Source organism: Colwellia sp. BRX9-1 (assembly GCF_014077195.1).
Lineage (GTDB): Bacteria > Pseudomonadota > Gammaproteobacteria > Enterobacterales > Alteromonadaceae > Colwellia_A.
This window is the reverse complement of record NZ_JACGVM010000016.1, coordinates 1-57,671: the sequence shown is the minus strand read 5'-3', so window position 1 is coordinate 57,671 and position 57,671 is coordinate 1. Positions and strand designations below refer to the sequence as shown.

General features: G+C 37.4%; 57 protein-coding genes. 27 read left to right on the top strand and 30 right to left on the bottom strand.

The features are described from left to right. Positions 1-152: 152 nt before the first annotated feature. Both H4J76_RS14450 and H4J76_RS14445 read right to left on the bottom strand, forming a co-directional pair. Entirely contained in the window at positions 153-797 is a 645-nt protein-coding gene (locus H4J76_RS14450; protein WP_182230859.1) for a GNAT family N-acetyltransferase, read from the bottom strand. Between the two features lie 213 nt (positions 798-1,010). Continuing rightward, positions 1,011-1,394 carry a DUF3192 domain-containing protein gene (locus tag H4J76_RS14445; RefSeq protein ID WP_070376254.1) on the bottom strand — a complete coding sequence of 128 codons (384 nt, stop codon included), beginning with the start codon at positions 1,392-1,394 and terminating at the stop codon, positions 1,011-1,013. Between the two features lie 207 nt (positions 1,395-1,601). On the opposite strand from H4J76_RS14445, the gene H4J76_RS14440 reads away from it, so the two are divergent. Continuing rightward, a complete protein-coding gene (locus H4J76_RS14440; RefSeq protein ID WP_182217553.1) occupies positions 1,602-1,928 on the top strand; it encodes a hypothetical protein in 327 nt (108 codons plus the stop codon). A gap of 1 nt (position 1,929) precedes the next feature. On the opposite strand, the gene syd is transcribed toward H4J76_RS14440, so the two are convergent. Continuing rightward, positions 1,930-2,490, bottom strand: coding sequence for a SecY-interacting protein (gene syd, locus H4J76_RS14435; RefSeq protein ID WP_070376252.1), 561 nt, complete (start codon positions 2,488-2,490; stop codon positions 1,930-1,932). Between the two features lie 61 nt (positions 2,491-2,551). Between syd and queF the strand changes: the two genes are divergently transcribed. The 6 genes from queF (at position 2,552) to H4J76_RS14405 (ending at position 9,158) form a co-directional block, all read left to right on the top strand. Continuing rightward, a complete protein-coding gene (queF, locus tag H4J76_RS14430; protein WP_182222483.1) occupies positions 2,552-3,415 on the top strand; it encodes an NADPH-dependent 7-cyano-7-deazaguanine reductase QueF in 864 nt (287 codons plus the stop codon). A gap of 184 nt (positions 3,416-3,599) precedes the next feature. Next, positions 3,600-5,198, top strand: coding sequence for a GGDEF domain-containing protein (locus tag H4J76_RS14425; RefSeq protein WP_182222482.1), 1,599 nt, complete (start codon positions 3,600-3,602; stop codon positions 5,196-5,198). 105 nt (positions 5,199-5,303) lie between these two features. Beyond that, positions 5,304-6,644, top strand: a complete 1,341-nt coding sequence (gene ppnN, locus H4J76_RS14420; RefSeq protein WP_182222500.1) for a nucleotide 5'-monophosphate nucleosidase PpnN — start codon at positions 5,304-5,306, stop codon at positions 6,642-6,644. A gap of 10 nt (positions 6,645-6,654) precedes the next feature. Next, entirely contained in the window at positions 6,655-7,455 is an 801-nt protein-coding gene (gene xni / locus H4J76_RS14415; protein ID WP_182222481.1) for a flap endonuclease Xni, read from the top strand. A 113-nt stretch (positions 7,456-7,568) separates the two neighbouring features. Further along, complete coding sequence (locus tag H4J76_RS14410; RefSeq protein ID WP_070376247.1) at positions 7,569-7,946, top strand: DUF3192 domain-containing protein; 378 nt, start codon at positions 7,569-7,571, stop codon at positions 7,944-7,946. Positions 7,947-8,150: 204 nt separating this feature from the next. Beyond that, entirely contained in the window at positions 8,151-9,158 is a 1,008-nt protein-coding gene (locus H4J76_RS14405) for an isocitrate dehydrogenase (protein ID WP_070376246.1), read from the top strand. 93 nt (positions 9,159-9,251) lie between these two features. Here H4J76_RS14405 and rlmM read toward each other — a convergent pair whose 3' ends face one another. From rlmM to H4J76_RS14385, 4 genes are read right to left on the bottom strand one after another with little or no spacing between them, the layout of a single operon-like run. Further along, positions 9,252-10,340 (bottom strand): 23S rRNA (cytidine(2498)-2'-O)-methyltransferase RlmM, encoded by a 1,089-nt coding sequence (gene rlmM, locus H4J76_RS14400; RefSeq protein ID WP_070376245.1) that lies wholly within the window; start codon positions 10,338-10,340, stop codon positions 9,252-9,254. 11 nt (positions 10,341-10,351) lie between these two features. Further along, positions 10,352-10,840 carry a DUF423 domain-containing protein gene (locus H4J76_RS14395; RefSeq protein ID WP_259377150.1) on the bottom strand — a complete coding sequence of 163 codons (489 nt, stop codon included), beginning with the start codon at positions 10,838-10,840 and terminating at the stop codon, positions 10,352-10,354. Then, positions 10,794-11,462, bottom strand: coding sequence for an alpha/beta family hydrolase (locus H4J76_RS14390; RefSeq protein WP_220465321.1), 669 nt, complete (start codon positions 11,460-11,462; stop codon positions 10,794-10,796). Before H4J76_RS14390 ends, H4J76_RS14395 begins: the two co-directional genes overlap by 47 nt. Continuing rightward, entirely contained in the window at positions 11,452-12,360 is a 909-nt protein-coding gene (locus H4J76_RS14385) for a transcriptional regulator GcvA (protein ID WP_182217538.1), read from the bottom strand. Before H4J76_RS14385 ends, H4J76_RS14390 begins: the two co-directional genes overlap by 11 nt. A 297-nt stretch (positions 12,361-12,657) precedes the next feature. Between H4J76_RS14385 and H4J76_RS14380 the strand changes: the two genes are divergently transcribed. Then, positions 12,658-12,927, top strand: a complete 270-nt coding sequence (locus H4J76_RS14380; RefSeq protein ID WP_070376242.1) for a hypothetical protein — start codon at positions 12,658-12,660, stop codon at positions 12,925-12,927. 167 nt (positions 12,928-13,094) lie between these two features. Here the strand turns inward: H4J76_RS14380 and sohB are convergent, their stop codons facing one another. Further along, entirely contained in the window at positions 13,095-14,156 is a 1,062-nt protein-coding gene (gene sohB, locus H4J76_RS14375; protein WP_182217537.1) for a protease SohB, read from the bottom strand. Positions 14,157-14,335: 179 nt separating this feature from the next. Next, the gene (locus tag H4J76_RS14370; protein ID WP_182230858.1) at positions 14,336-16,756 is read right to left on the bottom strand and encodes a VolA/Pla-1 family phospholipase; all 2,421 of its coding nucleotides are present in this window, start codon (positions 16,754-16,756) and stop codon (positions 14,336-14,338) included. Positions 16,757-17,026: 270 nt separating this feature from the next. Here H4J76_RS14370 and H4J76_RS14365 point away from each other — a divergent pair, with 270 nt between their 5' ends. After that, a complete protein-coding gene (locus tag H4J76_RS14365; RefSeq protein WP_070376239.1) occupies positions 17,027-17,773 on the top strand; it encodes a YciK family oxidoreductase in 747 nt (248 codons plus the stop codon). A 60-nt stretch (positions 17,774-17,833) separates the two neighbouring features. On the opposite strand, the gene fadD is transcribed toward H4J76_RS14365, so the two are convergent. The 8 genes from fadD to H4J76_RS14325 form a co-directional block, all read right to left on the bottom strand. Beyond that, positions 17,834-19,498, bottom strand: a complete 1,665-nt coding sequence (gene fadD, locus H4J76_RS14360; RefSeq protein WP_182217534.1) for a long-chain-fatty-acid--CoA ligase FadD — start codon at positions 19,496-19,498, stop codon at positions 17,834-17,836. Positions 19,499-19,736: 238 nt separating this feature from the next. After that, positions 19,737-20,609 (bottom strand): alpha/beta fold hydrolase, encoded by an 873-nt coding sequence (locus H4J76_RS14355; RefSeq protein ID WP_182222479.1) that lies wholly within the window; start codon positions 20,607-20,609, stop codon positions 19,737-19,739. Between the two features lie 5 nt (positions 20,610-20,614). After that, positions 20,615-21,193, bottom strand: coding sequence for a Slp family lipoprotein (locus H4J76_RS14350; RefSeq protein ID WP_182230857.1), 579 nt, complete (start codon positions 21,191-21,193; stop codon positions 20,615-20,617). After that, entirely contained in the window at positions 21,180-21,860 is a 681-nt protein-coding gene (locus tag H4J76_RS14345) for a M50 family metallopeptidase (protein WP_182217530.1), read from the bottom strand. Before H4J76_RS14345 ends, H4J76_RS14350 begins: the two co-directional genes overlap by 14 nt. 57 nt (positions 21,861-21,917) lie before the next feature. Continuing rightward, on the bottom strand, positions 21,918-22,397 hold the full coding sequence (locus H4J76_RS14340; protein ID WP_182217528.1) for a hypothetical protein: 480 nt from the start codon (positions 22,395-22,397) through the stop codon (positions 21,918-21,920). A gap of 66 nt (positions 22,398-22,463) precedes the next feature. Next, complete coding sequence (gene tsaB, locus H4J76_RS14335) at positions 22,464-23,189, bottom strand: tRNA (adenosine(37)-N6)-threonylcarbamoyltransferase complex dimerization subunit type 1 TsaB (protein ID WP_182230856.1); 726 nt, start codon at positions 23,187-23,189, stop codon at positions 22,464-22,466. Between the two features lie 21 nt (positions 23,190-23,210). Further along, positions 23,211-25,139, bottom strand: a complete 1,929-nt coding sequence (locus H4J76_RS14330) for an ATP-dependent DNA helicase (protein ID WP_182222475.1) — start codon at positions 25,137-25,139, stop codon at positions 23,211-23,213. 97 nt (positions 25,140-25,236) lie between these two features. Further along, complete coding sequence (locus H4J76_RS14325) at positions 25,237-25,593, bottom strand: hypothetical protein (protein WP_182222474.1); 357 nt, start codon at positions 25,591-25,593, stop codon at positions 25,237-25,239. Between the two features lie 494 nt (positions 25,594-26,087). On the opposite strand from H4J76_RS14325, the gene hisG reads away from it, so the two are divergent. The 11 genes from hisG (at position 26,088) to H4J76_RS14270 (ending at position 35,565) form a co-directional block, all read left to right on the top strand. Continuing rightward, on the top strand, positions 26,088-26,987 hold the full coding sequence (gene hisG, locus H4J76_RS14320) for an ATP phosphoribosyltransferase (protein ID WP_070376230.1): 900 nt from the start codon (positions 26,088-26,090) through the stop codon (positions 26,985-26,987). A gap of 92 nt (positions 26,988-27,079) precedes the next feature. Further along, entirely contained in the window at positions 27,080-28,378 is a 1,299-nt protein-coding gene (gene hisD / locus H4J76_RS14315) for a histidinol dehydrogenase (RefSeq protein WP_182230855.1), read from the top strand. Positions 28,379-28,380: 2 nt separating this feature from the next. Further along, a complete protein-coding gene (hisC, locus tag H4J76_RS14310) occupies positions 28,381-29,487 on the top strand; it encodes a histidinol-phosphate transaminase (protein WP_182222473.1) in 1,107 nt (368 codons plus the stop codon). A 1-nt stretch (position 29,488) separates the two neighbouring features. Further along, positions 29,489-30,571, top strand: coding sequence for a bifunctional histidinol-phosphatase/imidazoleglycerol-phosphate dehydratase HisB (gene hisB, locus H4J76_RS14305; RefSeq protein WP_182217517.1), 1,083 nt, complete (start codon positions 29,489-29,491; stop codon positions 30,569-30,571). Beyond that, positions 30,571-31,194 carry an imidazole glycerol phosphate synthase subunit HisH gene (hisH, locus tag H4J76_RS14300; protein WP_231907369.1) on the top strand — a complete coding sequence of 208 codons (624 nt, stop codon included), beginning with the start codon at positions 30,571-30,573 and terminating at the stop codon, positions 31,192-31,194. Before hisB ends, hisH begins: the two co-directional genes overlap by 1 nt. Continuing rightward, a complete protein-coding gene (gene hisA, locus H4J76_RS14295) occupies positions 31,191-31,928 on the top strand; it encodes a 1-(5-phosphoribosyl)-5-[(5-phosphoribosylamino)methylideneamino]imidazole-4-carboxamide isomerase (protein WP_182204062.1) in 738 nt (245 codons plus the stop codon). The genes hisH and hisA overlap by 4 nt, the downstream gene beginning before the upstream one ends. A 61-nt stretch (positions 31,929-31,989) precedes the next feature. Further along, on the top strand, positions 31,990-32,766 hold the full coding sequence (hisF, locus tag H4J76_RS14290; protein ID WP_182230854.1) for an imidazole glycerol phosphate synthase subunit HisF: 777 nt from the start codon (positions 31,990-31,992) through the stop codon (positions 32,764-32,766). Beyond that, complete coding sequence (gene hisIE, locus H4J76_RS14285) at positions 32,760-33,380, top strand: bifunctional phosphoribosyl-AMP cyclohydrolase/phosphoribosyl-ATP diphosphatase HisIE (protein ID WP_182217514.1); 621 nt, start codon at positions 32,760-32,762, stop codon at positions 33,378-33,380. Before hisF ends, hisIE begins: the two co-directional genes overlap by 7 nt. A gap of 150 nt (positions 33,381-33,530) precedes the next feature. Continuing rightward, positions 33,531-34,415, top strand: a complete 885-nt coding sequence (locus tag H4J76_RS14280; RefSeq protein WP_259377149.1) for a hypothetical protein — start codon at positions 33,531-33,533, stop codon at positions 34,413-34,415. Between the two features lie 147 nt (positions 34,416-34,562). Beyond that, complete coding sequence (locus H4J76_RS14275; RefSeq protein ID WP_182217512.1) at positions 34,563-34,859, top strand: DUF6559 family protein; 297 nt, start codon at positions 34,563-34,565, stop codon at positions 34,857-34,859. Between the two features lie 244 nt (positions 34,860-35,103). Then, positions 35,104-35,565, top strand: a complete 462-nt coding sequence (locus H4J76_RS14270; RefSeq protein ID WP_182217510.1) for a GNAT family N-acetyltransferase — start codon at positions 35,104-35,106, stop codon at positions 35,563-35,565. A 106-nt stretch (positions 35,566-35,671) separates the two neighbouring features. On the opposite strand, the gene H4J76_RS14265 is transcribed toward H4J76_RS14270, so the two are convergent. Together H4J76_RS14265 and adk are read right to left on the bottom strand one after the other, a co-directional pair. Beyond that, a complete protein-coding gene (locus H4J76_RS14265; RefSeq protein WP_182217508.1) occupies positions 35,672-36,073 on the bottom strand; it encodes an MAPEG family protein in 402 nt (133 codons plus the stop codon). 214 nt (positions 36,074-36,287) lie between these two features. Then, positions 36,288-36,932, bottom strand: coding sequence for an adenylate kinase (gene adk / locus H4J76_RS14260; RefSeq protein WP_182217507.1), 645 nt, complete (start codon positions 36,930-36,932; stop codon positions 36,288-36,290). 688 nt (positions 36,933-37,620) lie between these two features. On the opposite strand from adk, the gene H4J76_RS14255 reads away from it, so the two are divergent. From H4J76_RS14255 to H4J76_RS14245, 3 genes are all read left to right on the top strand, one after another. Continuing rightward, on the top strand, positions 37,621-38,046 hold the full coding sequence (locus H4J76_RS14255) for a hypothetical protein (RefSeq protein WP_182230853.1): 426 nt from the start codon (positions 37,621-37,623) through the stop codon (positions 38,044-38,046). Between the two features lie 51 nt (positions 38,047-38,097). Beyond that, entirely contained in the window at positions 38,098-40,239 is a 2,142-nt protein-coding gene (locus H4J76_RS14250; protein WP_182215402.1) for an ATP-binding protein, read from the top strand. A 246-nt stretch (positions 40,240-40,485) separates the two neighbouring features. Next, complete coding sequence (locus tag H4J76_RS14245) at positions 40,486-40,932, top strand: DUF255 domain-containing protein (RefSeq protein ID WP_182215404.1); 447 nt, start codon at positions 40,486-40,488, stop codon at positions 40,930-40,932. Positions 40,933-40,998: 66 nt separating this feature from the next. Here the strand turns inward: H4J76_RS14245 and htpG are convergent, their stop codons facing one another. Further along, positions 40,999-42,960, bottom strand: a complete 1,962-nt coding sequence (gene htpG / locus H4J76_RS14240; protein ID WP_070376215.1) for a molecular chaperone HtpG — start codon at positions 42,958-42,960, stop codon at positions 40,999-41,001. 178 nt (positions 42,961-43,138) lie between these two features. Beyond that, positions 43,139-43,744, bottom strand: coding sequence for a recombination mediator RecR (recR, locus tag H4J76_RS14235; RefSeq protein ID WP_070376214.1), 606 nt, complete (start codon positions 43,742-43,744; stop codon positions 43,139-43,141). Positions 43,745-43,885: 141 nt separating this feature from the next. Between recR and H4J76_RS14230 the strand changes: the two genes are divergently transcribed. After that, positions 43,886-45,154 carry an MFS transporter gene (locus tag H4J76_RS14230; protein WP_182215405.1) on the top strand — a complete coding sequence of 423 codons (1,269 nt, stop codon included), beginning with the start codon at positions 43,886-43,888 and terminating at the stop codon, positions 45,152-45,154. A 20-nt stretch (positions 45,155-45,174) separates the two neighbouring features. Here H4J76_RS14230 and H4J76_RS14225 read toward each other — a convergent pair whose 3' ends face one another. The 4 genes from H4J76_RS14225 to H4J76_RS14210 form a co-directional block, all read right to left on the bottom strand. Continuing rightward, the gene (locus H4J76_RS14225) at positions 45,175-45,747 is read right to left on the bottom strand and encodes an outer membrane beta-barrel protein (protein ID WP_182215407.1); all 573 of its coding nucleotides are present in this window, start codon (positions 45,745-45,747) and stop codon (positions 45,175-45,177) included. Positions 45,748-45,760: 13 nt separating this feature from the next. After that, on the bottom strand, positions 45,761-45,970 hold the full coding sequence (locus H4J76_RS14220) for a helix-turn-helix transcriptional regulator (protein ID WP_070376211.1): 210 nt from the start codon (positions 45,968-45,970) through the stop codon (positions 45,761-45,763). Continuing rightward, a complete protein-coding gene (locus H4J76_RS14215) occupies positions 45,970-46,551 on the bottom strand; it encodes a DUF2975 domain-containing protein (protein ID WP_070376210.1) in 582 nt (193 codons plus the stop codon). The genes H4J76_RS14220 and H4J76_RS14215 overlap by 1 nt, the downstream gene beginning before the upstream one ends. A gap of 160 nt (positions 46,552-46,711) precedes the next feature. Continuing rightward, a complete protein-coding gene (locus H4J76_RS14210) occupies positions 46,712-47,629 on the bottom strand; it encodes an aldo/keto reductase family oxidoreductase (protein ID WP_182215408.1) in 918 nt (305 codons plus the stop codon). Positions 47,630-47,737: 108 nt separating this feature from the next. Between H4J76_RS14210 and lgt the strand changes: the two genes are divergently transcribed. The 3 genes from lgt (at position 47,738) to H4J76_RS14190 (ending at position 50,939) form a co-directional block, all read left to right on the top strand. Further along, on the top strand, positions 47,738-48,526 hold the full coding sequence (gene lgt, locus H4J76_RS14205; RefSeq protein ID WP_070376208.1) for a prolipoprotein diacylglyceryl transferase: 789 nt from the start codon (positions 47,738-47,740) through the stop codon (positions 48,524-48,526). Positions 48,527-48,539: 13 nt separating this feature from the next. Continuing rightward, entirely contained in the window at positions 48,540-49,376 is an 837-nt protein-coding gene (locus H4J76_RS14200; RefSeq protein ID WP_182215410.1) for a ribonuclease H family protein, read from the top strand. A gap of 630 nt (positions 49,377-50,006) precedes the next feature. Next, complete coding sequence (locus H4J76_RS14190; RefSeq protein ID WP_182215412.1) at positions 50,007-50,939, top strand: exopolyphosphatase; 933 nt, start codon at positions 50,007-50,009, stop codon at positions 50,937-50,939. A gap of 85 nt (positions 50,940-51,024) precedes the next feature. Here the strand turns inward: H4J76_RS14190 and H4J76_RS14185 are convergent, their stop codons facing one another. The 5 genes from H4J76_RS14185 to H4J76_RS14165 form a co-directional block, all read right to left on the bottom strand. Then, entirely contained in the window at positions 51,025-51,978 is a 954-nt protein-coding gene (locus tag H4J76_RS14185; RefSeq protein ID WP_182222467.1) for a glyoxylate/hydroxypyruvate reductase A, read from the bottom strand. Positions 51,979-52,000: 22 nt separating this feature from the next. Further along, complete coding sequence (locus tag H4J76_RS14180) at positions 52,001-52,588, bottom strand: LURP-one-related/scramblase family protein (protein WP_182215416.1); 588 nt, start codon at positions 52,586-52,588, stop codon at positions 52,001-52,003. Positions 52,589-52,702: 114 nt separating this feature from the next. Beyond that, positions 52,703-53,644: a DUF2785 domain-containing protein gene (locus H4J76_RS14175; RefSeq protein WP_182230852.1), complete on the bottom strand. Its 942-nt coding sequence runs from the start codon at positions 53,642-53,644 to the stop codon at positions 52,703-52,705. A gap of 153 nt (positions 53,645-53,797) precedes the next feature. After that, positions 53,798-54,619 carry a transporter substrate-binding domain-containing protein gene (locus H4J76_RS14170; RefSeq protein WP_310734077.1) on the bottom strand — a complete coding sequence of 274 codons (822 nt, stop codon included), beginning with the start codon at positions 54,617-54,619 and terminating at the stop codon, positions 53,798-53,800. Positions 54,620-55,167: 548 nt separating this feature from the next. Then, complete coding sequence (locus H4J76_RS14165; RefSeq protein WP_182230851.1) at positions 55,168-57,159, bottom strand: hypothetical protein; 1,992 nt, start codon at positions 57,157-57,159, stop codon at positions 55,168-55,170. Between the last annotated feature and the right edge of the window lie 512 nt (positions 57,160-57,671).

Genomic DNA, 57,671 nt, shown 5'->3' with positions numbered 1-57,671 from the left:
CAAAAAGTTGATTAATCAACAAAATATAACATTGGCCACTTTGAAAATACAACCGCTACATTTTTAACTTAGGTAAAAAAACACCTTAAATTAAGTAAAAAAATACCAAATATTAATTTGGTATTTATCTAAAGTTGACCAAGAGAATCAGTTTAACTTTTACTTCGGTAATGAATCATCAGTGAACCCGAAACATTACCAATAGAGAGCTCTTTAACCAGTTCATAATCAACTTCTTTAAAAAATTGTTGATATTTCTTTGTTGTCGCATAAACAGCAACCCCTTCACTTGCAGAGTGCTCTTCTAATATTGTATTGACGGCTGCCATAAGGTAATGACCAAAGCCATGATGTTGATGTAAAGGATGAATCGCAATAAAGGCAAGCATATGAAATTTCTTCATTGGTACAGCAGCAAGTACTGTTTTTTCTTTTTCAATCATCTGTTTGGTACTAAAGTAGCCAGCACCTAGCATCATCTTTAAACGCCAGTGCCAAAATCGCTCTGAACTAACACTTTCATCTGGGCTATTTAAACAAGCAACACCTACCATTGCCTCCCCCAAGTATAAGCCAACCATAGGTTGTTTAGCATGCCAAAAAGCACTTAACTCTTCTCGAATGGCTGCACGCAACTTTTGTTCGTACTCGTTGTTTTCATTGGAAAATATTTCTAGAAAAACAGGATCATCATGATAAGCTTGATACAATAAAGAGGCAGCGAGTTTTAAATCTTCACCTGACAAATAAGCAGCTTTTATATCAAGATTTTTTTTATCACGTATTACTTCTGACATACCTTGTCATCCTTGCGTTTATTATTTTTATTTCATCACCATAGCAGTAAAAAACGAATAAGGTCAAACAAAACTCCAACGCTTTCAAGCTATTTTCTTAAGACAAATATGTAATAATAAACCGTCGATAGCAGGTGCCGTTATAGTAAAAACATTAGGGTTTAGTTGTAAAGGTAGCACTAGCGGTTACCTTTACACTATAAACAATAACGATTAACCTGAAATGTTGCGTCTATAATCTGCACCATTACCCGTTTCTAATAAAACACCATCTACAAAATGTAAATATGTGCACTCGTCCTTAGTGGTTAAATCATCTTTATGGACACGATGAGTACGATAAAAGAGCACCTGTATTTCTTTACCGTCTATTTGGTATTTTTCATTGAAGTCGCCAAGCCCTAGCTTTTGCTTAACATCACTATAGCTGGCATTTAATTGAATTTTGTCAATTTTCTTACGGTTTTCATATTCACGATCGCCAAACGAAGTTGACATTGAATGCCCTTCATCACCGCCACCAACAGCAATAACACATCCCGTTAATGATAAAGTTAAAGGTGCCGCAATAAGTAATGCTATAATTGATTTTTTCATAAGTTTCCCTGATTAATATTTTATGTGTAAATATTTTATATAATTTAAACAACGTTATTGGTCTACAACTTACTTAATAGCAAGGGATAAACCAACTCGGCAACACATTGATATATATATAAATAAAATAAAAACCAGGTAAACACGGCGAACATGTTTTGTGATATTCGCTAAAACATAGCCTCTTTGACAAGTAATTATAAATTTATGACCATAACTGACGAAATAACAATCATCGCTAATCAATTAGCTAATCAAGGTAAAAAGCCAACGGTAGCCTTGCTTAAAACCAAACTAAAAACACCAGTGCCACTGCCAACCCTTATATCAATATTAAGAAATTGGACCCATGACCCTAAACTGATCACATTAACCGGTGAAACTAAGAAGCTTGTTGAAAAAAATCAAACGCTAGCCTTGAACTCTCCAGAAATAGAGATGATGATAACTAAAGCAATAGCAACGGCATTAGAGCCAATAGAAACTGAATTAGCAGAGCTAAAAGCCCTGATCATTAGCCTAAAAAAAATATAAGTTAAGGAATTCTAGGGCTGAGCATATTAATAAAGCTAACCAGTGAGTCGGCCACTTTCTTATGCGCTTTAGCACCTACTTTTTCGACCCAGATCTCCCCGTTGTCATTGTTGACACTTAAAATCATATTATCGTCGTCGGTCAAGGCAAAAAATAAAGTTAATGGTTGCTTTAATTTCTGCTTCATTAATATATGCCCTATCACATTTTCTTGTAAACGTTGGAAGTCATCTTTGCTCCAAGCAAAAAGTAGTGATAAAGCGCCTTCCTCACAGCTTGCATCTAAGGTGTCGCTGTACAAACTGGTGAAATAGGTTTTAAAATCCGCGTGTATTGTTATTTCTAACGCTTTTTCAACATTATCAAAGTTAATCGGGTCGCTTATTTCACAAGGCTGCCAATATTGATGATTTTCATCATAATCATCTGATAAACATGGAGAAGGCCATTGTTCGTCTTTTTCGATAAGCGGTAAATGCTGGTAACGTTCTTGGTATTGTGATAAATATTTTTGTGAAAATAATGATAAAGATTGCATTAACTCGCATGGTGATGATTTCATCTGTTAAAAAGATCCTTTAAAATGTAACGACAAATAGCCAATAGACTAAACTAGCCATTGTATGACAAATTATAAAAACGCAAAAGTATTAAGCCAATTAACACTTGGAAAAGCCACTAATTATTGCAGTGAATATAACCCAGAACTCTTGCAAGCGGTACCTCGAACTTTAAATAGAGACAGTTTAGCTATTCACGCCGAAAGCTTACCCTTTATTGGCGAAGATGTTTGGTATGCCTATGAACTTTCGTGGCTCAATAGCACAGGTAAACCCATTGTTGCTGTTGCAGAATTTCGTTTTCCTTGCACTAGCACTAACATAGTTGAGTCTAAGTCATTTAAATTGTATTTAAATAGCTTTAATCAGAGTCGGTTTTCATCTTGGCAAGAGGTTGAAGATTGCTTAATTAAAGATCTATCCAATACCGCTGAAGGCAAAGCGGGCGTAAAGCTATTTCCTGTTGATAATTGCCCTGCACTGGAAATAAATCATCAGATTTTTTCTGAAAACACCCTATGTATAGATGATGTTGAACTTGATATTGATAACTATCAACTTGATCCAACGCTGCTCAACAATGCAAATATTGCAGGGGAAATGGTCAAGGATGAATCTTTAGTCAGCCATTTATTAAAATCTAACTGTTTAATTACTAATCAACCCGATTGGGCAAGTATTTATATTCAATACAGTGGTCAAAAGATTTCACCGAGCGCTTTGCTAGCTTACTTAATATCATTTAGACAACATAATGAGTTTCACGAACAATGTGTTGAAAGAATATATTGTGATTTAATGAAATATTGTCAAGTGACTGAGTTGACTGTTTTTGCGCGCTACACCAGACGGGGCGGTTTAGACATAAATCCATTTCGATCGACGTCTACCTTACACGCACCAACCGGAAGAACGCTAAGACAATAAACACTATTTGAGTTAAATCAATTATAAATCATTATCAATGCTGACTTTTTAGCATCTTAGGTTTACTATTAAGTCATATAATTTAAAAGTGTGTTCATTTTTATATTAACTATATTTAGCTATACTCAATGCAAATTTATCAAGTCCATTAGCCGATAAAGTACTTTACGGAAGACCGTTTTTTATGAGCAACAACCCAGCAGCCAACAAAGAAATAACATTACTGAAGAAAAAACTCGAACTCGCCATTACTTCACGTGCCGACGTAGAAAAAGACCTGAACTCACAGTCTTCATTGTTAATAACCTTTATTGAAAAGCTTTCTCTTGTATGCAAGGGCATGGATATTACGTTAGATAATAAGTTGGCTAAGTTACGACTTTTACTCAAACAGTCGGCGCCACTTGCTGACATTCAAGCACACATAGCCGCAACTTCACTTTTACTACAAAAGCAATCTCAAATAAACATTTCAAATCTTAACCAATTACACGAAAGATTCCATATCGCTGGTTTAGCTTTGCAAAAAATCAATGGCTTACCTGCTGACTTACGACGTAAATTACGTAGTTTAATCACGGAGTCAAAAGATCCCAAAGATGCTGTTATACAATATGTTCCCTTGTTAAGTCAGTTATTAACCTTTTACGATGACGCCTTAGCAGCAAAGTTTATTGACGCTGCTCCTGTGGGGGGATTATTAGGACAACAGAACTCAACAACAAAAACGGTTGAAGTTAATAACGATGCCGAGCTGAAATACATCGCTCGTTTTGAAACAATTATTGCCGACTTAGTTGTCTCAGATAAACATGCAAAAGATATCGCTGTGATTAAGTCTCAGCTCAATGAAGGTATATCAAACAACAGCTTACTAGACAGTTTTTTGGCCGTATTTGATGTGATCATTGAAGATTTAAACGATGAAAGAAATACTGCAAAAGTATTTCTTTCAACATTAAGCGAAACCTTAACAACGGTGCAGTTCGCAGTAAAAACAACACTAAACAGTTGCAAAGAATCTCAATCACAACATGGTTTATTAAATGAACAGTTGCAAAAACAGATTGTAGATATGGCTAATGGATTAGATAAAGCCACGTCTCTAGCCGATATTAAAGTTGATATTAATGCTAAGTTAAAACTTATTGCTGGTACGCTTTTAAAGAAAACAACCTTTGAACGTGAACAACAAGATGCTTTACACGGCCAATTATCGTCAATGACTGAAAAGGTCGAATTATTAGAAAAACAAAGCAGAAACTTTGAAAAACGCATTCAAGAACAACAAGCCAGAAGCTTACAAGACGCCTTAACTAAGCTCAACAATCGCGCCGCATTTGATGAATACTTCGCTAGAGAAATGGTGCGTTTTCATAATAAAAATTTCGACTTGGCTATTGTGGTAATGGACCTTGATAACTTTAAGCGTATTAATGATACCTACGGCCACACTGCTGGCGATAAAACCTTGCAAGTTATTTCAAGTACCTTAAAAAAACACATAGGTAGTGACGCATTTATTGCACGTTATGGCGGAGAAGAGTTTGTACTCGTATTCTCTGGTACCAATCAAGAAAACTTAATCGATAAACTTAACCGACTGCGCTTACAAGTCGCAAAATTACCCTTTAAATTTAAAAGTAATAAAGTGACCATCACCATTTCTATTGGCGTTACACATATCCAACAAGATGATAATGTCCATATGGCTTTTGAACGAGCAGATGGTGCACTTTATCAAGCCAAAGAGAAAGGCAAAAACAACGTTGTTTACCTATAAATATCGTCTGAAAATTCCGTTTTTTCCTGCAATTATCCATAAAAAGCTAATAACCTTGGTACGTTTCAAGTTATTAGCTTTACATTTTTCTGAAGGAGCTCAATGATGAATACGCAAATAAATCCTGTTGGCAATATGAACCTGCTCTCACAATCAGAAATAGAGCAACTTCAAAAATCAGCGAACAGTAAAACTTATCAAGTCTATCGAAATTGTTCACTCGCGGTATTAAATGCCGGCAGCCATACCGATGATGCCGAACAAATATATCAAAAATTTCAAGATTTTGAGATACAAGTTTTGCGCCGCGAACGTGGGGTAAAACTAGCTTTAACAAACCCACCCGGTGATGCCTTCGTTGATGGTAAAATAATAAAAGGCATACAAGAGCTTTTATCAGCGGTGTTACGCGATATTCTTTTTACCCATAATCGATACCAAGCCGATGCTAAACATACTCAGCAGATAACAGATCTTACATTTGATATTTTACGAAATGCGAATGTTATTATCCCTGAAAGCGATCCTAATCTGGTTACTTGCTGGGGTGGTCATTCTATAAACGATAATGAGTACAAGTACACTAAGGAAGTGGGTTATCAATTGGGCCTGCGAGGCTTTAATATCTGTACAGGCTGTGGCCCAGGTGCAATGAAAGGTCCAATGAAAGGAGCAACTATAGCTCATGCAAAACAGCGTAATAAAGACGGTCGTTATATTGGTTTAACAGAGCCAAGTATTATTGCGGCTGAGCCACCTAATCCTATCGTTAATGAATTAGTTATCATGCCTGATATCGAAAAACGCTTAGAGGCTTTTGTTCGAATGTCACATGGTATTGTTATTTTCCCTGGGGGCGCAGGAACCGCCGAAGAATTGCTTTATATTTTAGGTATTATGCTCAATAGCAAAAATGAAGCTCAAAAATTACCTATTATTTTGACAGGACCTAAAGAGAGCGCAGAATACTTTATTCAAATTGATCGCTTCATTGGCGCAACTTTAGGTGAAAAAGCACAAAACCTTTATGAAATTATTGTTGATGACCCAATTGCAGTAGCTAAAGCCATGCGTCATAAATTAAATGAAGTCATAACTTATCGCAAAAAAACGGGTGATGCCTTCCATTTTAACTGGTCTTTAGTGATTGAGCCCGACTTTCAACAGCCTTTTGAACCTACGCACGAGAACATTGCTAACCTGCTAATTAGCTATGATTTAGACAAAGCGACATTAGCAGCAAACTTACGCCGTATTTTTTCTGCTATAGTAGCCGGTAACGTAAAATCGCAAGGTATTAGAGCGATCAGAGAGAATGGTCCCTTTGAAATATCTGGCGATAAAAAAATAATGAAACTAATGGATAATTTACTGGCGTCATTTGTTGAGCAACAACGAATGAAACTACCTGGCAGTAAATATATACCATGCTATAAAGTAATTTAAGGGTAAATGAATGTCCGCACATCTTGTATTAATTGATGCGTTGAATTTAATTAGGAGAATATACGCAGTACAAGAGCGTCCTTTTCTTTTTAATAACGAGCTTGCAGAAAACACCAAACAACAAGTCCTGTTTAATACCCAGATCGCTTGCGGACAAGCGTTAACAAAAATACTTGATCATCTACAACCTAGCCATGTTTTAGCGGTATTTGATAGTGATAAGCCTTGTTGGCGTTACGAGCTATTCCCTGATTATAAGAAAGGTAGAAAAAAAATGGCAGCACATTTGGCTGCCAGCCTTCCTGATATTCAAGATGAGTTAATGAAGCAACAAGTCGATTCATTAGTACCGGAAGAAGATGAAGCTGACGATATCATTGCGACATTGGCGGTAAAAATGGCATTAAAAGATCAAAATGTTACGATCGTTTCGACAGATAAAGGCTTCCTCTCATTACTGGGTCCACATATCGGCGTTTATGATCACTTTAATCGTCGCCATCTTGATACTAACTTTGTACTAAGTAAATTCAATGTTAAGCCACAACAGCTTATGGATTTATGGACATTAACCGGTGACAATACCAATAAGATTCCAGGGGTTGCGGGGATTGGACAAGTCACTGCTGCACAGTTATTAAATCAGTACGGATCATTAAAAAGTATACTTGAAGCAACTGACATTAAAGCAACATTAGCCAATAAGCTTGCTGAACATAAGGAACAAATTGCACTCAGCCAAGAACTTATTACACTAAAAAAAGACATAGCACTGGGCTTTAATTTAAAAGATATTCGCCTTTCTTCTTAGGGGGCGTGAACAAAATATTAGTATTAAACCTTGTATAAATTAACTAAAATAATTAGCGGTTGTTAAGCTTCATCTTTCAATATTGATCAACAATTTAACGGAAATTTTAATAAATGAATAAGAAAGTCATCTCTCGTATCTTAATCGCATTAGCCATTTACGGTGTTTTTGTTGCCCTAGTGGTAAACTTTTATGATGACAGTCCATCTGATATGGAATGGGGTGATCGCGAATCATATAACAAGCAATACATAGGTAAATTAACCTTAGAAAAGTTTAATTTCGACCAAGCGATCGAAGAATTAGGCAGCCCAGATATAACAGAGGCGAAAAAAGTTAATGAAAACAGTTTTCAAGTGACATTTTATCGTACTCAACACGTTAAATCTGATGGATTTACTACCCAAGACGAATGTACCGCACTTTTATTTAAAAATGGCTCACTTATCGCTATTGGCAACACAGCTTACGAACAGTTTCAACAACTATAAACTAACGCTGAAAGCAGCTTTAATAAAACAAAAGTCTAATAACGTTTTATTAAACGATCCTTTATACTAACAACTATAAAACACAATCAGGTAAAACCAAACGATGTAGGGTGCCTGAAAGGTTTTATCCTAGATTACACAAGTACCGCGTGCTATAACAGCACCCGTTTCCTAATTTGACAAACTCTTTTGAAAGGCAGAAAAATGGCTACACAAACCATAACAGTGATCCCCGGCGATGGCATTGGTCCCGATATTATCGATGCTACAATTAAAATACTAGACAAAGCCGGATGTGATTTTGCATATGAATATGCAGACGCCGGTCTTACTGCTCTTGAAAATCATGGCGACTTGATCCCTGAAAGTACCTTAGCGCTTATTCAAAAGAATAAAATAGCCCTTAAAGGTCCACTTACCACACCGGTTGGCGAAGGCTTTACTTCTATCAATGTTACTTTGCGTAAGCATTTCCAACTCTACGCAAATGTTCGCCCTGTAATATCGTTTAAAGGCACTAAAGCCCGCTACGAAGACATAAACATCATAACGGTACGTGAAAATACCGAAGGTATGTATTCAGGCTTAGGACAAATATTGTCTGATGATGGCGAAGTTGCTGAAGCAAAAAGTTTAATTACCCGTGAAGGTGCTGAACGCATTCTTACTTTTGCCTATGAAACGGCTATCAAAGAAGGTAGAAAAAAAGTAACAGCTGTTCATAAAGCGAATATTTTAAAATCAACTTCTGGCTTGTTTTTAAAAGTTGCGCGTGAAGTTGCTGCCCGTTATCCACAAATAGAATCGACAGAAATGATCGTTGATAATTGTTGTATGCAATTAGTAATGAACCCAGAACAATTCGATGTCATTGTAACAACCAACTTATTTGGTGATATTTTATCTGACTTGTGTGCAGGTTTAGTTGGTGGTTTAGGTATGGCTCCTGGCGCTAACATTGGTGGCGACTGCGCTATTTTTGAAGCTGTGCATGGTAGTGCACCAGATATTGCAGGCAAAAATTTAGCTAACCCTACTTCAGTGATATTAGCCGCTATTCAAATGCTTGAATATTTAAACATGGGTGATAAAGCCAGTAAGATCCGTAATGCAATTACAGATGTTATTGCTACGGGTGATAGAACGACTCGTGATTTAGGCGGCACTCACGGCACCACTGATTTTACCCAAGCGGTATTAGAGCGTTTATAAACCTAACGGGTTAGAAGTTGTTAGTAATACCCGCTTGTAACAGACATTAAAAAACCGACATTACGTCGGTTTTTTAATGCAAGAAGAGCCGTGCTATTCTTCTTTCATTGGCGGTGGAGATAATAATCTTGCATGAACAGTTATTTCTTCACGATCATAATAAAGGTGCTTAGCGTAGAGTTCATACTTTACTTTATGCTCACTAAAAGCATCTTTAAGTATTTGTAAGTCATTAGTGACTTCCTGATAACGGCCTTTCATTGGCAACTTTAAATTAAATATAGCTTCTTTACAGTAACCTTTTAATAACCACTCAGCCATTAGCTTAGCAACGCGTTGAGGTTTTTCGATCATGTCACATACTAACCAATGAACATTTTGTTTCATTGGTACATATTTGAAACCGTCCATCATGCGATGTTTAACTTGCCCTGTATCCATTAATGACTCAGCCATAGCGCCATTATCAATAGCTGTCACCATCATACCACGACGTACTAATTGATATGTCCAACCACCAGGAGCAGCGCCTAAATCAACGGCTTTAAGACCTGATGTTAAACGTTCGTCCCATTCATCGCGAGGTACAAAGTGAAGAAAAGCTTCATCTAATTTTAATGTTGAACGGCTCGGTGAAGCGCTTGGAAACTTCAACCTTGGAATACCCATAGTATAAACAGAGCTATTATCGGCTAACGAAAAACCAAAAATAGCTTCTTTACCACTTAGAAAAAGACCATGTAAGATAGCGCCATCGTTATCACCTTTTTCCATAAGAATTTTATTCTTACGTAATGCCTGGCGTAGCGGTACAGACAGCTTACGACAGAATTTCGAAAGTTCTTTACCTTCGTTTGTGTCAAGCATTTCCATCCGTAAATCAGCATATTGCCATTCGGTACCTAAAACTTCGGTAATAGCTTCAACACGATTGTAATCAGGTAAGTCAATTTTATCTGTTACGGTAACAAACCAATCGCGAGCGAATATCAGGCGGCGCAATGGGATTTTTTCCATTAAAACTTCACCGTCTTGAGGATTGTTTAAATGAAAATAGACTAAACCTTCGTTTTTAGTTAGCTGTAAATAGCCAAACACTTCATTCCACGCGGCTTTTTCTTGAATTTCTGCACCACACTCTTTTTCAAAGCCTGGGCGACAATATAATATAATAGAGGTCATAACTAATTTACCTACAAACGATCTTGGTCTGTGTTTAAAGTACACAGAGTACTATTAATTCCCGCCCAGCTGATACACAACCAACCCAGCGCAAATGATATACCACCAAAGGGAACTATTTTTCCAATAACAGTAAAATCAAAAAATGTTTTTATATACAAAACACCACTAAAAAATAAAATCCCGGCTATAAAAAAGCTTACTGATAAATATAAAAGATTAATAACTTTAGCCGCATGACGCTTACTCATTAGAACTTGCAACCAAATGGCCACAGTAAGTAGTGCTATAGTATGAAAAAATTGATATTGCAATGCATTGGCAAGGCGTGATTGTACTTCATTTGGTAAATTTGCCCCAGCATGAGCAAACCAAGCGCCGAATAATACAGAAAAACAGCCACTGATACCAATAAATATCATAATGGCGGTCAAGTAATTTCTATAAACACAACTATATTTCATCTGGGTTATGCTCATCAATAAATTTAACCATTTCATTAACCGCCGATTGTATGTGTTGAGCATGGGTAAAACCTGACTTTACTCGTGGTTTCAAATTATGATCCCCATCGGTAAAAAATATACAGTGACAACGCTCTGAAAATTCATATTGTGCAATTTCTTCTTGGCTACCTAACGCATCTCGAGTGCCCTGTAAAATTAATATAGGCATTTGTGTTTCTTGCAAAGGTGCCAACCTTAATTTTTCAGGTTTTTTCTGTGGATGAAACGGGTAACCTAAACACATTACCCCTAAAAACTTAGTTGTTTTATCTCCAGCCAATGTCGCAGCGACACGTCCACCCATTGATTTCCCCGCGATAAAAAGGGGTAAATCACTATCTAACCCGTCAATAACGGTGGAAAAACATTCCAGTAATTTTGGCATTCTATCGGGTGGTCTACGATTACCTTGCGCCAAGCGAACATCCATATACGAAAAGTTAAATCTCAATATATTGATATTTTTTTTGTTTAAAGCAAGACTGACTTGTTCCATAAATTCATGACTTTTATCGGCACCCGCACCATGAGCAAAAACAACCAAAGCTTTAGGCTTTGCTACGGTACTAATAATAGTTGAAATATCAGGAGTGAGATTAATCATCTTATTGGTCATTTAATTCTTCTTGGTCTTGGGCAACAGTATCAAGCACCCATTCACGAAATGCTGCAATTTTACCTAAATCAACTTGTCGGTCTCGACACACGACGTAGTAGGCATTTTTACTTTCTAAAACATCTTCAAAGGGACATATAAGCCTACCTGCATCAATATCAGGTTTCGCCAGGAAACTATGAGCTAAGGCGACACCTTGCCCATGCATTGCCGCCTGAACAACCATAGCGGAATGACTGAATATGGGTCCATGATTGACATTGGTTGCTTTAACGTTTACTTGTTTGAACCATCGTTTCCAGTCACGGCGAGAAGTATCATGCAATAAAGTATGGTTGATCAGATCTTCGACTTTATCGAGTGGCTTTTTACCTTGCAACAATAAAGGTGAACAAACAGGAATAAGATATTCTTTTTGTAATTGTTCTGCATCAATATCAGCCCAATGGCCGCGGCCAAAATATATCGCTACATCAACATCACCCGTCAATGAATTCTCAGGTTGATCTACCGCTTTAATTCGAACATCGATGTCAGGATGTAAAGCATAAAAAGCATTTAATCTTGGCACCAACCACTGAATAGCAAAACTTGGTTGTGTGCTAACGGTTATCGCGCCTTTTTCACCACGGGCAAACAATCGCTCAGTTGCTTCGTTAATGGCATTAAAGACATCTTTAATATCAAGATAGTAGGCTTGACCTTCTTCAGAAAGCAACAAAGCACGATTTTTACGCATAAATAACTTTATGCCTAAAAAATCTTCAAGCGATTTTATTTGATGACTGATAGCCGCCTGAGTGACGAATAATTCTTCAGCAGCGCGAGTAAAACTCAACTGTCTTGCTGATGCCTCAAATGCTCTCAAAGCGTTTAGTGGCGGGAGCCTGTTAGACAAAATTCACCTTTAATTATAACTTTTACGTGGAATAGCATTCAAAATAAATGCATAAATAAGCAACAATGATAAATAACTATTATTCATTAGTTTTTCTAATGATAAACATTATAAATTGTCATTTCAAAAGTTACCAGAGTTAACGTAGAATTCGTTTCATAGATGAAGGACTTCATCTTTATCCCAAACATATTGGGCTAGCTATTGAATGTGATTCCCAACCCATGTTCAAGAATTAAGTAAGAAAAGGTCCCAGAACATCTATATGGATATAACGTTTAATTTAAGGGTGACCCTATGAAATTTTTTAATAAAGTAGCAATATTAACAGTAGCAGCAACCATGATGGTAGCACAAGTTCAAGCCATAGAATTGGTAGAAGTAGAAACAGTCGCTGAATTTTCAATAACATTAGCGGCTGAAAAAAGTCTCGCTGATTCAATGAAATTGAGTACCTTTAGCACCATGTTAGCAACAGCTGATATTAACGTGCCAGTGACACAAATAAGCGATAAAGAAGTAAAGTCTACGCGTGACTTTGAAAAGTCACTATTGATTGCTGAGTAAGCGCTTATCTTAATTATAGGTATACTTTAAAAGCTTTTACGGAAGTTTCTCTAGAACTTCTCTAAAGTGGATAATTAAATAATAACCTATAATAACCCAGCGAAAAGAAACAAAAAAGGATGCCATTAGCATCCTTTTTTAGATCTTATTCACTCAAAACGCATGCGTTAACTTGGAAATATACGATTATTTTGCCAAAGTTTACTAAAGATAGAATCAACAGACATTGATGCCGCTTTTGAAAACTTTTCCGCTAAGGTTTTTTTCATTACGTATCTTAAAGCAATAATTTTGTGCGACTTACTTCGAGACTGAAGGAAATCATCACTGGTTTGAATTTCATCAACTAAACCAAGCTCTTTCGCGGTACTGCCAAACCAATGTTCGCCTGTTGCTACTTTATCAATATCTAAACTTGGACGACGTTCGCGAACAAAGTCTTTAAAGAGTAAGTGAGTTTCTTCTAATTCTTCAGAAAACTTTTCACGACCTTTATCGGTATTTTCACCAAACATAGTCACTGTACGTTTGAACTCGCCGGCAGTAAATTGTTCGTAGTCAATATCGTTTTTCTTGAGCAATTTATGAAAGTTAGGAACTTGCGCAATAACACCGATTGAGCCAACAATTGCAAACGGTGCAGAGATAATATGATTGGCAACACATGCCATCATATAGCCACCACTTGCCGCAACCTTATCAACTGATGCAGTTAACGGGATATTATGCTGACGAAGTCTGTCAAGTTGTGAAGCTGCTAAGCCATAACCGTGAACCATGCCACCACCGCTTTCTAAACGTAAAAACACTTCATCTTCAGGGGTTGCAACCGTTAGTATTGCTGATATTTCTTCACGTAGTGCACTCACTTCTCTTGCGTCAATGCTACCATTAAAATCAACAACAAAAATCCTAGCTTCAGCTTTAACTATAGTACCTTCATTGTCGGCTGATAATTTTGCTGCTTTCTTATCGGCTTTAGCTTTTTCTTTCGCTGCTTTCTTATCTTTCTTATCTTTTTCTTTTAATTCTTCTTTTGATAAGAGGTAATGAATAATATCTTCTTCAACATCGATAAACTCTTCAGATAAGTCATTAAGCTCTAACTCACCTTTTTTACCGGCGGGTTTCATCGCTGAAGAAGCAATAACCGTGACAATTGCGACAATCGCAATAACTAAGGTGATCGCTTTAGCTAAAAACAACCCGTACTCATACAAAAATTCCAATACATTCTCCTGTTATTAACCTCATATGTCTAAATCGTTTATTGACTTGAGGCTAATATTTAAATTTATCTATTAGCTATATGGGGCATATTGCAAATAAATAAAGTTAATAAGTTAAAAAGGCAATAAAAAGGCAATAAAAAACCCTCCTAAGAGGGTTTTTTTAGTTGTTGCTAAAGTTATTTAACAACACCTGTATCTGTTACTTGAATTAATTGTCCCATAGTCGCAAAGAATACGGCTACTTGAGATTGCATCTCTTGTGTTGCTCTAGCACTTAACGCAGCATCAGGTGAAGCAGCATTAGCACGAGGGTCAAGTATTGAACTATGATGACCATGAACAAATCTTACCACACCAGAGCCAGCAGTAGTTTCACTAACAGCTTCCAAGCCTAATAAAGCAATAGCAGGTTCTGTGCCACCCATAGGTGTAAACGGTGCTCTGTTAGTCACTGTTTGGTCTGAAAGGTTGTCTGCGCCGTCGCCAACAACTTCAATGAAGTGTGTAGGTGTTTGTGTTGCAGCTAATGCTTGTACATAAGCAATAGGGTCACCAGAATCAGTAACGGTTTGCGCCGCAAATGTGAACTGCGCGAAACCAGCATTTAGTGTTGCTTTTTGCTCAATAGATAAACCATCATAGAAAGCAAAATAGAAAGCACTTAGTTCGGCTTGAGTATAATCAGCAGGTAATGTTGCTGCAACTGCTGCGGCAAAGTCAGGCGATAACTGCATGGTTAAATTAGATTTAGCCAAGCCTTCAAATGCTGGAGAGTCTAAACCAAAGTTAGCTAACATTAAACCTGGCATAGCTAAAGAGGTACTAGCAATTTTGAATAATCCATCAATTTGTGGATTTAGTTCGGTATTTGCTAAACCAACAGCATTCATACCATATATACCACCTAATGAATGTCCTAGAAGGTGTACTTTACTGCTATCAATTTTAATTGGGTTACCATCGCTGTCAGCACCACCTAAAAAGTTCATGCCTAAACGCAAACCTAATAAATCAGCAGTACTTTGACGAGTATTATCACGCATACTCAGCATGCTACCCAAATTAACATAGTGTAATGTAGACACAGTACTGGTATTAATTTCATCAGTACCGTCACCGTCTAAATCAAAACCACGGCTACCATGCAATGGCTGATCAATTGCAACAGTTGCTATTCCAAATAAAGATAATATGCCAGTGATTGGCAACATTTGCTCTTTGGTTGAGGTAATGCCATGCACTAATATTGCTACTGGCCAACCGTTAGCAGGTTCTACTAATGGCTCTAAATCCATACTTGCACGCACTGGGTTAGCCCAAGCTAAATCAGGAGTAGTCATTTGCACATCAATCGGCATCATGACGCTTGTTGCTGGGATAGGGTTAAACTTAGTTAAATTACGTTCAGTATCAAGAGTGGCTAATCCTGGATTTTCGCTTGAGCTTAAATCACGTAAACCAAAATTCATACAAAAACCATCATTTGCATCTAACGCATCAGCAGGGATCGCCGCTGGGTTTGCTGCTGCTAAGCCAGCAAGTGTAGCGCCAGAATCACAACGTGCACGCCACCAGTCATTAACAGGAGCTAATGGGTTTTCAGCAGAAGGTACACCTGAGTAATAAGGAAGTGTAATTGAACCACGAATATAGTTTGCTGCTGAATATAATGGGATCAAACTTTCTGGAATTAAACCCGTTAATACGTTTGCAACTGAAATACCGGTATCGGCTACGCCAATTGCTGGGATTCCTTGTTGAGCATTAGCAACCATTTGAGGTACGCCAGCAGCCATCAAAGACTTAACCGTGCTTAATACACGCGTCGTTGATTGTGTTGTCATTGCAGCGGTATAAACAATAGTATCACTGCTAACCCCTGCTGCGACTACAGCAGCCTCATAACTATTAATTGCAGCTTGCAAACCTAATTGCGATGCATTGCCTAGTGGCAAAGTATTAATATCTTGACGTGCTAATTCATAGGTAGTTGAACCCGCAATAGCTTTACCATTGTTATCACGAAGATTGTTCGTCATTACCATAACATAGGTCGTTTCTGCTTTAAGCGGTTGAATCGGAATAAATAAAACATTATCGCCAGATTTTTGCGTAACAAAATCTTGCATGAACACAAGTTCACCAACAACTTTACAGGCAAGGCCACGAGTTACAGCAGTACAATCACTGTCATTCGCATCACCACCCATAATTGTTTCGAAGACTCTTACCGACGCAGGTTCAGAAGCACTAGCGGCATCTAAAGATGTACCCGTTGGGAATTCAATTCCAAGAGGAAAAGGCTGAGAAATAGACCAACCGTCCAGTGCACTAATGGCTACAAAAGGGTCTGAACCATCAGTTGGATCTGCAACAGGAATTTCTAACGTACCGTCAACGGTACCAGAAAAAATCAAGTCATTCGGAATAGAAAGTCCGGCAGCACCCGCACTTGGATTAAATTTAACACGAGCGGTTGGTGTTACGGCACTGCCGTTTTCAACCACTTCATTTTGAACATCTTTAATTGATTCATCATCACATGCCGTTAGTCCAAGAACACTGGCAATAGCAACACTAAGTACGAGCTTTTTCATTTTATCTCCCCACAGACGAGCTTTATATTATTTAGCTTTTTATGCTTTTATTTTTTATTTATCTGTAATTTCGTGAAGCGTAGCTCACAAAACTAACTTGTTCGACCAGTTAAACTTACCGTAAGAACTGCCTAAGTGCTAGCGGTTTCTTCTTTTATTATAACTTTAACTAACATTTTAGCTAAAATTTTTAAATATTACTCGTCAGTCAATAGGTCAAAGTAGTAGAATTACTGCCTTATTTACCTTCAAATAATTTGTATTGATACTATGTTTAATTACCAAATAACAGCAAATTCTTTAGCCAATAAAATAATTTTAGTTACCGGCGCAGGCGATGGTATTGGTCGCCAAGCGGCATTAACCTATGCTGAATTAGGTGCTACGGTTATTTTATTAGGAAAAACAACCGCTAAATTAGAGTCAGTTTACGACGAAATCATCGCACAAGGTTCCGCTGAACCTGCCATTATCCCCCTTGATTTAAAGGGTGCGACCAAACAGCACTACATAGATATGACCGCGACCATTGTTAATCAATTTGGTAAACTTGATGGCGCGTTACTCAATGCCTCAATGCTAGGTGAGTTAACACCTTACACGCAGATACACCAACAAATTTGGCAAGATGTAATGCAAGTTAATGTCACGGCTCAGCATCTAATGGCTCAAGCGTTAATCCCTGCATTACTGCTCAGTGATCATGCGTCATTGGTCTTTACCACCTCTGGTGTTGGTAATAGTGGTAAAGCTTATTGGGGGGCATACAGCGTTTCAAAGTTTGCAACAGAAGGGTTAATGCAAGTTATTGCTGACGAATACGAAAATACCACGTTACGTGTAAATGCGATAAACCCAGGCGCAACACGCACTAATATGCGTAACACTGCCTACCCAGCAGAACATGAAAACGATTCAGCAAAACCGGTAGATATAATGCCAGCCTATGTGTATTTAATGACGAGTGATAGTTTGGCTGTTAATGGCCAACGAGTTAACGCGCAAAAAGCAAAATAAGCAGCTAAAAAAAAGGCTGTAAGAATAAACTTACAGCCTTTATGTTTTATCAATTAAGAATTATCGTAATTCTCTTCTTAAAATTTTACCTACGTTGCTTTTGGGTAAGTCATCTCGAAACTCAACATACTTCGGTACTTTATAACTGGTTAAATTGGCGCGACAATGTTTAATCAGATCTTTTTCCGTTAATGTTTTATCCTTAAGCACAACAAATACCTTGACCGCTTCACCTGTTGCGTCATTATCTATACCAATAGCAGCGACTTCTAATACACCTTCATGCATCATGACCACTTCTTCAATTTCATTAGGATAAACATTGAAGCCTGAAACGATAATCATATCTTTTTTACGGTCAACAATTTTAAAGAAACCTTTATCATCCATAAGAGCTACATCGCCTGTCGCCAGCCAACCTTCTTTTAGAATTTCAGCCGTGTCCGCTTCGCGCTGATAATATCCTTTCATGACTTGTGGACCTTTTACCCACATCTCACCTGGTTCACCAATCTCAGCATCACTACCATCATCTTTAATGATGCGTATATCTGTCGATGACGCCGGTAAACCAATGTTGCCACTATAGCTTTTTTGATCATAAGGACATAATGTTACTAAAGGTGCACACTCAGTTAAGCCATAGCCCTCTAATAAACGTGTGCCTGTGACACGCTCCCATGCCTCACCAACAGAACGTTGCACTGCCATACCGCCGCCAAGCGACATTTTCAATGTACTAAAATCAAGGTCTTTAAAACCAGGAGTATTTAATAAGCCATTGAATAAAGTGTTAACGCCAGTAATTGCGGTAAAAGGATATTTAGCCAGCTCTTTTACAAAACCAGGCATATCACGAGGGTTGGTGATCAATAAGTTGGTACCACCTAACGTTAAAAAGGTTAGGCAGTTAGCCGTTAATGCGAAGATATGATAAAGCGGTAATGCGGTGACCACGAGTTCTTTGCCATCTTCCATCAAAGGCTTTATTGCGGCTTTTGCTTGTAATAAGTTCGCAATCATATTGCGATGGGTCAGCATAGCCCCTTTTGAAACACCTGTTGTACCACCGGTATATTGCAAGAACGCAAGATCTTCACCACAAAGTTCTACTGGCGTGTAAGCTTTGAGCATCCCCTGAGAGACAACTTTATTAAATCTAATGGTGTTTGATAATTTAAAGGCTGGTACCATTTTTTTAACATATTTGACCACACAATTAACTAGCGCACCTTTTACAGTACCCAGTCGGTCGCCTAATGAAGTAAGAATGACATGTTCAACTGAGGTATTATCAATGACTTTTTCTAAGGTACTAGCAAAGTTTTCAATGATTAACATTGCCTTAGTGCCTGAATCTTTCAATTGATGCTCGAGTTCACGGGCCGTGTATAGCGGGTTAACATTAACCACGGTCAAACCAGCAAGTAAAGCACCAAACAATGCAATAGGATACTGCAAACAATTAGGTACCATAATGGCAAACTTATCGCCCTTAACTAAACCTAAATCATTTTGTAAATAAGCAGCAAACGCTTTTGATTGTATCTCTAGATCTCGGTAATTGATTTCTGCGCCCATATTAATAAAGGCAGTGCGTTCGGCATAAATATCAACGTATTTATTGAACATATCAGATAACGAGGAGTACTTATCTGCATCGATTTCAAATGGGACACCGGGTGGATAACTTTTTTCAAGCCAAATTTTTTGCGTTTGTTGCACTTTGCGACTCCTCTAATAATAGCTTAACTGTAGACGATTATTGGTTTTACTCGATTAATACTTTTATATTTTACGTATTATTTTTTAATCGATATCGTCATTTTACTCTATATGAATGAATTTTTATTTTTTAAAACGGATGTTTGAATTTTCTTTTTACGTGATTACTGGTCTGATGTCTATAAATTTTAGCCACGTTTACCGTTTTCTCTTTATAAACGGTAACATTTAGAAAAAATCAGCCAATAAACTCTAAAATATGTCTACTAGTCTGCTCAGGTTCAGCCATATGGAAGTGATGTCCCCCAATTAATTTATAGCTGATAAAGTTATCAAACAATGGACCAAATTCTTTCAAACCAGTTTGTACAAATGACAAGCCTTTGTCACCATAAATTAATTGCACAGGAATTGTAATATCTTCAATAAACTGTTTTGCTTGCGCCAACGTCAGCCGATACGGCGATGTATTCCTTAAACGACGGTCAGTTCGCCAAATAAAGCCATTACCATCTTCAATAATCCCCCGTTCAACCAATAATTTTGCTTGTTGAAAGTTTAAATCAGACACTTGTACTCTAGCCTTAATTGCAGAATCTAAACTGGGGTGAAATTTTTTCTTTTTTGCTGAAGGCGATAATTGTTGATTGCACGTTAAACGACTTAACAGGCCCTTACGTAAATGCTCGGTCGCTTCCTCAGCTTCACCACTAATAAAGCCAATTGAATCAAGTAAGGTTAATGACTTAACCTTTTCAGGAAAAGCGGCTGAGAATGCTGATGAAATCATTCCGCCCATTGAATGGGCAACTATATCAACTTTCTGCCAGTGATTTACTTCCCACAGCAATAACAAATCATAAACGTAATCGATAAAATGATAATGGGCATCGGCACTTCTGTGGGACGATAAGCCATGCCCCGGCCAATCTATAGCGATAACACGCTTACCTTTAAAGTAAGGTAACATAGGTACAAAACTAGCCGCGTTATCTAACCAACCATGTAGACACAAGACTAGCTCGTCGTTTTTGTCACCACAAGCTAGACCAGTCAGGGTGAGTTCACCTAAGTTAAAACTCACCTCTTCGACGTTATCGGGGATACGCAAGGTGACTATTTCTTTTTAACAGGCGCTGGTGCTTTTCTCACTACAACTCTTCTTGGATAATTTGAATAGCGAGGCTGCCAGAAAGAAGGAGACGACCAAAATGGATTATGGATAACGCGCACATCGACTTGCTTTTTTTCTTTCCACAAGTGTATTTTTGTCGCGGTTAGGACCGGATAATTATATTCGTGCTCGCCAATTTTCCCTTCTTCTGAAGCGGCGACAGTGCCTAATGCAGTTATACTGCGACCTTCTTTATAAATAACGGGATCGAGTAGACCTGAAAAATAAACACGAAATCGTCCCAACGTTTCATTACCTTGCTTGGGTATCGCTGATGACTTTAACGGAAAGTGAACAATTTCTAACATACTATTGTTCGCATTATTGGTTACTTTTGCAATAACGCCACCCCAGCGAGCCGCATTTCCTTGTTCTGTATTAGCATTATCTCGAACAACGACAAAGTCTGTTAATGCTGTATTATCAGGTACCTGCAATGCTTCTGGAACTGATGAACAGCCACTTATAAATATTGCACTTACCCATAAGGGTAGCATTAAGATTATATTACGTTTTTTCATCATATTTACCTTTTCTAGATATATTCGCTAACCAAACAATACCACCAACACCAATACTAAACCATATAACGACCCATAAAAATTCAGGTATGCCAGTCAGTTGTGCTAATGCAGCACCATCGCCAAAGTTTCGTCCATCAACCAAGTACCAAGGACTTTTTACACTGTTAAGTAAAATAATTGCCCCTGTTATTTGCAAACTTGTCTGTAAGTAACTTAATTTTTTATATTTAAATTTCAATAAAACGAGTGCTAACAAAACACTAATAATAATTAGCGTTAAAATATCTCTCGCCCAAAAAATCAAAGTGGTTAGTAACAATAATGCGATAATACCACTTAATATTTGTGCTGCCCGTTGGTGCATACTCGCGATAAAGTAAATCCCTATTCCCCATAACGCCGCGCCAGCATAACCCATAAAGCTAATAAAAAAATTCATTCCTCCACGAGTTGTGCATAGCCCTGCCCCGTTAGAAAACAATTGAATTTGTACTATAGTCCCCCCGGTAAAGAGCGCAGCTAGGCCATGGCTGATTTCATGAAAATAACTTTCAAGCCATTTGAAGGGTATTGAAACAATGGGAATTTGGCTAATAATTAATGCGGTAATCAATATTAACCAAAAGTGATATTTTTTCAAAAAGGACGAAGACTTACTATTCATGGATTATTTTTCATTATGATAAAAGAAGAATATGTGACAAAACGCGGCTAGTGTTAATTAGACAAGTAAGTCGATACCAAATACCTGCTGAATATTTTCACGTTGAGCAATATTATCTACTGAAGAATATGCTGCAATTGCGGTTTGGTTTTGCTTTGATGGGCTGTCATAACTTGCTTGGCTATTATTTTTATTGCCGACTTGCTGGTTAGTTTGGCCTGAAAAAGAAATATTACTTGCTGAAACGGTTTGTGATGCACTTGAGTTGAGTTGTGCTTGCTGATTCTCAAATTGAGCTTGTTCGACTAAAGCAAGTGCTTGCTCATCGATATCAAAACGTGCAACTTGACTCGCTTGTTGGTCTTGCTCTTGGGTTTGTTGCGTGCTGTCTTTGTTGGTTTTTTCAGCTTGCCCTGTACTTTGCTCAATTTGTTGGACACGAAAGCGATCACGTTGCTCAGCAACCTGATTTTGATTATCAACCGACAACGATGCGCTTGATTGGGGCGTGTACGAACTCGTACTATTTATTTGCATAGTTTAAATTTACCAAAGTTTTGCCAAATTACAAAACTTTTTGTATTTTCACTTAAATAAAATCGATTACCTACCCGGTAGCTTTTTCCATGAAACAGTATCACGTACATAAACCGGTTGAGCGTTTTCAGCACTAACCGCCTTACCTTGAGAAAAGTAATACTGACCAATTTCTAGTAGTTCTTCCGCATTAGGAAAAAGTATCTCTGGTGTTCCCGCATTAATTTTTAAAGGCTCAAGTTCATTTTTATAAGCGTCCCAGCCAGTTCCTACACCATAGACCTGCTGATTTTCAGTTAAAGACTCATTCAAATACTCAGCTAATTCTTCAGGTGCTAATACGGTATCTTGCAGCGCAGCTTCCATAATACCTTGCTCATTTAATCGATAATAGCCCGCATAAACCTCTGACATACGAGCATCAATCGTTGCAATAACCTCTACTTGCTGGTGCCGACTGTAAGCTTGTTGAGCCATAGCCTGCAGGGTTGATACCCCTACAACTTTTAAATCAGCAGCAAAAGCTAAGCCTTGTGCGACGCCAACGCCAATTCGAACGCCGGTAAAACTTCCCGGTCCTTGTCCAAAAATAAGCCCATCTAATTGTGCTAACGTTATATCGGCTTTTTTAAGTAAGCGGTCAATCATCGGCAGTAACACTAAGCTATGCGATTGTGGTGCTAGCTCAAATTCACTGATCGTTTGGTCGTTAAACGTTAATGCTACTGAACATGCTTCCGTTGAAGCGTCTATTGCCAAAAAATTCAAATTATTCTCTCTAATACTTATCATTATTACTATTTAAATTAACTATTACTCTGATAGTGAAGTAAGAAATTCACTCGCTTGCTCAATATCTCGACTGCGCTTCATCATAGGTAAACTTTTTAAAAAAACTTCGCCATAAGGACGATTCACTAATCTATCATCACATATTACCATGACACCTTGGTCGGTAACATCTCGAATTAAACGACCAACGCCTTGTTTTAATGCAATAACAGCTTGTGGTAATTGGATTTCAGCAAAAGGATCACCTCCGCGCCGTCGAACATCTTCACAGCGCGCCTGCAACATCGGGTCATCGGGTGAAGCGAAAGGAAGTTTATCTATAATGACACAAGTTAATTTGTCACCTCTAACATCAACTCCTTCCCAAAAACTGGCGGTTGCTAATAAAATCGCTTGTGGGTTGTCAATAAAAGCGGCTAACAAAAGTCCTTTACTCATTCGCCCTTGCACTAATAAGGGTGATTCAATCTTTTCCGCTAAAATATCTGCAACTTGGTTTAACATCCGATAGCTAGTGAATAATAAAAAGCAAGCTCCTTTACTTGCTGTTATTAACGGTATCGCTAATTCAGCGAGTGCTAGTGCTCGACTATGGTGCTGAGCAGCAGGTAAATAGCGCGGTACAATTAGCTGTGACTGCGATTGATAATCAAACGGGCTATCAACAAGTAAGGTCGCTGCTTTCGTTTTCGCTATATTTAAACCTAATTGCTGAGAAAAGTGATCAAAGCCACCATTCACCGCCAACGTAGCTGAGGTAAAAACCCAACCCGCTTCAGACTTAGCAATATAATCACTGAATTTGTCGGCGACACTCAATGGTGTTAAATGTAAGACCACATGCCGCCGTGTTGTTTCATACCAAAAGCTCATACCATCGATATCAACGTTTGCCATAATGTCGTATTTCGCGAGTATGTCCACGGCACGATCGTAGCAATTATCAATGGCTTCATTACGAGAAATGCATAACTTGATCACTTGATAGAGAAAGTCTAAATCTGTTTTTAGTGCAGCAAAGGCCTGTTGAAACCTTGGCTGGGCATATTTTTCTCGCCAGTTGCCGCGTTCAGGATCATAAAAAAAGAGTAAACGAAATTCTTGCGCCGCTTTTTGGCACTTCTCTGCAGCTCTGCCTAATTGTTTCACATCGGTTAAGGTTGTTTTGTATATTTGAATAACATCAGAACATAAATCGAGAATTTGCTTAGTAGAAAAAGCGTCACCAAAGTATTCACTGGCGATATCAGGTATTTGATGGGCTTCGTCAAAAATCACCACATCTGCTTTGGGAATAAGTTCACCAAATCCAGTGTCTTTTAAGGCCATATCAGCAAAAAACAAATGATGGTTAACAACCAAAACATCCGCATCAATCGCTTTTTTTCGAGCTTGCACTAAGTAACAGTCGTCAAAGTTAGGACAATCTTTTGCCAAGCAATTATCTGTGGTACTGGTAACAAAAGGAAAAATGCCAGAATCTTCAGCGACATCGACTATTTCGCCAATATCACCACTGCGAGTCGACGTTGCCCAGGTACGAATTTTGACAAAATCTGTCAACATTGCCGCATCTAGCTGACCACGCTCTTTTACATAAAGTTCAAGGCGATATATACACAGATAATTGGCCCGCCCTTTTAATAGAGCAATCTGCGTATTCGTTGCCATAGCATTACGAATAAGCGGTATATCTTTATGAAACAACTGTTCTTGTAAGTTTTTAGTGCCGGTAGAAATAATGACTTTTTTTTCAGAGAGTAAAGATGGGATCAAGTAAGCAAAGGTTTTTCCTGTTCCTGTGCCCGCTTCTACAATTAAGCAACTCTTTTGTGAGATGGCGCGTTCAACATCTATCGCCATATCAATTTGCGCCTGCCTAGGAGAATAGCCGTTAAGTACTTTAGCGAGAATACCTGAGGGTGAAAATGCTTGTTCAACTAGGGTCATAGAAAATACTACTGATAAATATTGCCACCAGTATAAAGAATAAAAAGCCAGAGAGAAATATACATTCGATTAATGAGCGAGTTGCCCAGTAAAAAACTTAAACAAAAATATCCAAATGAGTGATATCTTCATCGGGTTCATCATGATTTTTCTTAGGGTGAGTCAGTTCATCTTTATGAGTGATCACGTTATCGGTGTCATCATGGGTGTTATCCACAATAGTATCGGCAATCACAGCAGACGTTGATTGATGCTTCTTTTTATTTTGCTGATGTTCTTTTTGATCAGAATCTTTTTTAGCTAAAACAACGTAATGCTCATGATTTTCAAGATGATCCAAATCATCGGTCAGCTCGTTAATTGCAGCTTCTTTAGTCAGTGGTTTCACACGCAGACGTTCAGGTTTAATCGGCACCGATACAACACGTGTTAATACGGTGGTAAAAATATCCATCAGTTATAGGTCCTTTATTAAATTCTTAACTTAAGTATCGGCTATTTTACTTAAGTATCGACTATTTTAGACAATTCTTTATTACCTTATGCGATTATTTTATAAGAAGTGTTTATTTATTACTTGCTCATTATAAAAATAATCAGTACTGTAAAAGCCATGAGAGAATAATCGTCACGGAATAAATTTTTCGTCAGATTATTTAACCCATTTAACGTGTAAAGTGAATGACACTTACTCGTTAAATAACAAAACAAACTATGAGTACAATATGAATATTAACCTAAGCACATTACATCGCCATCATCACCATATCGATTAGCTGCTCAGGTTTATTCGCTGAGGGGCTGTGACCTTTCGGCGAGTTGTATAACTCAGATTTAACCCCCGAAAGAGTCTATCTCTCTCGGGGGTTTTTCGCATTTTATAGGCCTTGAAATTGTATATACACGTACTAGAATTTTGGCCAACGCTTTATTAAAGGAAATACAAACATGACTACAGAAACTCGCTTACGCATCGCTATGCAAAAATCAGGTCGTTTAAGTGACGACACTCAAGCCTTACTCAAACGTTGTGGTTTAACACTCAATGTTACTGATCGACGTTTGTTAGCACATGTTGCTAATATGCCTATCGATATAATGCGCGTACGTAGCTCAGATATCCCAGGCTTAGTGATGGACGGGGTTTGTGACTTAGGTATTGTTGGTGACAACACCCTAGAAGAAGCGGCATTAGAACGTGAATTGATGGGGCAAAAGTCTCAATACATTCGAACTTCACAGCTTAATTTTGGTGGTTGTCGATTATCTATTGCGATGCCTGAAGGCTTTGATTATCAGGGCGTCAAAAGTTTAGACGGCTTACGTTTTGCAACGACTTATCCTCAACTACTCAATCGTTATGCTAAAGAAAAAGGCATCAATGTTGATTTTTGTTTATTAAAAGGCTCTGTTGAAGTTGCTCCGCGAGTAGGTTTATCTGACGGTATTTGTGATTTAGTTTCAACCGGCGCTACACTAGAAGCCAATGGTTTAGTTGAAGTAGAAGAGATTTTTAAATCTAAAGCATCGCTTATTCAAACAGCGAGTACTTTGTGTAGCGAAAAACAAAGTATTCTTGATACCTTATTGCCACGCATCCAAGGTGTTATGAAAGCAAAAGAAAGCAAATACATTATGTTGCATGCGCCAAAAGATAAAATTGCCGAAGTAAGTGCCTTAATGCCTGGTAAAGAAACGCCAACAATCTTACCTTTAGCGGGTCGCGATGATTTAGTTGCTGTTCATGTTGTTGCTACCGAAACGTTTTTTTGGGAAACAATGGAAAAACTCAATGCACTCGGTTGTAACTCTATATTAGTTATGCCAATTGAAAAAATGATGGGCTAATGCGCGTCATCTTTGGGATTGCATCGCCACGGCTGTGATCCCAAAAATCTAGGGTACCTTTCACGGTAAGTAAAGTATTAAGGTTAAAAGTAATGATAAATAAAATGATCGATTGGCAAGCATTATCAAAAAGAGAGCAACAAACAGCACTTGCTCGACCCGCGATAAGTGAGAGTGGTTTACTTTCACAGCAAGTTGAAAACATATTAAATAACGTGAAACGAAATGGTGACAAAGCGCTTTATGAATTAACGGAAAAATTTGATGGTGTAAAACTAACCACATTAACCGTTACTGATGAACAAATAACCGCAGCCAGAGCAGCATTGTCGACTAAAAGATTAAAAGCCATTGAAACGGCTTATGGTCAGATCAGGCGCTTTCACCAAGCACAAATATGTGACGACATTACTGTAGAAACATCCCCAGGCGTTCGTTGTACCTTAAAAACTGAAGCAATCGAAAGTGTTGGTTTATATATTCCGGCAGGCTCTGCACCTTTGCCATCGACGGTACTAATGCTTGGTGTACCTTCACAGTTAGCCCAATGTCCGCGTACTGTTTTAGTTTGCCCTCCCGATATCAATGGTAACCTTGCTGACGAAATTCTAGTGGCCGCAAAATTATGTGAAATTGATGAAATTTACACAGTCGGTGGCGCGCATGGTTGTGCAGCAATGGCTTTTGGCACAGAAACAATAAAACCGGTCAATAAAATATTTGGGCCAGGTAATAAATACGTTACCGAAGCCAAAAAGCAACTTGCTCAACAAGTGAATGGTTTTGCCATTGATATGCCAGCGGGTCCTTCTGAAGTGTTAATTATTGCCGATGCCAATGCAAAAGCAAACTTTGTCGCAGCTGACTTGCTTTCTCAAGCTGAACACGGACCAGATAGCCAAGTTATCTTATTATCTGACAGTGCCGAATTAATTACTAACGTTCAAAATGAATTACTCAAACAAGTCGCGGTACTTTCTCGTCGAGAGATAGCAGAACAAGCGCTTACACAAAGTCGTTTGATTTTAGTAAAAAGTTTGTCGCAAGCGGTTGAGGTTTCAAATATTTATGCTCCTGAACATTTAATTATTCAAACCGATAATGCTCAAAAGCTATTAAAAACCTTACGCAACGCAGGTTCAATATTTGTTGGTGAGTACACGCCAGAGTCCGCAGGCGATTACGCCAGTGGTACAAATCATGTTTTACCCACTTATGGTTATTCTAAAGTAATTTCTAGTTTATCATTGGCCGATTTTTCTCGACGATTTACTGTGCAAGAGATCACTAAACAAGGCTTATTAAATATTGCCGAATGTATCACTGAGCTCACCGATGCCGAAGGACTAGACGGCCACAAACGAGCAGTAACCATCAGGTTAGAGGAATAATCATGTCAACAATAGCTGATAAACTTGCCCGTGAGGAACTTGTTGATATGGTGCCATACCAATCAGCAAGGCGACTTTATGCAAGTGGAAGTGACACATCGTCTGCGAATAGTAATAAAATTTGGCTTAATGCCAATGAAGCATCAGGTCCAGGGATATATGCTATAGATAGCAATTGCATTAACCGCTACCCTGATTTTCAACCTGACAACTTAATCAATGCTTATAGTGAATATGCCGGATTGTCCCCTGCTAATATTCTTGCTACACGCGGTGCTGATGAAGGTATTGAACTTATCATACGTACCTTTTGTAAAGCCTATCAAGACAGTATTTTAATTTGTCCACCAACATATGGTATGTATGCGATTAGCGCAGAGAATCACGGCGCAAATATAATGCGCGTACCGCTAGTTGATAACCAACTTAATATTGAGGCTATAAAAGCTCAAGTGGGTAAAGTTAAAGTTGTTTTTTTATGCTCACCAGGTAACCCAACGGGTAATGTATTAACCACAGATTCAATTCGAACCGTACTTGAGATGTTTGGTGATAGCGCAATTGTTGTTGTTGATGAAGCTTATATTGAATTTAGTCCTGAAAATAGTACCGCAAGCTGGTTAAAAGATTACCCGCAATTAGTGATTCTTAGAACGTTATCAAAAGCATTTGCCTTAGCGGGTTTACGCTGTGGCTTTACTTTAGCTAATGCTGATATTATTACTATGCTGAGTAAGGTTATCGCCCCTTACCCTATCTCTGCACCAGTAGCAGACATTGCCAGTAAAGCATTAGCAAAATTAGCGCTTGAACAAGTAAGTATCCGTGTTCAAGAAACGGTGATTTTACGTCGCCAATTATTTGATTGGCTGAAAGACCAAGACTGGTGTGCTAAAGTTTTTAACAGTGATGCAAACTTTATTTTATTTCGCGCCGTAGATACTGACACTAAAAACTTTATTTTCGATTGCCTAAAACAACAAGGTATTTTAATTCGCGACCAATCTGCGCAACAACAATTAGCCGATTGTTTACGTATTAGCATAGGTAGCGAACGTGAATTATCGCTCCTAAAACAAACGATTATTAATGCAGTAAAAGAGATATAAAATGCTCAATACAAAAAAACAAAACATACTATTTATCGACAGAGATGGCACTTTAATTGAAGAACCTGTTTCTGATAAGCAAGTAGATACACTTGAAAAATTGGTTTTTGAGCCTGACGTTATTCCAGTGTTATTAGCACTACAAAAAAAGGGTTTCCGCTTAGTTATGGTGTCAAACCAAGATGGCTTAGGAACGACTAGTTATCCACAAGCCGACTTTGATTTACCTCATAACAAGATGATGGATATTTTTTCCTCACAAGGCGTTATATTTGACGATGTATTACTTTGTCCGCATTTTGACAATGAAAATTGCAGTTGTCGTAAGCCTAAACTTGGCTTAGTAAGTGATTACTTACAGCAAGGAAAAGTAAACTTCGAAAACTCTTTTGTGATTGGCGATCGTGATACCGATATACAACTTGCTGCTAACATGGGTATTCGCGGTATAAAATATAACAAAGAAAGCTTAAATTGGTTGGCAATTTCAGCACAATTATTGAACCAACAAGAACGTGAAGCTAAAGTTGTTCGTACCACTAAAGAAACCAATATTAACGTTGCGGTGAATTTAGATAAAGTCGGTACAGTAAAAATTAACACCGGATTAGGCTTCTTCGATCACATGCTTGAGCAAATTGCTGCCCATGGTGGTTTTTCATTGGAGGTCAGTGTCGATGGTGATTACCACATTGATGAGCACCACAGCGTTGAAGATACCGCTCTGGCACTTGGTCAAGCACTAAGGAAAGCATTGGGCGACAAACGTGGTATCGGTCGTTTTGGCTTTGTTCTGCCGATGGATGAATGTCGGGCTGAATGTTCTATCGATTTATCGGGTCGTCCGTGGCTTGAATTTGATGCTGATTTTACTGATAACCGAGTAGGCAATATGTCGACGCAAATGGTTTCACACTTTTTCCGTTCACTTGCTGACTCTATGGCTATTACCCTGCACCTTTCAACAACCGAAGGTAATTGCCATCACCAAGTAGAGAGTTTATTTAAAGTGTTTGGTCGAGCATTACGTCAAGCCATTACGGTAAGTGGTGATGTGCTACCTAGCACAAAAGGTACCCTGTGATGTCTGTTGAAAAAGCAATGATGAACGTTATTGTTGATACTGGTTGTGCCAATCTTTCTTCGGTTAAGTTTGCTGTAGAACGTTTAGGCTTTCAAGTGACCATCACTGACGATATTACTCTTATTAAAAATGCCGACAAAGTGATACTGCCAGGTGTTGGCACAGCAAAACATGCTATGGCAAACATTCGCGCGAAAGGACTGGTTGAAACCTTGCAAAACTTAACTCAACCCGTGTTGGGCTTTTGTTTAGGTATGCAGTTAATGTGTGACTCGTCAGTAGAAAGTAGCGATGGCAAAAAAGTTGACTGTTTAGGTATTATTCATACCGATATTATACCGCTCAATGCTGAAAATAATAGATTACCGCATATGGGCTGGAACACATTAACATCTGTTGGCGATCACCCGGTATTTAAAGGCATAAATATAGGTGACTACTTTTACTTTGTTCATAGCTTTGCCGCGCCAATAAGTGAATACACCTTAGCAACTTGTCAATATGGCTCTAGCTTCTCCGCGGTGATTGCCAAAGATAACTTCATTGGCTGCCAGTTCCATCCCGAGCGTTCAAGTAAATTAGGTAGTAAAATCATTAAGAATTTTTTGGAGTTAGCCCTATGATGATCCCAGCAATTGATTTAATCGATGGCCAAGTTGTACGATTATTTCAAGGTGATTACAGCCAAAAAACTAATTACCAATACACAGTGCAAGAGCGCCAACAAGCCTATGCTAAGTCAGGGGCAACCGTAATGCACTTCGTTGATTTAGACGGTGCTAAAGACTCAACAAAGCGTCAACTTGAAACCTTAAAGACCGTAGTCAAACATCCAACGATGACGATTCAAGTAGGTGGTGGAATTCGTTGTGAAGACGATGTTAAACAGCTACTGGCATTAGGTGCAGACCGTGTAGTCATTGGGAGTTTAGCGATTAAACAACCTGAACTTGTGACTCAGTGGTTAAAAACCTATGGATGTGAAAAAATTGTCTTAGCACTAGATATTAAAATTGATGCTGCTGGCAATAAAACACTCCCTACACACGGTTGGATTGAGGACAGTGGCGTTAATTTAGAAGACCTACTTGCTCAATACCAAAACGCTGGCATCAAACACGTACTTTGTACTGATATCAGTAAAGACGGTACGTTAACAGGCACCAATGTAGATTTGTATCGCGAGGTTTGCGCAAAATATCCTGACATCCAATGGCAAGCTTCAGGGGGTATTGGCAGCCTTGACGATATTAAGGCTTTAATTCCAACTGGTGTCAGCGGTGTTATTTTAGGTCGTTCGTTACTTGAAGGTAAATTCACACTTGAGGAGGCGATTGCATGCTGGCCAAACGCTTAAATTATGGGCTTGAAACCGTGAGTTTTTTATTGTCTAAGCAAAGTACAAAGGTTGAAGTTTTATGTTAGCAAAAAGAATTATACCTTGTCTCGATGTACGTGATGGCAAAGTTGTTAAAGGTGTCCAATTTAGAAACCATGAAATTATTGGTGATATTGTACCACTCGCCCAAAAATACGCAGCCGCAGGTGCTGATGAATTAGTTTTTTATGATATTACCGCCAGCTCAGATAATAGAGTGGTTGATAAAAGCTGGGTTAGCCGTATTGCTGAAGTCATCGATATTCCTTTTTGTGTTGCTGGTGGAATAAAAACAGAGCAAGACGCAAAAGAAATCTTAATGATGGGCGCGGATAAAATATCAGTGAACTCCCCTGCCTTGCGTGACCCTAATTTGATTTCTCGTTTGGCTGATGTTTTTGGTCAGCAATGTATTGTTGTCGGCATTGACAGTTTTTATGATAAAGATACAGGGTTGTATCAAGTTTATCAATTTACTGGAGATGAAAATCGCACCCAACAAACCAAGTGGACAACCTTTGATTGGATCAAAGAAGTTCAGCAACGTGGTGCAGGTGAAATCGTTTTAAATTGTATGAATCAAGATGGTGTTCGCCAAGGATATGATATTGCGCAATTACAAAAAGCACGTGCGGTGTGTAATGTTCCTTTGATAGCATCAGGCGGTGCCGGTGAAATATCGCATTTCGCTGACGTTTTCAAACAAGCCGATGTAGATGGCGCACTTGCTGCAAGTGTTTTCCATAAAGGTATCATTGAAATAAACCAATTAAAACAAACATTGAAGAATCAAAATATAGAGATAAGATTATGCTAGTTACCCTAGAGAACATTAATGAATTAGCTTGGGCTAAAATGGAAAGCTTAATACCAGCAATTATTCAGCATCAAGATACGGGTGCCGTTTTAATGCAAGGTTATATGAATGAAGCATCCCTCAAAGCAACATTAACAACGGGTAAAGCGACGTTTTTTAGTCGTTCAAAACAAGCACTTTGGGTGAAAGGTGAGACGTCAGGAAACTTTCTCAATGTTAGCCAGGTTCTAACCGATTGTGATAACGATAGTTTGTTAATTGCTTGTCGACCTATTGGACCAAGCTGTCATTTAGGAACTGAGTCATGCTTTCCAGAACAAAAATTAACGCAGCAAAACTTCCTTAGCGAATTAGAGCAAGTGATTGCTAGTCGTAAAGGTTGCGATCCTGAAAGCAGTTATACCGCGCATTTATTTTCGCGAGGCACCACTAAAATAGCACAGAAAGTGGGCGAAGAAGGCGTTGAGGTTGCACTTGCTGCGGTTGCTGAAACCAAAGAAGACTTACTCGGTGAATGTGCTGATTTGTTTTACCACACACTCGTCTTACTTCAAGATAAAAACATTGAAGTATCTGAGGTGATGGCAGTACTACAAAAACGACATAACAAATAAGCTGAGTTAACTTTAAGATAGTTGTTTATAAAACGCTTTATCAACAGCTATCTTTCTTTAATTAAGCGGCTATACTCAATTTTACGTCTAAGGATAAATAATTTAGAAAAAGATTTTTATACGCGCCCGACATAGAGTTATTTAACACTCATGATATTAAAAATATTTACAAAATTAATCACTGTTCTTATGCCCTTGCTCTTTATACAGAGTTCATTATTTAGTCCCCTTACAAAAGCAGAAGATATCTTAATCTTCATTCGTGATGATGTTTACCAAGATTATATGACCTTCTTAAATGGTCGGGATGTGCATACAATTAAAAATTTTTCAGGAAAAAATATTCGCCGCGATGTTGTCGATATGATTATCGCCCAGCAAGCTTTAAAAATAGGTGGTTTTGAACAGAGCTTCAAATATGCAACAGGTAAAATTAACTTTAGAAATACTAAGATGTTGGCATCAGGACGCTTACTCATTAGTTTTGACTCTTATTGGCTTGCTGATGCCAAAGCACTTAATGACAGTGTTTATACTTCTGATGCAGTTATCCGACAAGGCGAATACATTGCCGGTATATACACCAGCCCAAGTAATAATGCTGTTTTAGCTATAACAGAACTCGATGACCTGCAAAAATTTACTGCCGTTTCTACCCCAAAATGGCGTACTGACTGGCAAACGTTAAAGTTATTGTCTTTAAAAGAGCTGATCCAAGAAGATGAGTGGCTCAGCCAAGCTCGCATGGTAAACCTAGGTTGGATAGACTTCTTATTAATGCCTTTTAATTCGACACCCGATCAATCCTTTACAATGGATAAAATTCATTTAGTGCCGGTAAAAGGTGTTGCTATCGAGCTCAAAGACAGTCGCCACTTTGTTATTAGTACAAAACACCCCCACGGAAAAATCGCATTTAAAGCCATTAATATCGGGTTAAAGAAATTACGAAGTCAACATAGAATTGTACAAGCTTTTACACAAGCCGGTTTTTTTGTAAGCCCTGACAAAGTCAAAATATTAAACCTAAACTAATGTTTGTACTATCTGCATATTATGTCCTACAGCCCTTATTAAACATCATAAAAAATTCAGTAATTCATTATTTTAATTGACATTTACAGAGAAAAGCGTATATTTTTCCAGCAGAAAATGGATGTTAAAAACAGCTAAGGAATAGCAATGTTTAAATACTGGTCAATAAAAAGTTATGGCACAAAATTATTGCCAACACTAGAACGTGATTTTGGGTGCAAAGAATACTATACTGCTGCTGAAATTCGCATAACAATTTTTAAAAATAACTTCTCCCCCACCTACTTACCTTTAGGTTACATACTCTTTCTTGATGAGATTTCTTTAAAAGAAACGATGTATATCGAGTTCCCTCACATAGATGTTAATCAATATCGACAAGAAATTTCAAATTATTTAATCAGTAAAAGTTATCATGGCTACTTACAGGTACTTCACCACTAAATCTAGGTATTATGCCAATATGACTCATTATTTGAGGACGTCTACCGATGAAACTAGCTATTAATCAGTTAGATATTTAATATTTATAATACCTCACTATTAAAGTCAGTAAGCTTATCTTGAGCATTGGCTTTGCTAATAAAGTAAACCTGCTAATTAATAAAATGGGTGTTATTAACTTTACCTAGTAGATAAATCATGAAAAAATAAACTGTTTCCTGATAATCAAAATAGGTAAGGTTTAATGAAAGTAGCTTGGCAAGTGAAGCATTTTAAAGCGCTCAATATCGATGAACTGTATGAAATATTAAAGCTTCGTATTGATGTTTTTGTGGTTGAGCAAACTTGTTTTTATGCTGATATTGATGATGTTGACCGGCACGAGGATACGGTTCACCTCTTTTGTTACCTAGAGGGTAAGATTGCTGGTTACTTGCGTATTTTAGCAAAAGGCCAAAGTTACCGCGACTATATTGCTATTGGCAGAGTTATTGTTGCCAGTCATGCGAGAGGGACAGGTTTAGGTCACCAGTTAATGGCTGAGGCGTTAACCGTTTGTCAGCAATATTTTCCAGATCAACAAATTAAAATATCAGCCCAAGAGCACCTTGAAAGCTTTTATGGCAATCACGGTTTTGAACGTGTTTCTGCTATGTATCTTGAAGATGATATTCCGCACATCGCCATGTTAAAAGTTGATCAATAAATAAGCAGATATTTTAAACCGTTATTACAAGCGTAGCGCTCAAATAAGCATTGCAGTATTCATGCTTATTTGAGTTATATATAACCTCAAAAGAGGGTAGTACTCGCTAAACTGCAGTAATAAATAAGCGGATATTTTCAACGGCTAGAATAAGCATAACAAGGAATAATGATAACATGCCTATTTGACGCTGCTTAGAAACCCCAGTAGTTTTTGAAAGTCCTACGGCGTGCAGAATACGGCCAATAAATAATATCGCACCTAAAGCGTGCAGTACTATCGGGCTTGCCCCGTTAACCTCATAAATACCCAACATTATCAACGCCATAGGAATATACTCAGCAAAGTTACCATGTACACGAATTGCTTTGGCAAGGGGTTGATGACCACCGTCACCAATACCGGCTTTAAACTGTAAACGTAGGCGAATAATATTGATGGCTAAACCAACAAATAAAAGCGCCAACAAACTCGTGTAGAGGCCTGTTATCGATAAACTTACTACCATGAAATTTCTTCTTATATTTATAGATGAGGGAATATAGTTTACGTTTTAAAATTAATTTTGATAGCCTAAAAGGCCATTTTTTTAAGAAAAATTACCCTGTCTATTTTTCACAGCCAATAAAAACAAAAAAATTCGCCGAAGCGAACTTTTTGTTAGGTATTTATAAGCTCGTTATTAGTTACTTGTTAATAAAGGGCTTATAAAATCAACCGAATTAATTTAATTCGTTAGCAAGTAAAGCACTGACTTCTTCTACAGGCTTAGTGCCGTCAATCGTTAAATACGAACATGCACCCGCTTTTGCTTCATCTTGATAGTAAGCCACTAATGGTTTAGTTTGCTCATGGTAAATGCCCAGGCGTTTGCGGACTGTGGCTTCTTCATCATCAGGACGAATAGACAAGTCTTCACCGGTATTGTCATCTTTACCTTCAACTTTAGGCGGATTATAAACTAAATGATAAACACGACCAGAACCGGCATGAACACGACGACCACTCATGCGATCAACAATGACTTCATCAGGAACATCAAATTCAACGACACTGTCAACTGAAACGCCGTTATCTTTCATCGCATCTGCTTGTGGAATTGTACGAGGAAAACCATCAAGCAAAAAACCTGCTTTACAATCATCTTGTGCAATACGTTCTTTGACTAAACCAATAATCAGATCATCAGAAACTAATTGCCCAGCATCCATCACTGCTTTAGCTTTATTACCCAGGTCAGTACCTGCTTTAATAGCAGCACGTAACATGTCACCCGTAGAAATTTGTGGAATACCAAATTTAGCCATTAGGAATTGTGCTTGAGTGCCTTTGCCAGCGCCCGGAGCACCTAATAAAATAATGCGCATAAAATATTGCCTTATATGTTTAATATACTAATTAGGCTGTTGTACTGGTGTCAAAACGTCTCGAATATAACAGCCAAATGAGTATTTTTTCGATTGTGCAACACTATACAAGTTCAATTGTAGTCAGACAAGTAGCATTACCGCTCTATCATCAAAAAAGGCACTAAAAAGCTATTTTTTATACTAAAGTCTATGGAGTTATCGAGGTGATATAAGGCATTTAAAGATAATACCCCAAATTATAATCAACAAAGAGACAAGCAAATAAGGACTAATGAGTCTTACTTACTATAAAGAAAAAACTTGCGATAAAAATATAATCTCCTAGCACTTGGGTAATAAGTAAATTTAAATGACCCTTTTCTACTGTGAGATTTCCATAGATACGCAATACGTTAACCATGTAGCTTAGAGCAGCCAAAAAAATGATTAAACACTCAGTGCCTTACCTTTATTAGGATCAGTAAAGGTAAAGCTTGCGTTGTAACCTACTGATGAGTCATTGTGGTTGAGTGTAAAAAATTAATTTATTCACACTCAATATATTTTATATATAAAATAAAGCGTTAAGCATACTTTTAATAACCGCTTCTAGGTGGTTACCCCTATTGCTTGTTGACAGTATTAACTATATAAATTTATGTGGTAATAATAAGTAGTTCCGCGATCAGCCTTATGGAAAGCAGCAATGAATCAGATACATAGATGTTGTAGAAACTCTTTTTTTATTATTATATTTTACCTTGTCGCGAATTTATTAACGATAACTTCTGTTGTAGCACAAGACATAGTGGGTGAAGATGTTGATGAAATAATAAGTTTGTTAAACCAACAACAATATTCAACAGACTATTTTCAAGAAAAATTATTGCCTCGCCTGGCCAGTATTGATAACGATAACCAAAAAATAAACTTATTGATTCAATCTTGTGTTTATAGCATGTTTGCCGATCAATACAGTGAGGTAAAAATTTGTAGTCAACGTCTCAGTATTTTAGCCGTGCAGATTAAAAATAAAAGTGCGAAAAATATTGCCGCTATTTATTTAATCGTTGGAGAAGTAAACTTACAAGACTCATCCGACGTCGCACATAAAAAATTAAGTACACTTTAGCCAACATTAATAAGCAAGCGCGCAAAAATTCATTATGATATAGCCTTAGCCATGACAGCTATTAGAGAAGATTTTCCTATTTTAGAAAATCAGATACTGCGTAATAGCCTGCAAAAAATAATCGGACAATCAAATTATTCTTTCGAAGAATTTGCCATGCTTTGGGCACTCTCTGCTATTTCTAAAGATGCAAATGAATATGTTAATTTAACTCTGCGGTTATTACGCTCATCAAACAAACATAATTACGTTATTAATAAAGCGTCTTTTCTATATAATTTACAATGGCATTTAACCGGTGTTAACGAAATTATTATTGCCAATCGTGTGGCTAATGAGTTACTAAAACTCGCCAAAGAAGAAACAGATGAAAACAGTAAAGTGTTACTTTTATTAGCCTACTTAGATAATAAAGCACGGCTTAAAGAAAATGTTCCTACTGAAACAATAAGCTATATAAAATCAGTTACCACTGATGATGTATTTTGGCAGGCTTGGTTAAATACTGTCTTGTCATTTTATTATGCAACTGAACAAAACGAGCAAATGTCACGGTATTATTTCGATGTAGCAAAGCACTACTTTGATGCTCAACCCGACTTAGCTACCCCTGATGAATTTATAGAAATTGAATCAATACTCGCCTTTAACAGTAAGGACTATAGCAAGGCAAAAGCTTTGCAAGATAAATTTTGGTGGAAAAAATACTTAACAATAAAAACCAACCAGCAAAATAATATTATTGATGTTAGAAATACCCTCAAGAAAGTCATTGATGAAGAACAAAAAAGCAGAATAGTTGTCGAACAACTGTTATTGAAGTCTGAACAAGCCAGTATCACATTGGCGACGGTATTATTTATTATTTTTATCTTAGTTATCTTTCAATACAAAATGTATTTAAAACTAAAACATGAAGTAGAAACAAGAGTTAAAGCTGAGGTCGGTTTGCGTGAGGCAAAATCATTGGCAATAGAAGCTAAGATAGATGCGGAAAAAGCAACGATGAAAGCTGAAAAGGCGAATCAAGCTAAAAGCGAGTTTTTATCAAACATGAGTCATGAGATCCGCACACCAATGAATGGTGTTTTAGGCTCACTACAAGTATTAAAACAAGAAAATTTATCTGACTCATCAAAAGAATTAGTTGATATCGGCATTATTTCCTCTAAAAATCTCATTACAATTATTAATGATATTTTAGATTTATCTAAAATCCAATCAAACAATATTAGCTTAGAATCGCTGCCAACCAACATTGGTGAACTGTTCAAATCTATTATTTTAGAACTGTCTTTTTTAGCAGAGCAACAAGGTATTACCTTAATTTTTACTATAGAAGAAGATCTTTGTACTTACTGGTTAACGGACCCGATAAGGTTAAGACAAATTATTGTAAATTTAATTTCTAATGCGCTTAAATTTCCCCCTAAAGGTGAAGTTAGCATAACGCTTATGGAGAAAGATGAGAAAGTGGTTTTCGAAGTCAAAGACACGGGAATTGGATTATCACCCGCTCAAATTAAAAAACTTTTTATCCGTTATGAACAAGCAGATACTTCCACAACAAGAAATTATGGTGGTACGGGTCTAGGTCTGTCTATTGCCAAGCAATTAACAAACTTGATGGGGGGTGACATTAACGTCATTAGTGAAGAAAATGTTGGCTCTATTTTTAGTGTGGTATTGCCATTAAAGAAAACTACGTTGAAAAGTCATAGCAAGTTAGCATTGAAAAAAACGCAAGCCCCACAGGCACAGGGATTCGATATTCTATTGGCAGAAGACAACAAAATAAATCAAAAAGTATTTAATGCTGTTATACGCCCGACTAAAGCAAACATTCGTATTGCAAATGATGGCATAGAGGCAATAGCAGAAATCGGCAAACTAATACCTGATTTAATTTTTATGGATATTCAAATGCCAAATATGGATGGCGTTGAAGCGTGTAAGGCGATTAAAAAAAGCAATCCAAATATCCCAATTATTGCCTTAACGGCGAATGTTATGGCCCACGATATTAAAAAGTACCGACAAGCAGGATTTGATGATTGTTTAGGCAAGCCCATTGACGTTCAGGAAATTTATACACTATTGCAAAAATTTTTAACAAGTGCCCAGACCAATAAAGCCAGTGATATTGATAACGGTTCTTTAAAAATTAACGCCATTACCTATAGAGAGAAGTAACTTATGGTTACTACATGCTTAGTTAACTTTTAATGCCTTTAGGCTGCAAATAACCGATACGATAATGCCAATTTTATGGTGAGATAAGATAATTGTTATAGGTCAAAATAACAGGCTCTGCTAGCGTTCATCTTGATATTGCGTTGAGTATTAACGTTCAGCTTTAAATTAATGAACTCAAATGAAAGCATATACTTAGATAGTGGGTCTAGTGGGTACTTGTTCAATTATATTATCGAAAAGCCCATGAATAAATTTTTTATAGCAATAATTGCCGCCATTATTTTAATACCTAGCCTCTATGCGGGTATTTCATCAACTTTATATACCACTCAAGTTGAATGGCATAATTATCAAGACGCGCGTGCAATGGACTCAACAAAACCAATTTTTGTCTTTGCTAAAATGCGCTTTTGTACAACCTGTGCAGCAATGGAAAAAGATGTTTTTACAGATCCCGCTCTAGCTAAAATATTGAATGAGCAGTTTATTCCTGTTAGAGAAACTATCAACTTTATGCTTTCAAGTTTTGTTTTTGACGATCTTAAAGATAACAAAGGTGAGCAGCTTACTTTTAGAGGATTTCCAGCGGTGATGATCGTTCGCGGTGACCAATATTCCTTGAGTCATGGTTATAAAAGTGTTGAGCAACTACAAACACTGTTAAATAAAGCCACAAATAAAGTAGACTGAATTAGATATAAAAAAGGAGCCGAAGCTCCTTTTTTTTTAATCTGTACACTAAGAAATATTAAAAGCTTACTTAGTAAGGCTCAACATTAATTTGTTTAAACGTGCAACAAAACTTGCTGGGTCTTTTAAGCTACCACGCTCAGCTAACATCGCCTGTTCAAACAATACTTGCGTCCACTGATTGAATTTTTCATCATCAGTTTCATTAGCAACATGTTTTACTAACTCATGCTCTGCATTGATTTCGAAGATAGGTAATGCGTCAGGTACTTCTTGTCCAACTGATTGCATAAGCTTCATCATTTGGCTGCTCATGTCGTGCTCATCGGCAACGATACAAGCTGGAGAATCAGTTAAACGTTGCGACAATTTAACATCTTTCACTTTACCAGCTAATGATGTTTTAATACGGGTAACAACAGAATCGAACTCTTGCTCAAGTTTTTCTTGTGCTTGTTTTGATTCTTCATCTTCCATATCACCTAGGTCTAAACCACCACGCGTGACCGATTGTAATTGCTTGCCATCAACTTCTGTTAAGTGGCTCACTAACCATTCATCGATACGGTCAGACATTAATAATACTTCAATGCCCTTTTTACGGAAAACTTCTAAATGTGGGCTGTTTTTAGCCGCTTCAAAGCTGTCTGCAACAACATAGTAAATCTTTTCTTGTCCTTCTTTCATACGTTCTACGTATTCAGGAATTGAAACACTTTGAACCGCAGTATCATGCTCTGTTGAGGCAAAGCGTAATAAGTTTGCAACTTGCTCTTTATTACCTTGATCTTCTGCTGGGCCTTCTTTCAATACTTGACCAAACTCGTTCCAAAATGACTGGTATTGCTCTTTGTCTTTTTTACCTAGTTTTTCAAGCATTTTAAGTACGCGTTTAGTACAGCCTTTACGGATCGCTTGGGTAATTTTGTTATCTTGTAAAATTTCACGAGAAACGTTTAATGGTAAATCATTTGAATCTAATAAACCTTTTACAAAACGTAAATATGTAGGCATAAACTGTTCAGCGTCGTCCATTATAAATACGCGTTGAACAAATAGCTTTAAACCATGTTGTTTTTCACGGTTATGCATGTCAAATGGCGCTTTGCTTGGAATATAAAGTAATGATGTATATTCAGTTTTACCTTCTACTTTATTGTGCTCCCAGACAAGTGGGTCGCCAAAGTCATGTGATACATGCTTGTAGAATTCTTTATATTCGTCATCAGAAACTTCTGATTTTTCACGAGTCCACAATGCAGTGGCTTTATTGACAGGTTCCCATTTGGCAGGTACTTCAGCAACGGCTTCAGCAGCTGGAACAGTAACATTGTCTTCGTCATCTTTAACTTCAGCAACGGCTTCAACACCAGGAACTGCTGGTGTTAGCATTTCAACAGAAACAGAAATATGATCTGAGTACTTAGTGACTATTGATTTTAAACGCCAATCGTCAGCGTATTCTTGCTCTTCTTCTTTTAAGTGAAGAATAATATCGGTACCACGATTAGTCTTTGAAATTTTAGCGGTGGTGAATTCACCTTCGCCAGCACTTGTCCATTCAACACCTTCGGATGCATCAACACCAGCAGCGCGAGAACGCACAGTTACTGAGTCTGCAACGATAAATGCTGAATAAAAACCAACACCAAATTGACCAATAAGTTGTGAGTCTGAAGCTTGATCGCCAGAAAGTTGCGAGAAAAACTCAGCCGTACCTGATTTAGCGATAGTACCTAAATGATCAATAATTTGATCATGCGTCATACCAATACCATTATCAGAAATGGTAAGCGTATTATTTTCTTTATCGCAACTAACACGTACGCGTAAATCACCATCACCTTCGTATAGATCAGCATTTGATAGTGCGTTAAAGCGAAGTTTGTCAGCAGCATCGGCCGCATTTGACACTAACTCACGTAAGAAGATTTCTTTGTTTGAGTAAAGTGAATGGATCATTAATTTAAGTAATTTAGCGTTATCAGTTGCAAACTGATGATTTTCTTTTTGGCCTGTTTCTGACATTTGAAATATATCCTACATTTATCGGTGTTTAAAAGAGAACATGCAAATATGATGCTCACGTTGATAGATAACATGTGGGGCTAAGAGAAATTATTTCAAGGGAATGTGATGTTTCTTAGGTAAAATAAATTTAAAAATATGCTTTGAATATGTGTTCAAAGCATAAATTTACTCAAGATTAGAATGAATAGCTCTTACGTCCTGATAAAGCATGAGATAAGGTGTTACCGTCAACATATTCAAGTTCACCACCAACAGGCACACCATGGGCAATTCGAGAAATAACCACTTGATATTTTTTAGCCAGTTCGGCAATAAAATGTGCGGTAGCTTCTCCTTCAACCGTTGGATTGGTTGCTAAAATAATTTCCTTAAACTGATCTGTCGCCAGCTGTTTCTCTAATATATCTAAGCCAAGATCATCCGGTCCAATACCATCTAGCGGCGATAAGTGCCCCATTAAAATAAAATAACGTCCTTGAAACTCCCCGGTTTGTTCTATAGCAATAACATCACCTGGACTTTCAACAATACAGAGCTGCTGGTTTATAAGCCGCTTAGCACTTTGGCAAATTTCACAGGTATCATCTTCAGTAAAATTTCGGCATTGTGAACAATGACCAATATTTTCCATCGCCACTTTTAATGTACCCGCAAGCTTAGCGCCGCCAATACGATTACGTTCAAGTAAATGAAACGCCATACGCTGCGCCGATTTAGCGCCAACACCCGGTAAACATTTAAGTGAATTGATTAATTCTTGAACCAGTGGACTAAATTTCATAACAACCTTAAAACAATGTTTAGCTAATTTTCAACGCAGGCAGTTTATCAGTTGAAGCATAAAAACCAAGATAAATTATTCTCTCGTCACTAAAAATAATACGCTATGATAGTCCAAGAATAATTATCAAAACGAATCGCTATGTTATCCAATATTTTTATTACCTTAGCCTTACTCATTGTCAGCGCTTTTTTCTTATCACGATATTTCACTTTACCTAAAAACATTTGGCTGCTTTTTATTGCCCAACCCCTTGTTATGGCGGCATCACCGGTGATTGTTTTTATTGGCGGTATATTGTCGACCCGTATGGCAAGTGATCCTTCTTTAGCGACCCTCCCCGTTACCGTGATGATTTTAGGGGTAGCCTGTGGTGCTATTCCTGCGGCTATGTTGGCAAAAAATAAAGGTCGCCGCTTTGCGATTTTTACCGGTTATAGTGTTGGTTTAGTTGCGACCTTAACGGCAATGGTCTCTGCACTTATTGCTAACTTTGAACTCTTTGTCTTTGCTGGTTTACTCTTTGGTATTAGTACCTCATTTATCCAGCAATTACGTTTTGCAGCAATTGAGAGTATTAAGGACGATAAAGATATTCCAACCGTGTTGTCGATTTTAATGCTAAGTGGCATTTTTTCCGCTTTTCTAGGCCCTGAAATAGCCGTAGTCGCGAAAGATTGGTTAGCATCTCCCTATGGATATGCTGGCTCATTTTTAGTGTTAGCCGGATTAATCGTTTGTGCGATGATTATTATGCTGAATTTTAAAAACACCCAGATTGAATCTCATCAACAAGTGGGCGACACTCGCCCATTGAGTGAAATTATCAAACAACCTATTTTTATTATTGCAATATTATCAGCGGCCATTGGTTTTGCCTTAATGAGTTACTTAATGACAGCAACCCCCTTGAGCATGCACCAGATGAGCGGTCATAGCTTACACGAGACAAAATGGGTAATTCAAAGCCATATTGCCGCGATGTTTATCCCTTCACTTTTTACCGCTTGGTTAGTAAAAAGAATCGGCTTGAAAAGCTTAATGTTAATTGGCACAGTGATTTATGCGTTAGTCGCTGTTGTGGCACTTTCTGGCGAGCAGGTTATGCACTATTGGTGGGCACTGATTTTATTAGGCATAGGTTGGAATTTTTTGTTTTTGACCGGAACAACCTTACTGCCGCAAAGTTATAAGCCGAGTGAACGACACAAAGTACAAGCAATTAATGACTTTATTATTTTTGGTTTACAAGCAACTGCATCGTTACTCGCTGGTTGGGTTTTATTTAAAGCGGGTTGGCATACAGTAGTTCTTACGAGTATGCCCTTTATTGCCATACTCTTTGCAGTAACTTGGTTTTACTATATTAAAGACAGAAAAAAAGCCACCAACAAGGCAGCTAAATCTTAGCAATAATAGCATCGACTTATTTACAGGTGGTCATCGTTGTCTGAAAGACCAACGCCAATAGAAAAAGTCATTTTGTCAGCTACCTCAAACTCTAGACCAGCGATTGCTTTATAAGCAATCTGCTGATTTTTTTCTTCACCAAAAAGTGCACTCTGGTTCGTTTGCACCGCGCCAAGGGCTAGTTCAATAAATGGTGAGACATTATCACTTAAGCTAACATAGTTAAAACGAGAAGTTGCCCATAATCCCAGTGATTGATAATTACCCGAAGAAACTTGCCGTTCTTTAGATAAATGATTGGCGTCAACATTTTCAGCTAAGCCACTAAAATGTGCTTTGGCATAATGAATTGAAACCTCTGTCGCTAGCTGCCAGTCGTCATTCAATTGATAACGCTTACCTACACCAAGATAAACTTCAGGAACAAGATCAATTTGAGTCTCACTTAAGGCTAAGTTAGCTAAATTATCATAATGGCTTAGACCAAAACCAACAAAAGCATACGATTCCTCATCAGTTGCTATTGCCGAAAAGCTTACTAGGTGACCCACTAAGGCTCCACAGGTAATCATTATCGCTATAGATTTGTTCATCTTCATTCCTTGTTTATTGATCTTTTTCATAAAGTAAAATATCGCCTGGCTGACAATCTAGTGTTTGGCAAATGGCTTCAAGCGTTGAAAACCGTATCGCTTTTGCTCGACCACTTTTAAGTACAGATAAGTTTTGTGGCGTTATGCCTACTGACAAAGCAAGATCGTTTAATTTCATTTTACGTTTTGCTAGCATAACGTCCAGTTCTATAATCATAGCCACTAGATAACTAACTCCTGCTCTTGATGCAAGCTAGTCGCTTCGCTCATTATCCAAGCTATCACGTATATCACTAAACCAATTAATAAAAATCTTAACTCATCAGAGCCTAAGCTTATGTATAACGATAACGTATCAGAAGCTCCTGAAAATCGTAATACTAAGGTCACCACTATCGGATAAAGAAGCTTTAAGGCAATCCAAGCTAATAGCACAGTACCAATATTTTTAATGCATTGAATATTGGCGACAGTGAATACTAAACCCTGCTGATATAAACCAAATAACTTAAACAAAGACCAATAAATTAAAAGGCTTGGCAACAAATCTGCACTGCCTAGTATAAGCAAAGCGTTAAAACCTTCATCGGTTAAGGCTAACGCTAAATTTTCCCAACTACCTGAAAAGTCGATATTGGCCGCTGAAGAAATAAATGAAAAATTGTCAGTTAGCTCAAAGGTGCCTTCATTATTAACCCCAAATAGTAATAAAAACGTAAAGCTGAAAACTTGCATAACAACAAATAGCGCAACGAGTGCCCTAACTATTTTACTTACTTTGCTGATCCTATGATGCGCTAACATAAAACTTATAACCTAAATTTATTCAATAAGCCTAATGTAGCAGAAAAAACATGCTTATCAATCTATTTTTATCGATAAACGATAAATAAATACTGTTGTATAATTACCCGCTGACTTTAGTTAGCGAGAAAAACGATTCAATATCGATTCACCTTCCTCGCTAGGGAACAGCTTGACCATTTCTCGCTTCAAATAATCGATACCAATCTTCACGGCTATAATTGAGTTCTAGTGCTACTTTTGCAGCAATAATTCGTTCTGGTGTGGTCGAACCAATAATAGGAAATATCTTCGCGGGGTGTTTTAGTAACCAAGCAAGAATAATTTGCCAAGGTTGACAGTTATACACTTGTGCTTGCGAAGTTAACTCCTCGGCGATACGTTGTTCATCTTCAACTGAAAAGGTATTCCCCCATGCAGAGTAGGCAACACCACCTAACGGGCACCAGGCAATTGGCGATAGTTTATCTTGTTGACATTGATCCAAAGTTCCGTCATTTAACGCATCAACATTATGAATATTAATTTCTATCTGATTCACCAATAACGGTAAATCTAATGCACTTTGTAACATCGCTACTTGTGAGGGTTTAAAGTTACTTACGCCAAAATGCGCAACTTTACCGCTGTCTTTGAGTTGTTTAAAGGTTTCGGCGACTTCATTAATATCAAATAAATAATCAGGGCGATGTAATAAGAAAAGATCGAGTTGCTCAGTATGCAAACGCTTTAAAGAACCTTCTACACTCGATAAAATATATGCTTTGCTAAAATCATAGCGTGTTGGCGCATAAGTATTTTCATTGTTTTTTGGACGAATACTTGCTTTGGAGGTAAGGATCATCTTTTCTCGCAAGTGCGGTAATTGCTTTAACAATTCACCAAATAATTGTTCACTTGCCCCTCCACCATAAATGTCAGCATGATCAAAATGATTGTAGCCTGCATCAATCGCGCTCTGCACCGCACGTTTGCCTTTATCGATATCATTAACTGATTGATCACCTGCAATTCGCATACAACCATAGATTAATCGTGATGACTGGAGTTCGCTCTTACCTAAACTATAATTTTTCATTACAACTTTGCTCTCGTTTTATCGCTAATTGACTGACATAATAGCGACTTTATGGTTGTTGTTCATCAACAACTCAATCACTGCATACGTATAAATAAGGTTTTTTCATTGCAACATTTTATTTGGGATATTGATCCAGTTTTACTTTCTATAGGTCCTTTAAGCGTTCATTGGTATGGCGCGCTATTTGCTGCCGCTATCATATCGGGTTTACAGGTGATGAAATGGGTGTATCAAACAGAGCACAAAAACCTAGAGGCTCTGGACAACTTACTGATGTATTCTGTATTTGGTATAATTATTGGTGCTCGCTTAGGCCATTGTTTTTTTTACGATCCTCAATATTACTTTGCTAATCCTTTAAAGATACTGGCCATTTGGGAAGGTGGTCTTGCTAGCCATGGCGGCGGTTTAGGACTTATTATTGCATTAGGTATATACGCAAGAAAGTATCAAGAAAACTATTTATGGCTGCTCGACCGATTAGCTATTTGTACCGCACTCTTTGGTGTATTTGTTCGTTCAGCTAACTTTGTTAACTCTGAAATATTAGGCGTTGCCAGTGATGCGCCTTGGGCTATTATTTTCGCGCGTATTGATAATATACCTCGCCACCCTGCGCAACTTTATGAAGCGATTGCGTATTTACTGATTTTTATTATTCTCTTCTTTATCTATAAAAAATCAAAAGATAAAACGCCTAAGGGTTCATTATTAGGCTTATTTTTAATATTAACCTTCACCGCTCGATTTTTAATTGAGTCAGTAAAAGTTAAACAAGCTGCTTATGAGTCGATTTGGGCGTTAAATACCGGGCAAATGCTGAGTATTCCATTTTTTATCGCTGGTATCGTTTTATTAATATGGTCGTTATCTGCCAAGAACAAACTAAAATAAACTGAGTAGCATAATGAGTAAAAAATATTACGTGGTTTGGAAAGGATCAAAAACAGGTGTCTTTGACAACTGGACAACGGTTCAATCCGTAACATCAGGGCGTGCTGATGCTCAATTTATGGGGTTTCCTTCACAAGTTGAAGCAGAAGCCGCTTTTAAGTCAACTTACACCAAAGCATTAACCCAGCGATCCTTAAAAACACCACCACGCAACGGAGCTGAATACCCCGCTGCGGCTAAAACCGCAAGTTCATCATTGAGTCGAGCAACAGCTTCAGCAAAACCTGCTGGCAGCACAGTACGCAGCGATCGTGAAGTCACTAAAGCTAATATCGATATTTATTGTGATGGTGCGTGTTCGCCCAACCCTGGAAAATCAGGGACTGGTGTCGCTGTTTATCATCAAGGTGAAATTCATAGCCTTTGGTATGGTGCCTATAACGCCAATGGTACTAATAACACCGCTGAGTTAATTGGAATGTTACAAGCCTTTAAATTGGCGAAAGCTTATATTGAAGCTAATCCTGGTAGAACCATTCAAGTACTGTCTGATTCAAAATACTCCATCGACAGCATCACGAAATGGGCAACAGGATGGAAAAATAAAGGTTGGAAAAAAGCAAATGGCGAAGCGATTAAAAATCCAGAGTTAGTCAAGGTTTGCTATACACTCTATCAAGAAATTAAAAAACATATTGCTATTACTCATGTTAAAGGTCACGCGAATATTGAAGGTAATGAGCTCGCCGATCGCATGGCTGTACTTGCCAGAACGTCACAAGAAATGAATTTTGTACAATATCAGCAAACAATAAATATTCGCGAAATATTAGCAACCGAAGCGGGATAATAGATCAATATATAATGCGGCCATATAGTCAACGTTCTCATTGGTTAAATGCCGCATAACCTCAAAATAAATAGGAAAAATGCAACGATATTCAATTGTTTCTTTTTTCCTACTTTACTTAAATTTTTCGGTGCTTTGCTCAATCTAAGCTATACTCAACATTCTATTTCTTATCAGAAACGTAGCCATTATCAATCTCTCAAATCATACAATATCTTGTATATTCTCCCAATTAGGTATGAATAACGTCCAAGCAGATATAACAAGTTTTGCAGAGACTCATAAAGCTATTCCAGTAAGATTACCCTTGTATTAAGCAAAAATATAGAGCCGATCACAAGTCATTATTTTAAAAGAAGCCGTGCAGGAGGATGCTAACTGGTCTGAAATGACTTACAGCTTGGTTTGTTCATTAGGTTAATGCGAGAGCAATACATAGAAAATTAAACCTAGGCATAAACTTTTCAAATAGAATCGAGATAAAAGAATCATAAATAAAATAATCTACACATAAAGCACTTTATTTAACCTTAAAGTTGATTCCGCGCATTAATCTACTTTAATTATGCTTATATAAACAATATAGTGTTAAATAACAGAGTGTAAAAATCTATATAATGGAGATAATAAATGTCGGATAATAAAAAATACCGTTTAGTAACACGTAGTGATTTTGATGGTTTAGTTTGTGCTATTTTACTCAAACATATTAATTTAGTTGACGGTATTCTCTTTGTTCACCCCAAAGATATGCAAGACGGAAAGATAGCGGTTGGGCCAGATGATATTTCCACCAACTTACCTTATGTTGACGGTGTTCATATCGCTTTTGATCACCATCATAGTGAAACACTTCGTAATAAAAAACGAGATAACCATGTTATCGACCCTGATGCGCCTTCAGCTGCTCGCGTTGTTTATGACTACTACGGTGGCCTAGAAACTTTCCCCGCAAGTTGGACAAGCATGATGGAAGCGGTAGATAAAGGTGATTCAGCACAATTTAATAAAGAAGAAGTTTTGCATGCCAAGCGATGGGAATTACTTAATTTCATTATGGACTCACGCACAGGTTTAGGCCGCTTCAGAGAGTTTCGGATTTCGAACTATGAACTGATGATGGACTTAATTGATTTTGGTAAAGATCACAACATTGACCAATTACTCGCACTCCCTGATGTTAAGGAACGCACCGATCTTTATTTTGAGCATGAAGAAAAATTTAAAGAGCAAATTAAGCGCTGTGCAACCGTACACAATAACTTAGTTGTGCTGGACTTAAGAGAAGAAGAAATTATTTACTCGGGTAATCGTTTTGTTATTTATGCCTTATTTCCACAATGTAATATTTCAATTCATGTTATGTGGGGGCTTAAAAAACAAAATACTGTTTTTGCTACCGGTAAATCTATTTTTGATCGCAGTGCAAAAACAAATGTCGGTGAACTTATGTTGAAATACAATGGTGGTGGGCATAATGCGGCGGGAACCTGTCAAGTTCCACATGATCAAAATGAAGCTTGCCTTGCCGAACTTATTGCGACGATTAATGCCGATGGCTAAGTCGCATTAGTCAGACTCACGGCTCAATAATAGCTTACTATTGCCGTCAAAAATGATGGTAATAGTAAATCGCTAATCAAAAATATTAATAGCCTTTATTCCAGTCAATATAAAAAGGTATCTGGTCGTTACTTCGATATTGTTTAATGTTCTTGGTCACTATTTCACCTGCACTTTCAAAATGTGTCGGCGCAGAAATATGGGGAAGAACCGTTATTTTTTCATTCGACCATAAATCATCACTTTTATCTAAAGGCTCTTGTTCAAAAACATCTAGAATTGCATGTTCAAGATTGCCATTGGCTAAGTGATTAATAAGGTCGTGATTAGCGACGATACCCCCTCGAGCAAAGTTAATAATACTGGCGCCTTGCGGTAGGTTTGTCAGCAGATCATCGTTGATGAGTTGGTAGGTCGCTGAAGTAAGTGGTAGTAAACAAATTAAGATATCTGTTTGCCTAACCATAGTCACTAATCCCTCGTCTCCTGAATAGCATGTAATGCCATTAATTAACTTATCACTTTGACTCCAACCAAGCACATTAAAGCCATTTTCATGCAAACGTAACGCGCTCAACTTACCTAATTGACCTAAACCTAAAATACCTAAGGTGCGCTCTTGTGGCAGTAAATAGCGATGTTGTAGCCACTGCGCTGATTTTTGTTGTTGTAAGTATTTTGGCATATCACGATGTAAATAAAGCACCCAAGTTAAGACCGCCTCACTCATGGTTTGCGCTAATATTGGATCAATTAAACGCACAAGTTTAAAACTTGGCGTTGGTTTATTATCACTTAATTGCGAAACTAGCGCATCGACCCCTGCCCATAGGCTCTGTACCCATATGAGTTTGGGGTATTGAGACAAGATATTAGCATCTGGATTAGCAACAATAGCGATTTCGCATTGAAGCTTTTGCTCAACAGACAAGTCTTTATCAAGCTTAATTGCTTCATTTGGCAGCTTAGTTGATAATAGCGCTAACCAAGCATCCTGCTCTTGGTGGGCAAGTTGACTAACAAAAGTAATAACAGCCATTGTTAAATGTTTCCTCTTAGCATTATTCTTTTAAAACCATATCAATACACATTACGGCAGCAAGGATCAGCTTTCTAATCGGGTGATCTTCAGGAACATCAGCAGAAATTTCTAATGCGTAATTGTCTGCACTGGTAAATAACTCTTTACCTATGCCACCCCATTCTTTCGATATATGAGCAAGTTCATCATTGCCATCCATAAAGCGAAAATTCCAACCAACCCAGTTGCCCTTTAACTGACAGACAAGTTGGTCTTGGTTATCAAAGATATCGAATTTTCCACCGATTGAAAATAATTTTTGTTTAAAGTAACCAACCGCATTACCGTCACAATCAAAAACAGTTACTTTTGAAATAAATAAAGAGATACCACGCTGAATTCGGATGATACGCTGATCGTCAGGCGTACGTATTTGAACATCAAAAGGTGTCATGGTTTTGTAGTCAGTGAAACGCAGCATTTTAGTAAAAAAGCCTAAATTAGGCTCTCGACATTCCATGATGATATCCCCTGTTTCAGGATCATAAATGTCGTAATTATTTGCCGCTTTAAATAGGCCAACATGCTCTTTGATTATATAAGTATTCTTATTAATTCTAGTATTCATTAAACGCTCACTCCGTGAGTTTAGCTATTGTTGTTATTACGAAAATCATTGATGATAATAGTTGTCTTTGCTTTTATATTGATTGAAATTACCATTAAACCATACAAATTGACGTTATTTAGTCGCTTTAATCACTTGCTCTAAATAGGTAGACATTTCAGTTAATACTTTATTCTTACTGGGTTTTATTGTGGCATATAACGCGTATAAAAAACTCTGTGTGTTATGTAATTTAATTAATCCTTGTTCACTTTGATAAACATCTTGCCATTGATTGAAAGGAGCAGGATCAACCACTTTAATAAGCCAAAGGTTAAAATCATCAGCAGAGTATTGTTCTCGTAAAAAAACATATATAACAGCCATAGCGATACGTTTTGACTCTCCTTGAATATATGAATGTTGATCATTAGCAGTAAGTTGGCTGGCTAAAGCGACCAGTATCTTATCGAGTTGCGCTTTGTTAACTTTAGGGTTTAACGCCAATTGCAGCATAAGGTCTGCAGCATGAGCGATACTATGTTGCCAGCCAGTTTTAGCTGAAAAACCGCGATAATCTTTTATATTAGTTAAAAAACTTGTACCCACATTGACTAAATAGTCTCTTTGGTCAACGGTTAAAAAAGGTGAGTGCCTATCGACACGAACCACTTCAGCTAATACCAAGATTGAGAATGACTGATAGACACCAAAGGTGTCAGTTACTTTCGATTCTAAAACACGAGTTAAGTAGTTAAACATTTTAATATGTATTGCTTGGCTAAGGTGTTCGTTTCGCAACCAATAACTTAATGCTTCAAAAGCGACACCATCTCTTATTTCAGCATCTGGGCTTGCTAAACAAGCCAGTAATTGTAGTGCTAAAGCTTCTTTATCTGCTTTGTTTTGAAGGGTAAATTTATCTTCTTTGAGTTGTAGTAGATTTTTTTTATGCCATTGCTTCGATAAACACTGTTTATTGACTTGCTGCGCATTGATCAATACTTCATTAGCAGAGAAGGCAGAGCTACTGATAAAAAGCATCAATATTATTGGAATTTTTAATGAAAATTTCATTTTACATCCTTTTAAAGTTATTCAATTATCTTAAAAATAAGCACATCAGGATACCACCACATTGGCAAAAAAAACATAAAATGAAGACGTTAGTGAGTTGTATTGAGAAAGGATTTAAGAACGATAGTCATTAACAGAGTTTGCATATAGCAATCATTGGTGGTTTAAACTGATGACTTGCTTTTCAGCTAAGGCAATTAACGTTTCTAATTCACCACTTTGTTGCAGACGCATTATTTCTTGGTTAATAAGAGCAACCAAATTTTTATTTTTCTGATGTATATAATGATAAAGAGGAAAAACAGCTAATGGCTTTTTTGCAGGAATTATGTTTTGGTAACCCAACCTTTTCAAGATTAGCTGACCGTCTATAGTATTGGTCAAGGCAACATCAACTAGACCACTTTGTAATATTTTAAACATATTTTCAGTACTATTCATTTCGACAACATTACTTAAGCCATTCGTTATATTATCGGTGTGTTTTACACCTCTAATTTTGGCCAATTTATATTTTTTTAAATCATCTTTACTGACAATATTGAGATGCTTACTTGCTAGGCTAAATGGCATAGTTTGCAAAGAATAATAAGGAGTAGGAACTCTGATCATTTCTTTGTTCTCATCTGCGTAGGACCAAATTCTCATTATTTCGCCATCACTTTGCCCGATACTCGCTAACAATTCCGCTCTTTTAGCAGGTAAAGGCGTAATAGTAATGTCTATCCCTATATTTTTATAAATTTGAGGTAAAACAATCCGACCGACTTCTTGTTCAATCAGTAATTCAATAGAAGCAAAATTGTAGTGGAGAGTTTTAGGCAGTACTAGAGAACTATGCTTTGGAATAATGGCTGAATTTTCATATGAAATATTAGTAGGGGTAACTATTGAGTGAGCAAGTACATTTGGAGATACCATCAAAATGAAGCATATACCAATAAGTAAAAAATAAAGACTGAATATTACTTTCACTTGGACCACCACCTTCAAATTAATGCTTATAAAGTATAATCCTTTTGGTAACGACCTCCTTGTTTTTCTTGAAAACTTTACTTATGCAGAGCCTATTCGATAGGACCATAATATAAATTGGCGGGTAAAATGACAAGTAAAACCTTAAAATGCGGCCCGGCATACTTTGCTCAGTCAGATATAATAGCTATCTAGTGGCACATAACAATATCGCAAAAGGTTAACAATCGGGGCAAAATTTAAACATAAAAGCCTGCTGTTCGATTAACTAGACCGGTCACGTGATACTCGTTTTAGCTTAGGCATGACTTCGCCATGCGAGTCGTGGTTTAGTCATAGGCCTACCTTTTCATTCTCTAGGTTGCATATTAGAGACTTACGCAATGAACAACACGTAATATTTTTCACTCTGACCTAGTGTTTTATTCACAAGACTAAAGCGGCGACAAGACAAGCTAGCTTTAAAATAAAAAACCCGCTAGATAGCGGGTTTTAAAGGTGAATTAATCAGACTAAACTTACTGATATAAAATAATCATCACTGATATTTATTGTACCGGGATATTAATAGTACCCGTAACAATGTCACCCGCTTTTGTTTGATAAGCATATTCAAACGTTAAACTATTTTCCGAGCTATCTAAATCATCAGAAGCGTATATAGACGTTGAGGCGCGGTAAACTTTCTGATTGTCTGATTGAGCGGTTCCTGTTTCAATCGACGTTTGAAGACTTTCGGTAATTAATGTTTCATTTTCAGCAAGTTTGACTAGTCCCAATGGTGAAACATTATAAGTATTACTATCTCTAACAAGAGTAAAATTTCTTACTGAATTATAACTGACACCGTCTTCTGTTACCGAGTAAAGACGCATTGAAAAGCTTTGTAACGTTTCAATTGATGATGGTAGATATAAATAAACACTGCGATCATAATTTGAAGGCGAAGAACTATCACCCGCTGAATTGGAGAGAGTAATCGCATTTCCGTTGCTGGTAAAATTATTGTTATCTAAATGTACGTCATTAATATCAAAGTCATCATTATTTTCGATATAAAACGAAAGTGAATCATTATTAACATCGACAGATTTTTCTGTAGACTTCACAACTAAGTTACCGACATTGTATTGGTAATTTTGACTTTTAGGCAAAGAGTTAACCGGCGTAATCGTAAGTTTGGTGTCATTTAAACTCATCTCAAATGAAACAGGAATATCTACCATGCCACTAACAACTGTAGTACCGGGTAAAATAACATCAGTCGATGAATCATTACCTTTAACAACGGTAAAACCAGAAGTATTAGTAAGTGATAGGCTACTTGCTGATGCGGTAATAGCTTGAGAGTAGAATACACTGAAACTTTTATCGATATAATTTACTTCATTTGCCGCAATAACGACCTCTAAAGAAGAGCTATCATTAGTAACAACTCTTGGCATAACCGCTAACTCAACAACATCAGTATTAGCGATATTATAACAACAGTTTTCTAAAGCACCTGAAATGTTGACTCTTAAGCTGTCATCATCGTTCTTATTCAGTGATATTGAAGCACTTTGATAAGAGATATCGTTTGCCATAAATGAAGGGATTTCTACTCGTGAGTAATCGCCAAACATTGCTGAAATCACATACTGTTCTGTTGCAGCATCAAAAGTAGAAGTCGTCTGTGTACCCGCAGAGTCTGTAGAGAATAACTCAGCACCTAAAATAACATTCGCACTTGCATCAATCATTGTAATGCGAAATTCAATCTCTTTTAACGGCATTTTTTCTTCAACATAAAGCGTTAATGATTCATCAGTATTTGATGATAAAAAATATAAATCATTGCTATTAATGTTGTTATTTAACTCAGGGTTATAATCTATTTCACCATCTTGATTGAGATCTAAGTTGGCTCTAACCATAATATTGAGAAACTTTGGTATGGTGATATGGTAAACGCCATTGGCTTCATTATAAGTCGATTGGTGTTGATACTTATTTGACCTTGAACTAGTACCGTAATGAGATGAAGCTTTAAACGCTAATCCAGTAAGAGGCAATCCTGATGTTTTATTAATAACAGTTATTTGCATATCTTTAGCTGTAGAAACTTCAAATTGACCAAAATCATTGGCCGTATTGACTGCATTTGAATGACCCGTATTAATGAAATATGCACGTGATAAAAATTCATTATTGCTACTTTCAATAATCATTTCAATATCAGAATTAGCAGGAAGGTTTTCTAGTTTAAACTCGCCACCGTTGAAGCTAACGCTATCGACGAGGACAACATCAGCGGCAATAATTGTAATGTTCGTGGCTGATACGGCTTGATTATCTAATGCATTAACAACGATACCCGTTAATGCAACAGAAGCGGCAGGAGTACCAGGATTGATAGAATTGTTAGTGCCACTAAGAATTTCATTTTGTGCTTGGATTGCTTGCACTACATCTTCGTTATTATTGTCGTTTTCTACTTCTAAACATGCTGTTAATAAACATAAAGAAACGCTTATCATCACTAGATTTACATACTTCAATTTTACTTTCCTTTTAAAATTTAGAAGGGAAATAGAATTAAACAATCTTTGTCGTATCGAATTCCCTTCAATAGAGCGAAAATGTTAACACATAATTAAATAACAGTTAACAACCTTAGTGTAATTATTGATGTTAATAATAAATAAAAATAGGATATAACATTGGACGACTTAATTAACATACTAGTTATCTGACAAGTTCCGTATAAAACAATTATGGAATGACGGCTTGGGGGTTACGATATGGTTTAAAGCTAGTTTATGCAAAAGCGCTCTTTGAGCTCAAAGAGGCTTCGGCGTTCACCCTCTTTGGGAGTAGTCAGCCTCCTGAAAATCAAACCCTTTAACAAAACCAAAGCTGGTAAATTAAAGTGAGTGTCCTTCTAATTTGACGAGAATCGATATTTAAATAAATTCAGCATGAACTCAAGCTTCTTCATCATGACCCAAAATTTCATCATCCTGAACCTGTACTCCGTCATCCTGAACTTGTACTCCGTCATCCTGAACTT

Excerpts from the sequence above, each read along its gene's own strand:
- hisC (WP_182222473.1), top strand. The coding sequence starts at position 28,381 with ATGTCAACAATAGCTGATAAACTTGCCCGTGAGGAACTTGTTGATATG.
- hisH (WP_231907369.1), top strand. The coding sequence starts at position 30,571 with ATGTCTGTTGAAAAAGCAATGATGAACGTTATTGTTGATACTGGTTGT.
- H4J76_RS14390 (WP_220465321.1), bottom strand. The coding sequence starts at position 11,462 with ATGACCAATAAGATGATTAATCTCACTCCTGATATTTCAACTATTATT.
- H4J76_RS14255 (WP_182230853.1), top strand. The coding sequence starts at position 37,621 with ATGAATCAGATACATAGATGTTGTAGAAACTCTTTTTTTATTATTATA.
- H4J76_RS14405 (WP_070376246.1), top strand. The coding sequence starts at position 8,151 with ATGGCTACACAAACCATAACAGTGATCCCCGGCGATGGCATTGGTCCC.
- H4J76_RS14425 (WP_182222482.1), top strand. The coding sequence starts at position 3,600 with ATGAGCAACAACCCAGCAGCCAACAAAGAAATAACATTACTGAAGAAA.
- H4J76_RS14180 (WP_182215416.1), bottom strand. The coding sequence starts at position 52,588 with ATGAATACTAGAATTAATAAGAATACTTATATAATCAAAGAGCATGTT.
- syd (WP_070376252.1), bottom strand. The coding sequence starts at position 2,490 with ATGAAATCATCACCATGCGAGTTAATGCAATCTTTATCATTATTTTCA.
- H4J76_RS14350 (WP_182230857.1), bottom strand. The coding sequence starts at position 21,193 with ATGAAAAAACGTAATATAATCTTAATGCTACCCTTATGGGTAAGTGCA.
- H4J76_RS14200 (WP_182215410.1), top strand. The coding sequence starts at position 48,540 with ATGAGTAAAAAATATTACGTGGTTTGGAAAGGATCAAAAACAGGTGTC.
- H4J76_RS14395 (WP_259377150.1), bottom strand. The coding sequence starts at position 10,840 with ATGAAATGGTTAAATTTATTGATGAGCATAACCCAGATGAAATATAGT.
- H4J76_RS14370 (WP_182230858.1), bottom strand. The coding sequence starts at position 16,756 with ATGAAAAAGCTCGTACTTAGTGTTGCTATTGCCAGTGTTCTTGGACTA.
- hisA (WP_182204062.1), top strand. The coding sequence starts at position 31,191 with ATGATGATCCCAGCAATTGATTTAATCGATGGCCAAGTTGTACGATTA.
- hisG (WP_070376230.1), top strand. The coding sequence starts at position 26,088 with ATGACTACAGAAACTCGCTTACGCATCGCTATGCAAAAATCAGGTCGT.
- recR (WP_070376214.1), bottom strand. The coding sequence starts at position 43,744 with ATGAAATTTAGTCCACTGGTTCAAGAATTAATCAATTCACTTAAATGT.
- H4J76_RS14265 (WP_182217508.1), bottom strand. The coding sequence starts at position 36,073 with ATGGTAGTAAGTTTATCGATAACAGGCCTCTACACGAGTTTGTTGGCG.
- H4J76_RS14190 (WP_182215412.1), top strand. The coding sequence starts at position 50,007 with ATGTCGGATAATAAAAAATACCGTTTAGTAACACGTAGTGATTTTGAT.
- xni (WP_182222481.1), top strand. The coding sequence starts at position 6,655 with ATGTCCGCACATCTTGTATTAATTGATGCGTTGAATTTAATTAGGAGA.
- H4J76_RS14410 (WP_070376247.1), top strand. The coding sequence starts at position 7,569 with ATGAATAAGAAAGTCATCTCTCGTATCTTAATCGCATTAGCCATTTAC.
- H4J76_RS14330 (WP_182222475.1), bottom strand. The coding sequence starts at position 25,139 with ATGACCCTAGTTGAACAAGCATTTTCACCCTCAGGTATTCTCGCTAAA.
- hisB (WP_182217517.1), top strand. The coding sequence starts at position 29,489 with ATGCTCAATACAAAAAAACAAAACATACTATTTATCGACAGAGATGGC.
- H4J76_RS14250 (WP_182215402.1), top strand. The coding sequence starts at position 38,098 with ATGACAGCTATTAGAGAAGATTTTCCTATTTTAGAAAATCAGATACTG.
- H4J76_RS14365 (WP_070376239.1), top strand. The coding sequence starts at position 17,027 with ATGTTTAATTACCAAATAACAGCAAATTCTTTAGCCAATAAAATAATT.
- H4J76_RS14245 (WP_182215404.1), top strand. The coding sequence starts at position 40,486 with ATGAATAAATTTTTTATAGCAATAATTGCCGCCATTATTTTAATACCT.
- H4J76_RS14215 (WP_070376210.1), bottom strand. The coding sequence starts at position 46,551 with ATGTTAGCGCATCATAGGATCAGCAAAGTAAGTAAAATAGTTAGGGCA.
- adk (WP_182217507.1), bottom strand. The coding sequence starts at position 36,932 with ATGCGCATTATTTTATTAGGTGCTCCGGGCGCTGGCAAAGGCACTCAA.
- htpG (WP_070376215.1), bottom strand. The coding sequence starts at position 42,960 with ATGTCAGAAACAGGCCAAAAAGAAAATCATCAGTTTGCAACTGATAAC.
- H4J76_RS14340 (WP_182217528.1), bottom strand. The coding sequence starts at position 22,397 with ATGCAAATAAATAGTACGAGTTCGTACACGCCCCAATCAAGCGCATCG.
- H4J76_RS14380 (WP_070376242.1), top strand. The coding sequence starts at position 12,658 with ATGAAATTTTTTAATAAAGTAGCAATATTAACAGTAGCAGCAACCATG.
- ppnN (WP_182222500.1), top strand. The coding sequence starts at position 5,304 with ATGAATACGCAAATAAATCCTGTTGGCAATATGAACCTGCTCTCACAA.
- hisD (WP_182230855.1), top strand. The coding sequence starts at position 27,080 with ATGATAAATAAAATGATCGATTGGCAAGCATTATCAAAAAGAGAGCAA.
- H4J76_RS14445 (WP_070376254.1), bottom strand. The coding sequence starts at position 1,394 with ATGAAAAAATCAATTATAGCATTACTTATTGCGGCACCTTTAACTTTA.
- H4J76_RS14270 (WP_182217510.1), top strand. The coding sequence starts at position 35,104 with ATGAAAGTAGCTTGGCAAGTGAAGCATTTTAAAGCGCTCAATATCGAT.
- H4J76_RS14325 (WP_182222474.1), bottom strand. The coding sequence starts at position 25,593 with ATGGATATTTTTACCACCGTATTAACACGTGTTGTATCGGTGCCGATT.
- H4J76_RS14345 (WP_182217530.1), bottom strand. The coding sequence starts at position 21,860 with ATGAATAGTAAGTCTTCGTCCTTTTTGAAAAAATATCACTTTTGGTTA.
- H4J76_RS14275 (WP_182217512.1), top strand. The coding sequence starts at position 34,563 with ATGTTTAAATACTGGTCAATAAAAAGTTATGGCACAAAATTATTGCCA.
- H4J76_RS14450 (WP_182230859.1), bottom strand. The coding sequence starts at position 797 with ATGTCAGAAGTAATACGTGATAAAAAAAATCTTGATATAAAAGCTGCT.
- rlmM (WP_070376245.1), bottom strand. The coding sequence starts at position 10,340 with ATGACCTCTATTATATTATATTGTCGCCCAGGCTTTGAAAAAGAGTGT.
- queF (WP_182222483.1), top strand. The coding sequence starts at position 2,552 with ATGACAAATTATAAAAACGCAAAAGTATTAAGCCAATTAACACTTGGA.
- H4J76_RS14280 (WP_259377149.1), top strand. The coding sequence starts at position 33,531 with ATGATATTAAAAATATTTACAAAATTAATCACTGTTCTTATGCCCTTG.
- H4J76_RS14225 (WP_182215407.1), bottom strand. The coding sequence starts at position 45,747 with ATGAACAAATCTATAGCGATAATGATTACCTGTGGAGCCTTAGTGGGT.
- H4J76_RS14440 (WP_182217553.1), top strand. The coding sequence starts at position 1,602 with ATGACCATAACTGACGAAATAACAATCATCGCTAATCAATTAGCTAAT.
- hisIE (WP_182217514.1), top strand. The coding sequence starts at position 32,760 with ATGCTAGTTACCCTAGAGAACATTAATGAATTAGCTTGGGCTAAAATG.
- H4J76_RS14230 (WP_182215405.1), top strand. The coding sequence starts at position 43,886 with ATGTTATCCAATATTTTTATTACCTTAGCCTTACTCATTGTCAGCGCT.
- tsaB (WP_182230856.1), bottom strand. The coding sequence starts at position 23,189 with ATGATAAGTATTAGAGAGAATAATTTGAATTTTTTGGCAATAGACGCT.
- H4J76_RS14210 (WP_182215408.1), bottom strand. The coding sequence starts at position 47,629 with ATGAAAAATTATAGTTTAGGTAAGAGCGAACTCCAGTCATCACGATTA.
- hisF (WP_182230854.1), top strand. The coding sequence starts at position 31,990 with ATGTTAGCAAAAAGAATTATACCTTGTCTCGATGTACGTGATGGCAAA.
- H4J76_RS14175 (WP_182230852.1), bottom strand. The coding sequence starts at position 53,644 with ATGAAATTTTCATTAAAAATTCCAATAATATTGATGCTTTTTATCAGT.
- H4J76_RS14185 (WP_182222467.1), bottom strand. The coding sequence starts at position 51,978 with ATGGCTGTTATTACTTTTGTTAGTCAACTTGCCCACCAAGAGCAGGAT.